The organism is Bradyrhizobium sp. AUGA SZCCT0283 (assembly GCF_018130385.1).
Lineage (GTDB): Bacteria > Pseudomonadota > Alphaproteobacteria > Rhizobiales > Xanthobacteraceae > Bradyrhizobium.
Window position 1 is genome coordinate 288,358 of sequence record NZ_JAFCLU010000004.1, and the last position, 56,232, is coordinate 344,589.

Below are 56,232 nucleotides of genomic sequence, written 5' to 3' on the forward strand. Positions count from 1 at the left end.
TGGTGACCACCGCATTGTGCATGGTGGCGAGGGCTACGGGGAGGGTGGCGGCTTCCTCGAAATTCATGTTCGAGGGCGCACGGAACAGCCGGCCGTGATCGGCCAGCGTGTACTCGGCGAACGCAGCACCACCTGAGCCCATGATCTTGTCGCCGACCTTGACGCCCTTGGCGTCAGGCCCAAGCTCTGCGACTTCGCCCGCCCATTCCATGCCGAGCACGGTGCCGACACCGCCGGCCGCGCCATGCACATGGCCCTTGGTCATGCCGAGATCGGCGCGGTTGAGACCGCAGGCATGGACCTTGACCAGCACCTGGGTGCCCTTCGGCGAAGGTTTTGCGACGTCGGCGATTTCAGCGCCGTTGGCGCCGTACACATAGGCTTTCATGGGCTCTTCTCGTTGTTGGCTGTCAGGCCGCTGCTACTCGGCGGCCTGCCGCTGGGCGCCCGACATCATGCCTTCGAGCCGGCTGCGAATGATGGCTTCCGCATCGCGCATGATGCGCGACACCAGTTCGGCGCAGGTCGGAATGTCGTGGATCAGGCCCTGGACCTGGCCGGCCGACCAGATGCCTTCGTCGGCATCGCCGGTGGCGTAGACCATCTTGCCGCGGGCGCCGGCGACGAGCTCGCGCACGTCCTCGAATTTTGCGCCTTCCTTCTCCATCGCCACCACCTTGGTCGAGATCGCGTTCTTGGCGACGCGGGAGGTGTTGCGCATGGTGCGGAAGATCAGCTCGGTCTCGCGCTCGTCATTGGCGACGATGCGCTCCTTCACGAGCTGATGGATCGGGCTTTCCTTAGTGCACATGAAGCGCGTGCCCATATTGATGCCCTCGGCGCCGAGCGCCAGCGCCGCGACCAGGCCGCGGCCGTCGCCGAACCCGCCGGAGGCGATCATCGGAATTTTCACCTTGTCGGCGGCGGCCGGGATCAGGATCAGGCCGGGCGTGTCGTCCTCGCCGGGATGGCCGGCGCACTCAAAACCGTCGATCGAGATCGCGTCGACGCCCATCCGCTCCGCCGACAGCGCGTGACGGACGCTGGTGCATTTGTGGATCACCTTGATGCCGTGCTTCTTGAATTCGGTGACGTGCTCCTGCGGCTTGTTGCCGGCGGTCTCCACGATCTTGATGCCGGCCTCGATGATGGCTTGCCGGTATTCGGCGTAGGGCGGCGGCTTGATGGCGGGGAGGATGGTGAGGTTGACGCCGAACGGCTTGTCGGTCAGGTCGCGGCAGCGCGCGATCTCCTTGGTGAGGTCTTCCGGCGTCGGCTGCGTCAGCGCGGTGATCAGCCCGAGCGCGCCGGCATTGGCGACGGCGGCGACCAGCTCGGCGCGTCCGACCCATTGCATGCCGCCCTGGACAATCGGGTGTTGAACGCCAACGAGCTCGGTGAATCGCGTTTTGATCATTGCTGCCCTCTGTTTCCATGAGCATTTTCCAGTTGGAAAATGCTCTTTCCTGTCATTTTCTCCCGCGGGACGCCCGCGCGCGTCTTTTGTGAGATTTCGAGGCGCAGGATGCCGTCACCCCCTGCAAAAGTCCACGGGGGGCAGGCGGAGGTCCGGGCAACGCCATCATGCAAAAGCGGGGCTGTTGTTTCCGCGGGGCGGATAATTCTTCCGAGAGTCCGCATTTCCGAGATCAGCCCGCTAACCGGACAACTGCGGACATGCCAAAATCGAGGCTTTTGACCCAGAGCGCACTCCGCCCGCACCAGCCGCGTCATGTTCCTGAATTGCGGACTGGGGAACCCCGCCGGGAGTGTCCTAATTTTCTCGCTATGTAGACTTGTGCACCGACATTCGCCAATAGAACGTTTAGCTTTTCTTGATCACCGCTTCGTCCACGGCAGCTATCGGTGACTGAGAGACTTTTGCGCTCCCGCCATAGAGGGAGTTGCGCATGCAGCGACAGCGTTCCAAGCCCCATACATTGAAAGAGCAGATTGCGGCCGCGAAGAAGCGCCTTGAAGTCGCAGGATCGCGTTTGCCACCTGGTTTGCTCCGATCCAAACTAGAGCGAAAGATCAGGCATCTCGATGCCGCTTCCCACATGAACGACTGGCTCACGTCACCCGGCCTCAGGTCGCCCACGTAAGACGCAGTAAGGCCGCCTCAGTTGGCGGCCTCTTTCGTTCAGTGAAGTGGTTGAAGGGCGCGGAAGAAGACTCTGTCCCCTCCGGGCTATCAGCTGGCAGTGGCCTGGTTGGAAAACGTGAGTGGCCTGTTTTGGATTAGTGGCGCATAATGCGGCATGTCAGAATCACACCATCGGTCCTGCCAGTGCGGAGCGGTTTACAACCGCACCGAGTCCATGGCCCCCGGCCGCCAGATCAGCAGCTTTGAATGCTCCGTGTGCAGCGTGACCATGGAAAGCTGGAATACGACATGGGTGCCAACCTATCGGTTGGTTGCCGGTCCCGTCAGGGACGTCGAACAAGGCTCCTAAGACCGCGTCAGCTGGCGGCCTCTTTCTTCACAGGGCCCAACGCGCTCCTTCTGCCGTCTCACGCAATCCTCAAGGCCCAGCGCTGTTGGAACGAACCTGACAGTTGATTGTTCGTTCTTTGCTGCAGCACTTCTTGGATCGTCCCGGATTTTCGTGCACGCCCCATGGAGTGCATATGATGACCGCAGCCTACCTCAGGACACGCTCGCCAAGGTCGCTTGCCAATAAAGCCCGTACAATCGCCCAAGCGCATCCTTATGTGATGGCTGCAGCCGCGACTGCCGGAGCTTTGGCCATATCGGCCCTGGTGAACCGCCGCCTGGCCAGGAATGCTGAGAACGACAATCCGCCCGCCGGTCAGTTCCTCGAGGTAAACGGCGTCCGGCTCCACTATGTCGAACGTGGCTCAGGCACGCCGCTGGTCCTGCTGCACGGCAACGGCAGCATGATCCAGGATTTTGAAACCAGCGGTCTGATTGATCTGGCCGCCAGGAACTATCGCGTCATCGTTTTCGATCGCCCTGGCTTCGGCCATAGCGATCGGCCGCGTAATGTTGTCTGGACCCCGGCGGCTCAGGCTGAACTGATCAACGGCGCTCTCCATCGGCTGGGCGTCCCGCACGCAATCGTCCTGGGGCACTCGTGGGGCGCTTCTGTTGCAGTTGCGCTGGCGCTCACATATCCGAACCTGGTCCAGGGCCTGGTTCTTGCATCGGGCTATTACTATCCGACGTTGCGTCCCGACGTGGTTGCTTTATCCGCCCCCGCGGTGCCTCTCGTGGGCGATATCCTGGGGCACACCATCTCGCCGATTGTAAGCCGAATCATGTGGCCGCTCTTGATGACCAAAATCTTTGGTCCGCGGTCGATGCCGAAGAAGTTTGAGGGCTTTCCGAAAGAGATGGCCCTTCGTCCTTCCCAGATTCGCGCGTCAGCCGCGGAGTCGGCGCTTATGATTCCAGACGCGTTTCACTACCGCGACGAATACGCGAATTTGAAGATGCCCTTGGTCATCGTCGCAGGCGACGAAGACCGGCTGGTCGACATCGATACGCAATCGGCGCGGTTGCACAGCGACGTCCCCCAGAGCAGGTTTCACCGCGTTCCCGGGGCCGGCCACATGATCCATCAGACTGCGACCGGCGTCGTCATGTCTGCAATCAACGAAGTGGCGATCGCGAGGCCCGCGCCAGGCTGAAAACACGATCGACAAGAGAAGGACGCAAGGCCGGATGTATTCCAACGAAGTGTCCATGCCGGTTTGGCACGAAAAGCACTTGCGAGCGGCGACCACCGCGGCCGGCGTGGCGCTGTGGTCATGGAATGTCGACACCGACGCCATCACGATGGATGAACGCGCATATGACCTGTGGGAAGTCTCGAAGGACGAGAAGCAGATCACATTCGAGATCCTGTCCCAGAACATTCATCCCGCCGATCTGGAAAGGGTCAGATCTGCGTTCGCCGCGACGCGCGCGGTCGTAGGCGCTTACGAAATCGACTTCCGGATTCTATCAGGCGGCGATATTCGCTGGATCTCCGCCCGGGGCCAGGGCGACGACGCGGACATAGCCGAACGAATTATGTTTGGCATCTTCCTCGACGTCACCCAGCGCAAGCAGGCCGAAGAGGCCAACGAATTGCTGGCGGGTGAAATGAGTCATCGGGTGAAGAACCTTTTGACCATTACAACCGCGCTTACTCAGATCACTTCGCGGTCGGCGGCGACAAAAGAGGATATGGCCCAGGAGCTGACCAGCCGGCTGATGGCATTAGGACGTGCTCAGGACCTCATTCGTCCCACGCCGGGCCGGGAAAGGGAAGCAGCGCTTCTCGGCGATCTCATCTCGGTACTGCTTGCTCCATATGATGAGAAGGGAGCCAGCGTTCGCATTCGCGTTTCGGTGCCGAAGATGAATGTTGGAGAAGGTTCGAGCACGACCCTGGCCCTGATTATCCATGAACTGGCAACGAACTCGGCAAAGTACGGATCGCTGTCAGTTGCGAGCGGCACGCTGGATGTATCGTGCAATGGCCGGGACGACGAGGTCGTGATCATGTGGACCGAACGGGGTGGACCGCCTGTTTCGGCTCCCGCCACACTCGTAGGCTTCGGCAGCAAACTGATGCACAGGAGTATGGCCGCGCAGCTCGGGGGCTCTGTCGGCTTTGACTGGTCGGCGGAAGGTGTGGTCGCCACCCTGCGAATGAGCAAGGACCGCCTCGCGAAGTGAGCGGTTTGCAATCGGCATGCGGCAGCGCGTGGTTGCTATCCAGCCATCCAGCCAGCTGCTACGCGCTGAAGATCATGTCGGCGATGGGGGAGCTCTGGCGTTCGGCGCCGTTGAGAATCGTCCGGTGCTCGTCGCGTTAGCCGACGATATTTCAGAATCTCAATTCCGCGGCGCAATTCTGACTTCGCGAACCGCCAGATAAAGGCTGATCGTACCCACAATGACGGGAAGTAGTCCGATCAGCGTCCAGGCCAAAGGCGAGCCGGCGCTGATCGTGCCGGCGGCAATCCAGATTCCAAAGGCAATGATGCCTATCGAGATTGAGAACGAGAATGCGTCATTCATGATGGGCCTCCAAAGACCTGTGCCTGTCGGATGGATGGCAGTCTGTCGGTCAGTTTCGGCATCAACTCCGGGCCGCCACGCAACCTCATCGGCCAACTCGTAAGGCAAGGAAGGCGGCAATGCCGTGGCTTGTCATCCGCCTTCTCCTGATACGGCGGGGTCTTAAGAACCGCCTCTGGCGGGGAATAGCCTGTCAGTGAAACGATCGAGCCGCTTATCGGAGCCTTGCGTCCCGTTGAGATGGCCGACCAACTCGCCGGAAAGTCGATAAATATTGATCCCTTTTAGGTGATAAAGTTTTCGGCCCTTGAGGTCGAAGATGGCCGCGCCATCCACCACCCCGACGTGGGCGCCATTGCTATTGAAAATATTGCCGCTCATGACTGACCTCCAACCGAGGCTCCGGAGCCAAGCTGCGCTTGTTGGACCCAGATAGCGAGACAATTCGGACGCCACCCCGGATACTTTGGGGGGATCCAGGCGACCATCGCCAAGCCTGTCGTCACTGCAGCTTTGACCACAACTCCCACCGTACCGCCTCAAAAGGTCGCTGCGTCATCGGCAGCCCAGGCAGCGACGAATTCCGGTGCCGGCCGCGGATCAAGTTCAACTTACACCGAAGCGGACGCAAAGCTTCCGACGAATTTGCTTCGAATGAGTGATGACTTTAAGAACGGAAACATCGCCAATATCGAGTACCGATTTGGACGACAGCTGGCCGCCAAACCCTCTTGAAACGAAGCTTAGGACAACGACGGCACCGACAATTGTCTCTTGACTGAAGAGGCATCGGACGGTGAGTTTGAAGAAGTCCGAAACAGCATATAGCACACGGCACGACCATACTCGTCAGGCCGTCAGGAGCGCCAAGGGGGAGGGGTTCTATGTCACACGGCGGAGCCGCGGCTGCTGGGCTTTTGCTCGTCGCGCTGGCAAATGCGCCAGGGCTGTACCCAGCGAAGGCTGGCAATGAAGTTTGCTCATATGCGGTTTGTGAGAGGATATGCCTAAGCAGAGCTAATACGGGCGCTCAATGTTCAAGGCGTTGCACAGCCTTTTTGCAAAAGAAAGTCGCATCCGGGCGGTGTAGGAGCGCCACTCCCTAGTCTGACCTCCGATATCGGCCCCGCCTACTGCCTGAACTCGTTGGTCAACTCGCCGATGCCATCGATCGCAACCGTCACCGTGTTGACCGGGTCTTTCATGACGCCGACGCCGACCGATGTGCCGCAGGCGATCAGATCGCCGGGCAGCAGCGTCATGTCGTGGGAGATCTTGCTGACGAGTTCCTGGGCGCTGAAGATCATGTCTGATATGGGGTAGTTCTGGCGCTCAGTGCCGTTGAGGATGGTGCGCACCACGAGGCTTGCCGGATCGATGCCGGAGGTGATGACGGGCCCGAACGGCCCATAGCCGTCAAAGCCCTTGGCGCGCGCCCATTGGGCGAAGGTGGCGTCGCGGTTGAGAATGTCGTTGGCGGTGACGTCGTTGACGCAGGTATAGCCGAAGATGAAATCGTCGGCTTCGTCAGCGGACACGTTGGTGCAGGGCTTTCCGATGACGATGCCGAGTTCGCCCTCATAGGTGGTCTTGCCGTCATAGGAGACGGGACGTTCGATCACGGCGCCCGGCGCGGCGACGCTGGTGGTGGCTTTCAGGAGATACAAGGGCTCGGCCGGCTCCGGCTGTTGCAGCTTGGCGGCGAGCGCATGAAAGTTGTTCCAGAGCGCGACGATCTTGGTCGGCTCGGTCGGTGCCAGCACCTCGACTTCCCCAAGCGCCAGTATTCGTCCGCTCGGCCTCGAGGCGCCGAACAGGCTGCCGTCATGCACGGCGATGCCGGATGGCGTGAGCGCGCCGAAGCCGGTTTGGCCCTGATGGCGGAAGCGAATCCAGTTGGTGACGTTACGCTGCAGCATCACGCCACCGCCGGGATTTTTGCTTCCGGTGCCGGAAGCACGGTGCCGTCGTAGAGGCCGGCGATTTTGGCGCGCTGGGCGACCAGCGCCAGCACCGCGTCCAGCGACGGCGTCGGAATATTGGTCAAGCGGCCCATTTCCTGGACCACCGTCACCAGCGGATCGATTTCCATCGGGCGGCTGCGCTCGAGATCCTGCAGCATCGAGGTCTTGTGCGCGCCGACCTTCCGGGCGCCCTCGATACGCCGCTCGACGTCGACGCGGAATTTGACGCCGAAGGATTCGGCGATCGCCTGCGCCTCCAGCATGATCGCCTTCGACAGCGCGCGGGTGGGGGGATCGGAGCAGATCACGTCGAGGGTGGCGTGGGTCAGCGCGCTGACCGGGTTGAGGCAGACATTGCCCCACAGCTTGAGCCAGATCTCGTCGCGAATGCGGTCGAGGACCGGCGCCTGCATGCCGGCTTTGGTGAAGACCTCGGAGAGCCGCTGCACGTCCTCGGTGATCTCGCCGGAGGGTTCGCCGAGCGGGAAGCGGTCGCCATAGACGTGACGGATCACGCCGGGCGCCTCGATCTCGGTGGCGGGGTAGACGATGCAGCCGATCGCGCGCTGCGGCGTCAGTTCGCGCCACTGCCGGCCGCCGGGATCGATGCTTTCCAGCGTCGAACCCTCAAGGGCGCCGCCGTGCTTGTAGAAGTACCAGTAGGGGATGCCGTTCACGGCGGTGACGACGCGGGTCTGCGGCCGGAGCAGCGGCTGCATCTGTTCGAGCACGCCGGTGATCGAATGCGCCTTCAGGCAGATGATGACGAAATCCTGCGGTCCGAGTTCGGCCGGGTTGTCGGTGCAGCGCGGATGCACCACGCGCTCCTCGTCGCCGATCAGGAGCTTGAGCCCATTGGCGCGCATCGCGGCGAGATGCGCGCCGCGCGCCACCAGGCTGACATCGACGCCCGCGCGCGCGAGCTGCACACCGAGATAGCCGCCGATCGCGCCGGCGCCGTAGATACAGATTTTCATGGGATCTTTCGAAAAGCCCGGTGGTTGATGATCGAGCGTCAGCACAGCGCCGGTGCTGAGTTCATCTCAGGCCGGCGCGTTGGTGCCGAGGCTTCCGGCGAATATCAGGCCGACGCGGCGAGCTTGAAGGGCGTTGCTTCGTCGTCGAACGCGGTTGAGATGTCGCGAATGCTAATGACGCCGATCAGGCTGTAATTGTCGATGACAGGCACGTGGCGGATGTGATGCTTGCTCATGAGGTGACGGACATGCTCGAGCGTATCCGTCGATGTGCAGGAGACGAGCTGCTGCACCGAAATGAATTGCGAAACGCGCATATTCACGGCGGCCGCGCCGTGTTCGGCAATGGCGCGCACCACGTCGCGTTCGGTGAACATGCCGACCGCCGTGTTGCCCTCGGTGCGGACGACGTCCTTGACGACAAGCGCGCTGATATTGCTGGAACGCATCAGTTGGGCTGCAATAGCGACGGTCTCGTTCATGCGAACCGTTGCGACACGGGCGGCTTTCTTGCGCAGGATATCTCCGACTTGCATGGCAACCTCCTTGGGGTGAATTATTGATCCAAGTCTGGTATACATAATGCCAATTGTCAACACGCTCGACGGTGGAAATCTTTCCTGATGGCGAAGATAAATAGGCAGTAACACTGACGTTCTTGAGCCGCGGCATTCCAGCCGGAGGAGGGAGGGGCGCTCCCGGAGTGGTCCAAAAATCGCTCAGGTATACCAGAAGCGGCCCAGGCAAAAGAAAACGCGCCCACCCCGGAGGATGAGCGCGCTTGTTTCGAACAACCGATCCGGTTCGGATCAGGTCGCAATCTGCGATTTGGCGACCACCACCTTACGCCATGGCTTGAGCACGAACAGCGCCAGCAGCGAGGCCAGAATATTGGCACCGGCCGCGACGATGAACACCATGTCCCAGGTGCCCGAAGACTGCTGCATGTAGTTCGCCACCGGCACCAGCAGCGCCGCGGTACCCTTTGCCGTGTAGAGCAGGCCGGCGTTGGTGGTCGCGAACTTCGAACCGAAGGTATCGGTGCAGGTCGACGGGAAGAGGGAGTAGATCTCACCCCAGGCGAAGAACACGAAACCCGACAGCAGCACGAACCACACCGGATCGTGGCCCAGCATGTAGAGTCCCCAGATGCCGACGCCTTCCATGCCGAACGCGATGAACATGGTGTTCTCGCGCCCGATCATGTCCGAGACCCAGCCAAAGAAGGGTCGCGTCAGGCCGTTGAGAACGCGGTCGATCGTTGCCGCGAACGTCACCGCGGTCAGTGTCATGCCGACCAGCGTGACCGGTATAGCGTCGACCTTCCAATCGACGCCGATCGGTTTCAGGTTGGCCGTGACCATCAATCCGCCGGCACCGACGATCACGAACATGAAGTACATCAGCCAGAAGATCGGCTGACGGATCACTTCGGTCGGCTGATAGTTGCGCCGGCTCTGGATCACGTTGAGGTTCTGCGTCACGGCAGGCACTTGTCCCGCTTTCGGTGCAAACAGGAAGAAGGCGAGGATCACGATCAGGATGCCTTGGCCCAGGCCGAAATAGAGGAAGGTGGCCTGGAAGCCGGAGTCCTTGATCATCGCCTGGATCGGCGCAACCGTCAGCGCCGAGCCGGCGCCGAATCCGGCGGCGGTGATACCGGCGGCGAGGCCGCGCTTGTCGGGAAACCATTTCAGCGCGTTGCCGACGCAGGTGCCGTACACGCCACCGGCGCCGATGCCCGCGACGATCATGCCGAGATAGTAGCCGTTGAGCGAGGTCGCCTGGGCGTTGATCGCCCATCCGATGGCGCAGAGGATGCCGCCAATGAGGACGACAAGGCGCGGGCCGTATTTATCGACGAACCATCCCTCGACCGGCACCAGCCAGGTCTCGAACAGCACGAAGAGCGTAAATGCCCACTGGATCGACGCGCGATCCCATCCGAATTTCTTCTGGATGTCGGGGACGAAGAAAGTCCAGCCGTATTGATAATTGGCGATCATCACCATCGCCGCGACGCCGATGGCCAATTGGGTCCAGCGATAGGCATCGCTGACTCGGGCCGCCGCGACGGGGGCCGCTCCGTGCACTGTGTCCGTCATCTTCCCTCCATAGGCTGTTCTATCGATACCCGACAGCTCAAGGGAGGAGTTTGGTATATGTTATGCCAGTAGACAAGCGAAATTTTGACCAGCCCACCGCAATTCGTTACCGCGCGCAAAAATGCTGCAGGCGCGAAAGAGGGCCGCGCTGTGATAGCACGGCTCTCTGATCAGGCCAGAAACATGTTTGATTTTATGGCGATAACGTTCCGCTTGCGTTTACGCGACCGCGCCGCGCAAGCGGGTATAGCCCTGCTGGATCACCGACCAGAACAGCGCAATTAATCCCAGGATCATGATCGTGCTGACCAGCGTGTTGGAGAAGAATATGCCGAGCGAGCCCTGGGATCCCAGCAATGACTGCCGGAATGCCTCTTCCGCCTTGTCGCCGAGCACAATGGCCAGCACCAGCGGGGCGAGGGGATAATTGCACTTCTTCAAGAGGTAACCGATCACGCCGAACACCAGCATCAGCATCACGTCGAACGTAGAGCTGTGAACCGAATAGGCGCCGATCGCGCACAGCACCAGGATGAGCGGCGCGATGATGCTGAAGGGGACGCGCAGGATGGCCGCGAAAACCGGCACGCAGGTCAACACGACGAGCAGGCCGACGATATTGCCGAGATACATCGAGGCAATCAGACCCCAGACGAATTCCTTCTGTTCGACGAACAGCATCGGTCCGGGCTGCAGGCCCCAGATCAGGAGGCCGCCGAGCAACACGGCGGCCGTCGGCGAACCGGGCACGCCGAGCGAAAGCATCGGCAGCAACGCCGCGGTGCCGGCCGCGTGCGCCGCGGTCTCCGGCGCGACCACGCCTTCGATTTCGCCCTTGCCGAAATTAGCGCCGTGCTTCGACACCCGCTTGGCAATGCCGTAGCTCATGAAGGAGGCCGGCGTTGCGCCGGCCGGCGTGATGCCCATCCAGCAACCGATCACGCAGGAGCGCATCGACGTCACCCAGTAGGCCGGCAACTCCTTCCAGGTCTGCAGCACCACCCGCAAATTGATCTTGGCGTTGCCGCCGCGGAAGCTGAGCCCTTCCTCCATCGTCAGCAGGATCTCGCCGATACCGAACAGGCCGATGACGGCGATGAGGAAGTCGAACCCGTTCAGCAATTCCGTAAAGCCGAACGTCAGCCGCAGCTGTCCGGTGATGGAGTCGAGGCCGACGGCGGCAAGCGCAAATCCGATCATCATGGCCGCAATGGTCTTGAAGGGTGGCTCCTTGCTCAATCCGACAAAACTGCAGAACGCCAGAAAATAAACCGCGAATTTCTCTGCGGGCCCGAATTGCAATGCAAAGCTTGCGACCAGCGGCGCGACCAGCGTGATCATGATCACGGCGAACAGGGCGCCGACGAACGACGAGGTGAACGCCGCCGTCAATGCCTCGCCGGCCTTGCCCTGCTGCGCCATCGGGTAGCCGTCGAACGTCGTCGCGACCGACCATGGCTCGCCTGGGATGTTGAACAGGATCGAGGTGATCGCTCCGCCGAACAAGGCGCCCCAGTAGATACAGGACAGCATGATGATGGCCGACGTCGGCGGCATGCTGAACGTCAGCGGCAACAGGATGGCGACGCCGTTGGCGCCGCCCAGTCCCGGCAGCACGCCGATCACGACGCCGAGCACGATGCCGACAATCATCACCATGATGTTGAACGGCTGCAGCGCGACCGCAAAGCCGTGAAACAGATTGACGAGTTCTTCCATCCCGGTGATCCCCAGCGTGTGACGAAGTTACAGACCGAGCCACTCTTCGACCGGCCCCTTGGGAAGGGGGACCAGAAACCAGCGCTCGAAAATGAAATAGGTGACGATGGGCATGCCGAGCGCGACGGCCAGCACGGTAACCCAACGGTACTTGCCGAGCCATCGCATGAACCATCCGATGAAGATGATCGAGGCGACATACAGCCCGGTGAACGGCATGGCGCCGACATAGATCGCGGTCGGAACGACAACGCTCATGACCTGACGAAGCTGTCCCCATTCGGCGAACAGCTCGTCATTGTCTTCGCGCAGTCCGTTCCACAGGTTTATCGCGCTGGAAACCACGATGAAGATTCCGATGTAGAATGGAAAGAAGCCGGCGCGCGGACCTTCCGCGCCCCAGTTGATGCCGGCCTTCACGCTGCCGATGATCACGATCACGCCGAAGAGGGCGATCAGCAACGTGATCCCTGCCTCCACCAGCTTGTGGGTGGGGCCGGGTTTACTCGAGCTGCCTGTTGTCATCAAAACTCCATGCGAGGCCGGGCCTGCGGTGCCTTAAGGCCCGGCGTCTACGTTGCGATCCCGGCTGCGGCCGATGCGTCGATCAGTTGCCCGGGGGGGCAAGGAAACCGGCGTCCTTCATCAGGACCTCGTGACGCTTTTCCTCGACCTCGACCCATTTGGCATAGTCCGCCCCGGTCATGAAGGTCGTGTTGAAAGCGCCGCTCTTCATGAAGTCCTGCCATTCCGGTGTGGCGCGGACCTTCTTGAACAGCTCGATGTAATATTCGACCTGATCCTTGGTGGCCTTGGGCGACATGAAGATGCCGCGCAGCATCAGGTATTCCATGTCGAGACCCTGCGACTTGCAGGTCGGAATGTCCTTCCAGCTCTTGCCGTCCGCGATCTGCTCATCATAGGCCATCGGCTGCGCGTCGAACACGCAGAGCGGACGCAGCTTGCCGCCGCGCCATTGCGCCACGGCTTCGATCGGATTGTTGACGGTCGAATCGACGTGGTTGCCGACCAGCTGAACGGCGACTTCACCGCCGCCCTTGTAGGGAATGTAGGTGAACTTGCTGCCGGTGGCCTTTTCGACCGCGACTGTGATGATCTGATCTTCCTGCTTCGAGCCGGTGCCGCCCATCTTGATCGAGCCGGCGGGAGCGGCCTTCACCGCGTCGACGTAATCCTTCACCGTTTTGTACGGCTTGTCGGCGTTCACCCAGAGCACGAATTCGTCGAGCGCCAGCATGGCGACCGGCGTGAGATCCTTCCAGTTGAACGGAATCCCGGTTGCGAGCGGGGTGGTGAAGAGGTTGGAGAGCGTGATGATGATCTTGTGTGGATTGCCGCTCGATCCCTTGAGGTCGAGGAAACCTTCGCCGCCGGCGCCGCCTGACTTGTTGATGACGACCATCGGCTGCTTCATCAGATTGTGCTTGGTGACGATGCCCTGGATCGTGCGCGCCATCTGATCGGCGCCGCCGCCGGTGCCGGCGGGAATGATGAACTCTACGGGGCGCACCGGTTCCCATGCGGCGGATGCAGGAACAGAAATCCCGACCGCGCAGAAGGCAGCAATTGCGCCCAACGCTGTTTGTGCTGTGTGCTTCATTTGATTCACTCTCCCTCGATTTATGGTTGCGCCGGTCTTTGCCGGCTTCCCAATGTTGTATTTACTGCCGCGGCGGCTGTCTTCTCCGATCGATCGCTGGAATTGTAAGAGGGGCTCGTCGGCGCGGCATCCGCTCCTTTCGGCCAATTGTGAATTTGCAGTACGCAGCCAAGGGAAGTCATGGGACGCGCCCATGTTCCATCGCCGACCGGACTGCCTGTCCCCGTGACGCAACGCCGTTCCCCCAACACGCCCTTATTTGGTGCGAGCGCGATGGATGTATTTTTGTATGCGATATGCCAGGACGCAACCATTATTACGGCCGATTGCGGTCCGGGCTGATTTGTCGCAGCTGATAGTGAAGATCCGCGGCCGGTGGAAAACGAAAAATGGCCCCGGAAAACCGGGGCCATTTGCTTCAAACCGTCGGAGGCTTGTCGTTCGTCTGATCGCGCCCGTGCGCGGAAACTCTATATTTTCAGGCTCAGAGACCGAAATAGGGGAGGTCGCCGTTGCGGACGGCAATGCGGCTGCTGGCGGTCAGCAGGCGGTCGATGGAAGCCATCAGACGGCCGAACAGGGTGCTGGAGGGCAGGAGGCCGATGGATGCAGTCTTGGACATGTTTGTCCCCTTTTCCTGGTGCGGAACCATTCCGCTTCGTGATCTGGGAACAATTTATGTATACCAGATGCCAGCTACAACAGACTTGTTTGCATAGCAGCAATTGACTGGTTGCATTGCAGCAAAATTAACGAAAATGGCATTCCAGACGGCAAAAGGCCGCCGGAAACCGGCGGCCTTTGTATTCCAGAGGACAAGGCGGGGCTTACTCGGCCGCCTGCTTTCGCGGCGGCTCGAGGGCGCCGGAATCGTGGATTTCGGCCACCTGGTGGTCGGAGTAGCCCAGCACCTCGCGCAGGATCTCGTCGGTGTGCTCGCCGAGCAGCGGCGAACGCGTCACCTCGCTCGGTGAGTCCGACAGCTTGATCGGATTGCCGACCGAAATGTACTTGCCGCGGGTCGGATGATCGACCTCGACCACGGTGCCGGTCGCGCGCAGCGACTGGTCCTCGATGATCTCCTTCATTGAAAGGATCGGGCCGCAGGGGATGTCGTCCTTGTTGAGGATCTCCATCGCCTCGAACTTGGTCTTGGTCATCGTCCACTGCTCGATGCGGGCGAAGATTTCGTTCAGCCGCGACAGCCGGGCCGGCGGCTTGGCGTAGTCCGGATGGGTCTTCCAGCCGGGTTCGCCGATCACGTCGCAGATCTTCTCCCAGACCGGCGCCTGGGTGATGAAATAGAGGTAGGCGTTGGGATCGGTCTCCCAGCCCTTGCACTTGACGATACGGCCGGGCTGGCCGCCGCCGGAATCATTGCCGGCGCGCGGCACGGCATCGCCGAACGGAATGCCTTCGCCGTACTGGCTGTATTCCTTCAGGGGTCCGTGGGCGAGGCGCTGCTGGTCGCGCAGTTTGACGCGCGCGAGGTTGAGCACGCCATCCTGCATCGCCGCCGTCACCTTCTGGCCCTGGCCGGTCATGGTGCGCTGGTAGAGCGCGGTGACGATGCCGAGCGCCAGATGCAGGCCGGTGCCGCTGTCGCCGATCTGCGCACCGGTGACCAGCGGCAGCCCGTCGCGGAAGCCGGTGGTGGAGGCCGCGCCGCCGGTGCACTGGGCGACGTTCTCATACACCTTGCAGTCTTCGAAGGGGCCGGGGCCAAAGCCCTTGATCGAGGCCACGATCATCTTCGGGTTGAGGCTGTGGATCTTCTCCCAGGGGAAGCCCATGCGGTCGAGCACGCCGGGGCCGAAGTTTTCCACCAGCACGTCGCAGCTCTTGATCAGCGCGGTGAGGACTTCCTTGCCCTTGGGGTTCTTGGTGTCGAGCGTGATCGAACGCTTGTTGTGGTTCAGCATGGTGAAATACAGGCTGTCCACATTGGGAATGTCCTGCAGTTGGCCACGCGTGATGTCGCCGACGCCGGGGCGCTCGACCTTGATCACGTCGGCGCCGAACCATGCCAGCAATTGCGTGCAGGTCGGTCCCGACTGGACGTGGGTGAAATCAAGAATACGAACGCCCTTGAGCGCCTTTGTCATCGTCTTTGCTCCGTACTGTGTCTGTCTGCCCTGCGTGTGCAGGATGAAATGGGTTGAAGTCGGTTATTTCTTTTTCAGGACGCTTTGCGGGTTGAGGTTGCCGATGCGGCCGCTCTCGGAGCCGGCCGCCGGATCGATCACCGCGTTGATGAGCGTCGGCTTGCCGGAATCCATCGCCGCGTTGACGGCGCGCTTCAATTCGTCGGGCGAGGTGGCATTGATGCCGACGCCGCCGAAGGCTTCCATCATCTTGTCGTAGCGCGAGCCCTTGACGAACACCGTCGTCGCCGGATCGGAACCGCCCGCATTGACGTCGGTGCCGCGATAGATGCCGTCATTGTTGAAGATGACGATGCAGACCGGAAGCTGGTAGCGGCAGATGGTCTCGATCTCCATGCCGGAGAAACCGAAGGCCGAGTCGCCCTCGATCGCGAGCACCGGCTTGCCGGTTTCGACGGCGGCCGCGATCGAGTAGCCCATGCCGATGCCCATCACGCCCCAGGTGCCGACGTCGAGGCGCTTGCGCGGCTTGTACATGTCGATGACGCCGCGGGCGAGGTCGAGCGTATTGGCGCCTTCGTTGACGAGAATGGCGTCGGGCCGCTCCTTGATGATGGTGCGCAGCGCGCCGAGCGCGCCGTGATAATCCATCGGCGAAGCGTTGCTCATCAGCTTCGGCGCCATCTTGGCGACGTTGTCGTCACGCTTCTTGTTGACGGTGTTGACCCAGTCGGCCGGCGCAGCCGACCAGCTGCCGCCCATGCCCTCGAGCAGGGCGGAGACGCAGGAGCCGATATCGCCGACCACGGGGGCCACGATCTCGACGTTGGAATCCATTTCCTTCGGCTCGATGTCGACCTGGATGAACTTCTTCGGGGCATCGCCCCAGGTCTTGCCCTTGCCGTGCGAAAGCAGCCAGTTGAGGCGGGCGCCGATCAGCATGACGACGTCGGCGTCCTTCAGCACGGTCGAGCGCGCAGCACCCGCTGATTGCGCATGGGTGTCCGGCAAGAGGCCCTTGGCCATGCTCATCTGCAGGAATGGCGCGCCGGTCTTTTCGACGAAGGCGCGGATCTCGTCGTCGGCCTGCGCATAGGCTGCGCCCTTGCCGAGAATGATGAGGGGGCGTTTCGCCCCCTTGAGCACGTCAAGCGCGCGCTTCACCGCTGACGGGGCAGGGATCTGGGCGGGCGCTGCGTCGATCACCTTGACCAGCGACTTCGCGCCGGCAGCCGCGTCCATCACCTGACCGAAAAGTTTTGCGGGCAGGTCGAGATAGACACCGCCCGGGCGGCCCGAGACGGCGGCACGGATCGCGCGCGCCAGGCCAATGCCGATGTCGGCGGCGTGCAGCACGCGGAAGGCCGCCTTGCAAAGCGGCTTGGCGATCGCAAGCTGGTCCATTTCTTCATAGTCGCCCTGCTGCAGGTCGACGATCTCGCGTTCGGAGGAGCCCGAAATCAGGATCATCGGGAAGCAGTTAGTGGTGGCGTGGGCGAGCGCGGTGAGGCCGTTGAGGAAACCGGGCGCCGAGACGGTGAGGCAGACGCCCGGTTTCTTGGTCAGGTAACCGGCAATGGAAGCGGCGTAGCCGGCATTCTGCTCGTGGCGGAACGAGAGCACGCGAATGCCCTCGGCCTGCATCATGCGTCCAAGATCCGTGATCGGGATGCCCGGCACACCATAGATGGTGTTGATGCCGTTGAGCTTGAGCGCATCGATAACGAGATGAAAGCCATCCGTCAGCTCCTGCTCGGTGCCCGGTGCTTCGGATTTGGTCGCGGTATTCAGCATGGGCTTCATCTCCCTGATCGTTTGGTTCGGACGAGCTTTCGTCGTCTTCTGGTGCGAAGTTGCGTTACGTAAATAGTTCCTGGCCGTGCGCTTCGACGTAGGCGGCAAGACCCAGCGTGTGGTCGCGCGCGCGCTTCTCGGCGAGTTCGGTATCGCGTGCTTCCAGCGCCTCGATGATCGCCAGATGCTCGGGCAGCGAGGTCGCGGTGCGATCCTTCCGCCCGATGGTCAGTTGCCGGTAGCCGCGCACATGCAAGAGGATGTCGTTGGTCATATCGACCAGCACCGGCGATTCCGACAGCGAGATCAGCGCCTGGTGGAAGGCGATATTGGCCTTGGAATATTCCTCGATATGATCCTGCGGCAGGCGATCCTTGCCAAAGTCCTTGAAGAAATCGCGCAGCGCCGTGATGTCCTTCTTGCGCGCGGTGGTCGTGATCAGGCGTGCGGCCATGCTCTCGAGCGCGGCCCAGGCCCGGATCATGTCGACGATCTCGGTCTTGGTGCGGCGGACCACGACGATGCCGCGACGCGGAACCGTTTTGACGAAGCCATCTTGTTCGAGCATCGCGATGGCTTCGCGAATAGGGGTGCGGCTGACGCCGAGGCGTTCGGACAGTGCGCGCTCGTCGAGCATGACCTGCTCGGGCGTCGCGTAGATGTCCATCTTGAGAATGGCTTCCTTCAAGGCCTCGTAGGCCTTGTTCTTGAAGCTCGTCTCGGGCGCAATCCGGACGATTGCAATATCAGCCTCAGCCATGACAGGCGGCGCCTTGGTTTGTTTTCGTTCGGGCACGACTCGTCTCCTCCCTGGTTTGGAGACGTCTTCTTAGCAGAAGAAATGCTCGAATATTTTTGGCATACCAAATACCAGGATGTCAAGATGCCCGTGTTTTCGCTGTTTCTGCGCGATAGTTTGTCTTGACAATCTGATCTCTGGCATACCAAATGCCATAAAACTAGCCCCAGGAGGAAGCCTATGTCAAATTCTGCAGATGCGGCCCGCAAGATCGCCGAGCCCAGTGCCCACCAGGCTGTCCGCCGGGTGCTCGATACGGTGAAAGCCGAGAAGCGCACCAGCCTCACCGCGCCGGAAGGCAAGCTGGTGTGCGACGCCTACGGCATCCCGGTTCCGAAGGAAGGCGTGGCGAAGTCCGCCGCCGAGGCCGCCAAGCTCGCAACGGGCATGGGTTTCCCGGTGGTGATGAAAATCGTCTCGCCGGACATTCTTCACAAGACCGAAGCCGGCGGCGTCGTGGTCGGCGTCAAGACCGCGACTGACGCGGAAAAGACCTACGAGACCATCCTCGCCAACGCCAAGAAGTATAAGGCCGACGCCAAGATCGAGGGCATCCAGGTCCAGCAGATGCTGGCTGGAGGCACCGAGGTCATCGTCGGCTCCATCACCGACGGCTCGTTCGGCAAGCTGGTGGCTTTCGGCCTCGGCGGCGTGCTGGTTGAAGTGCTGAAGGACATTACCTTCCGCCTCGCGCCCGCCACCAAGGACGATGCCCTGTCGATGCTCGACGGCATCCAGGCCCATGACATGCTGAAGGGCGTGCGCGGCGGCGATCCGGTCTCTCGCGAGGCGCTGGCAGACGTCATCGTCAAGGTGTCGCAGCTCGTCAGCGATTTCCCCGAAATCGTCGAACTCGATCTCAATCCCGTATTCGCCACCAAGAAGGACGCGATCGCCGCCGACGTGCGCATCGTCGTCGACTTCGACTACAAGCCGCGCCCGGCGCCGCGCCCGACCGAAGAAATCGTCACGGCGATGAACCGCATCATGCAGCCGAAGGCCGTTGCCGTGATCGGTGCCTCCGCCGAGGACGGCAAGATCGGCAACTCCGTGATGAAGAACCTGATCAATGGCGGCTACAAGGGCGAGATCTATCCGATCCACCCCAAGGCAGCCGAGATCCTGGGCTACAAGGCCTACAAGAGCGTCAAGGACGTCCCCGGCGTGATCGACACGGCGGTGTTCGCGATCCCCGCGAAGTTCGTCGCGGGCGCGCTGGTCGAATGCGGCGAAAAGAAAATTCCAGGCGCCGTTCTGATTCCCTCGGGCTTTGCCGAAGCCGGCGCGCCCGAATTGCAGGCCGAAATCGTCGAGATCGGCAAGAAGTACAACGTCCGCCTGATGGGGCCGAACATCTATGGCTTCTATTATACGCCGGCCAATCTCTGCGCCACGTTCTGCACGGCCTATGACGTCAAGGGCCACGCGGCGCTGTCGTCGCAGTCCGGCGGCATCGGCATGGCGATCATCGGCTTCTCGCGCTCGGCCAAGATGGGCGTCTCCGCGATCGTCGGCCTCGGCAACAAGTCCGATATCGACGAGGACGATCTGCTCGCCTTCTTCGAACAGGATCCGAACACCAACCTGATCGCCCAGCACTGCGAAGACTTAAAAGACGGCCGCGCCTTCGCGGAAGCCGCCAAGCGTGTCTCCAAGAAGAAGCCGGTCATCGTGCTCAAGGCCGGCCGTACCTCGGCCGGTGCCAAGGCGGCCTCGTCGCATACCGGCGCACTCGCCGGCAACGACAAGATCTACGAGGACGTATTCGCCCAGTCAGGCGTGATCCGCGCCCGGTCTTTAAGGCAATTGCTCGAATTCGCGCGCGGCGTGCCGGTACTGCCGACGCCGAAGGGCGAGAACGTGCTGATCATCACCGGCGCGGGCGGTTCGGGCGTGCTGCTGTCGGATTCGGTTGTGGATAACGGCCTGTCGCTGATGACGATGCCGCCGGATCTCGACGCCGCGTTCCGCAAATTCATCCCGCCGTTCGGCGCGGCCGGAAATCCTGTGGATATCACCGGCGGCGAGCCGCCGATCACCTATGTCAACACCGTCAAGCTCGGCCTGTCGGATGAGCGGATTCATTCGCTGATCCTCGGCTACTGGCACACGATCGTCACGCCGCCGATGGTGTTCGCCCGCAACATGGTCGAGGTGAAGAAGGAGATGGAAGCCAAGGGCTTCGTCAAGCCGATCGTCGCCTCGCTCGCCGGCGACGTCGAGGTCGAGGAGGCCGCCGAATATCTCTACCAGAACGGCATCCCGGCCTATGCCTATTCGACCGAACTGCCGGTCGAGGTGCTCGGCGCCAAGTACAAGTGGGCGCGCGGCGCGGGCCTGCTCTGAGCATATCCACAACAAGTGCCGCTTCGGAAAACCATCCGAAGCGGCACTTTTGTCTGACGAATTATAAGAAACGGAACTGGCCGATCTCGCTAGCAGTCTGACTCACGGATGGATGCAGGTCGCGATGAAGAGAGACGTGATCCGGCGCAAGGCCATCGAGCCGAAATCCAGTACGGACCATGAGACCGACGCGCGCGATAGCGGCGTCCAGTCGGTCGATCGCGCGCTCTCGATCATCGAAACGCTGGCCGAGGACGACGAAGGCTATCGCCTGAGCGATCTCGCCATCCGCACGGGCCTTTCGACCTCGACGGTCCATCGCCTGCTAGGGACGCTGGAAAACCGTCGCTTCGTGCAGTTCGATCGCACTCAGTCGAAATGGCATGTCGGCGCGCGCTGTTTCACGGTTGGCGCGACCTTCGCCCGCCGCCGCAATTTCTCGGCGCAGGCGGTGCCTTATTTGCGCAAGCTGCGCGACCTGACGCGCGAAACCGCCAATCTCGCCGTCGTCGATGACGAATTCATCATTGTGCTGACCCGCATGGAAAGCCGCGAGATCATGCGTTCGCTAACCAAGGTCGGCGGCCGTGTCGCGATGGTGGCGTCCGGCGTCGGCAAGGCGGTGCTGGCGACCTATTCGGATGCTGACGTCAGCGCCATCATCCGCCATCACGGCATGCCGCGGTTGACGGAAAAGTCGATCGTGCGGCCGGGCGACCTGTTCAAGGAACTCGAAAAAATCCGCCGCCAGGGTTTTGCCATCGACGACGAGGAGGCCTGCATGGGCCTGCGCTGCATCGCCGCCGTCGTCTACAACGACTGCGCCGAGCCCTTGGCGGCGATTTCCGTCTCGGGCATGACCAGCCGCCTTACCGACGACCGCCTGCCGATGCTCGGGCAGACGGTGCGGGAAGTCGCAGCGGAATTGACGGTGGCGCTTGGCGGCGCGTTGCCGGCGGCGAAACCGGCTTGAACCGGGTTTGCGCTCCGTCATTGCCCGCCAGGGGCAATTAGGTCTGGCGGCGAGAGCCCCGACATCGGTATATCCATCCATCGCTGTCCAAGGCGCGGCTTCGAGGGGGCGATGTCCTCCGATTCGACGATTGGGGAAAGTCATGGCTTCTGAAACCCGCTCGCCTCGTCTCGCCGTTCTGATCGATGCCGACAATGCGTCCGCAAAGATTGCGGATGGTCTGTTCGAGGAGATCGCCAAGATCGGCGAGGCCAGCGTTCGCCGCATCTATGGCGACTTCTCCAATGCAAGGTCCAAGGCCTGGGCCGATATCCTGTCGAAGCACGCCATCATACCCCAGCAGCAGTTCGCCTATACGACCGGAAAGAATGCGTCCGACATCACCCTGGTCATCGACGCCATGGACCTGCTTCACGGTGGCCGGTTCGACGGCTTCTGCCTGGTCTCGTCCGACAGCGATTTTACGCGACTGGCCGCCCGCATCCGCGAGCACGGCGTCGATGTATATGGGTTCGGCGAGCAGAAGACACCGGAAAGTTTTCGGCAGGCCTGCCGGAGGTTCTTCTATACCGAGAACCTGCTTGGCGGAACGGCGAACAATCAGGACGTCGCCGCGAGGTCGCAACTGCTGCAACCGCCCGATGCGGCGACCCCGATTATCAAGAAGGTCATCGCCCAGATGGAAAGCGAAGACGGGTGGGTCGCTCTCGGCGAAGTCGGAAAAGGGCTCACCAACCTGGCTCCCGATTTCGATTCGAGGACCTACGGCTCCCGCAAGCTGAGCGACCTCGTGCGAAAGACAAACGCTTTCGATATCGAGCAACCGAAAGGCGGAACCATGCGAATTCGGATCAAGCCGCCGGCCGGATCGCCGCCGAAGGCGCGAGGCGCCCGAAAACCTGCGCCCGTGCCGGCGGCAAAATCCGTCTGAGCCCCGACCGCAACGAGCGCCACCACAAGGCATCCATGATTAAAGGCATGGCACAGGCCCGCTTTTGGCGCAGAGCGGCCGGTTGGCGGGGCCTCTCGATCCGCTAGACTGCCCTGCAACGGATGAGCGAACGCGGTTGCGTCCTCTGCCGCCAAGAAACGCAGGGGAAACCATGGGCCGGAAGATCGCGATCGTCGGAGCGGGCGCCGTCGGCGGCTATGCCGGCGCCCATATGGCGCAGGCGGGCGAGGACGTCACGTTCATCGATCCCTGGCCCGAGCATGTCGAGCATATGCGCAAGCACGGGCTGCGCGTCACCCACGCCATGGATGTTGCGGAGTTCTCGGTGCCCGTGCGCGCGCTCCATGTCACGGATGCGCAGCAGCTCTCCAAGGAGCAGCCGGTCGACATCGCCTTCGTCTGCATGAAGTCCTACGACACGGCCTGGGCCACCATGCTGATCCGGCAATATCTGGCGCCGGACGGCTATGTCGTGTCGCTGCAGAACTGCATGAACGAGGAGACGATTGCCGGCATTGTCGGCTGGGGCAAGACGCTGGGCTGCATTGCCAGCAGCATCACGGTGAACCTGCCGGAGCCCGGCCACATCCATCGCGGCGCCGGCAAGGGCGGGGCGGCGCATACCGTGTTTCGCGCCGGCGAAGTGCACGGCCGCATCACGCCGCGGGCGGAGGAAGTCTGCCGCCTGGTCGGCTATTCCGACAGCGCCAAGGTGACGGACAATCTCTGGGGCGAGCGCTGGTCGAAACTGGTCGCCAACGTCATGGGCAACGGGCTCTCCGCCTGCACTGGGCTGCCGGGTGCGGAAATTTTGCAAAGCGAGCCGCTGCGCCGTTTCTCCACGCGGCTCGGCAGCGAAGCGATCCGCGTTGGCCAGGCGCAGGGCTATCAGCTGGAAGAGATCCTGCACCTTGCGCCCGACACGATCGCGCGCGCCGGTGAAGGAGACGAGGCGGCGATGCGCGTCTGCGACGAGCAGCGGTTCAAGGACGGCAAGCGTACCTCTTCCCAGCAGCGCCCCTCGATGGGCCAGGACATGCAGAAGGGCCGGCGCACCGAGATCGAATTCCTCAATGGCTTGGTGGTGCGCGAGGGCGAAAAGATCGGGATTCCCTGCGCCGCAAATGCCGCGCTGACCGATATCGTCAAACGCGTGGAGTGCGGTGAGTTGAGTCCGGATCCGCGGCACATCACGGAACTGCGGCTGAACTGAGCGGCTTTGCGAGTAGTTCAGCGTCATTGCGAGCGCAGCGACACCCGGCACGATGCAGAGACGATACCTGCTGATCGCTTTGCTCATGCAGGCTACGAGCCGAGCAGGCTTTCGGAACGTCAGCGCCTGCCCACGCGCCATCCCATTTCCCAGAAATCGGCTTCGAGCCGGGTGGCTTCCCGGAAGATCGCGATCAGCTCTGCCTCGCGGGCCGGCGTGGCGTAGAGACCAGCGAGACCTTCGAGATGTGACCGCGCCTTCGCTGCGACCTCCTGGTAGGGCGCCCCGGCATACTCGGCGATCCAGACGCTATATGGGTTTGTTGCAGCGAGCCCATTGGGCCGCGCGGCGAGCCGCGTCGCGATCTCGGCGTAGCCGATGATGCAGGGGGCGAGCGCCACCTTGAGCGCCAGGAGATCGCCGCGCATTCCCGCGTCAAGCACGTAGCGGGTATAGGCCAGCATCTCGACCGCCGGAGCGGCCTGTTCAAGATCGGTGGCTGACAGGCCCCAGCCGGCGCAGAGTTTTACGTGCAGGTTCATCTCGACGTCGAGAATGGCTGAGAGGCCGGCCGCCGCTTCGCGCATGTCGGCGAGGCTGGGCGACTTATAGACCGAGAGCGCGTAGGCGCGGGCAAACTCGATGAGGAACAGGTAATCCTGGACGAGGTAGTGACGAAACGCCGCCTCGGTGAGCGAACCGTCTGCCAGCCCCTCCGTGAAGGGGTGCTCGGTATAGGCCCGCCACTCGGCGGATGCCGCTGCCTTCAGTCGCTCGAAGAAACTCATGATCTTTCGCTGGCCTTTCGTTCCAGGGAGTGCCTGCCGGACTATACCGGCAACTTCCGCTTCTGGTGTGCGCGGCCCTTGATGGCGGATGCCTCGCTGTGCCCTGCGATCACCCGCACGCCCTCGTCGATCCGGGCAGTGATGTTGTCCGGCGTGCAGCCTTGCAGGAAAGCGACGCCGTTCTTGCGGCAGGCCGCCAGGATACGGTCGCGCGCCGCCTGCATTTCCGGGGGATAGGGTTCGGGCGGAATCGTGCGGTAGCCGAGCGAAAGACTCAAATCGCCCGGGCCGATCTCGGCAAATCCCAGCCCCGGCACCGCGAGGATCTGTTCGCAATTGGCGACACCTTCGGGGCTTTCCAGCTTCACTCCCAGCAGCAGTTCCCCTTTCGGATTGAGCGGCCAGGGATCGCAGCGCTCCAGATATTCCTCGGTCGACAGGCCCCAGATCGGCGCCGCGGTGGTTTCCGATCCGCGGCCCCGGGTGCCGATGCCGAGCAGCTTGCGCCCGGCGGCGTCGGTCCCGCCGTCCTTTGCCCGTATCGCTCCCGCCATCCGCGCCATCGGCGAGGGGATCGCAGGATCGACGCCCATCGTGTTGTGTGGATAGCGGCAGGATTCCACGAAGGCGCGCACCGCGTCGGCGGTTTCCGCCTGGCAGAGCAGGATGCCATGCACGCCGCGGCCGAGGATCTGGCGGAACTGCCAGGCGTTGTAACGCACATGTGCGGCGTCGATTCCATTTACCGGCGCCTCGACGATCACGGTCGGCGTGCGGTGCCCCGACCGTGTCGGCCCGGCATCGACCATGCCGCGCATATAGTCGGCAAGGCCGGCCATGTCGAAGCAGCCGTGCTCCATGCCGACATTCATGTAGTCGGCCCAGGTGCCGGCATCGATGCGACCCTGCGCATGGGTCAGCACGTGGCCGCTATGCGGACCGTCATAATAGATCGCCTGATCCTGCTCCAGCAGTTCGACGCAGCGACTGATCCGATTACCCATCAAGGTCTCCTCCGGTGGCTTCTGGCGATGCCAGAGGAAGGCTATCGCGTTTTCACGCGAAGTGGATACCGTGAGATTCGGAAAGTGCCCAGGACCGGACCTTGGATCGGATTTTGGAGCTTTCGCCTCACCAAGCTGCGCGTTCGTTGTTTACGATCCAACAAGTCGGTCCGATGAAACTTGGCATGGAAAATCGCCATGGGGATAACAAGCCATACTGCTGCGCCCACGGCAGCTCTTGCTCTCGGCCTCTTTTTGACGCCGCCGGCTTCCATCGCCACGTCGCTGATCGCGGTCGTCGTCGGCAATCTCAGCCGCACGTCGCCTGCGATGGGTGAGCCGGCCGCACTCACCAAAAAGCAATCGGATGCGCTCGGTACATACAATGATTCACGAAGCCGCTTTGAGCAGATCCTGAGCCAGCGGCGCGCGCAGATCAATTCGAACCAACGGCTGCCAAACCTGCCGGGGCAGGCGCTCTACCTTGCACGCAACAACATGATGAGCGCATACAAGGATCTCACCGACGCTCTTCCGTCCAAAATAGGCAGACCCAACAAATACGGAATCCCTCCGGCGTATTTTAGCGCCGACAATGAGCCGCTGCTCGATGAGTACAGGAGACTGTTCGACCTGATGCAATCGCCGCCCGTCGACGCGCAAAAATCAGATACTCCATTCAAGGACGTTGCCGATTTGGGCACGGCGATTGCGCGAGCCAGGGGCCTTGATGCGGCCAATGCCGAAGCGGCAGGCCGTATCAGCCTGGGGCTGTTCTTTGCCGAGACAAACGGAAATCAAAACATCGGGAATGCGCGCTCGAATAAATATAAGGGCAGCTTGCAAACAGGCGTACCCGAAGATCAAAATGGGCGAAAGAAGTGGGCGGCGATAAGGAAGTCGATAGCGGCATTTGATCCTACACTGATCCTTCGCGACGACAAGGAAGAGGCGCGCGTTGGCAATCAGGATCGTCGGTACAACCACTGGACCGCCGTGCGCGATGGTTTGATGAACGCACATGCGGACATTTTCCCGCAAGTACCGTCGATCGTAAAAACGCTGCCAGATCCGATCGATCAGATGAAGCTCTTTGAGCTAATCCAGATTATTCCCAGCCCGACGAGGTCCGCGCTCGGCTCACGCAACCTGGTCGACTACAGAATTTCCGACCCGAAGGTGATGGCCTATCTACGAAACAACAGCATTTTCACCTTTGGACAGGCGGACAGGGCCAAAACATCTGCAACCTTCCGTGAAATTCTTGATGCGATGTGGCTCTTCAACGACAAGTTTGAACGAGCGATTTCCAAATTCGACGAGATCAAGAAGCAGTCAAAGGGTTGAAGCCGGCAGGTCGGGTTCGGGTGCGAGGCGGGACCGCCACCTCGCCATCAGAGCGGACCGAGCATGGCCCACCGGGGCTCGCAGAATCCCTTCACGGCCGCCGTGACACCGCTGCTGATGATGTCCCGGCGCTCAGGCGAATTCATCTTGAGCTCTTCGTCCCGGTTGATGATCGAGCCCGCCTCGAGCAGGACGGCAGCCATCCGGGTCTTTCTCAGCACGATCAGTTCATCGTAGCGGTAGACGCCGGTTTCCTTGTTCAGCAGTGGACGCTGGTGCCGGCCCATGATGGGCTGGGAATACTGCTTGGCATAATCAAGGCCCTGGGCCTTCATTTCCTTGCCGATCAGTTCGGCGAACGAGAGGCTCGTCTTGAAGTCCGGATTGTTGCGGGAGACGAAGACGGAATAGCCGCTGAAGCGGTCGCTGAAACGGCTTTTCTTCCCCTCGAACTCCCAGTCCTCGAGGAATTTGTTGGGCACGGAGTCATGGTGAATCGACAGCAAGAGATCCGCACCCAGATTGTTGGCGTTGTCGACGCGCTTGACGAGGCTGCGCCTGGCCTTGCCCTCGGTCAGGAGCAGTCTGGTCTCGGAAAAGCCTTCGGCCTTCAGCCTCTCCTCGATCCGCTTCGCAAGGCGCAGATTGAAGACAAACTCGGAGACGTTGCGGGCGCTGATCGCGCCTTCCGATTCGGCGGTATGACCCACGTCCAGAACGATCCGGAACTTCGAGGGATCGCACCGTGGTGCGACCGGTTTCAAAGCGGCAGGGTTCAAGCCGAACGGTCCCCGGGCGGCAAGCTTGACGGTCTGCTGCTTTCGCGAGGCGGCGGGCCTCGTCAAAGTGGCTGGCCTGCGCGTAGTGACGTGCTTTGGCGGTTTAGCTCGTTTTGGCGGTTTGGCTTGCTTTGACGAGCTTTTGAAGACATCCGACAGCCAGCCGGCATCGCTGGCCTCGACCGGCAGAAGCGCCATTGCGGCCATCGCGGCGATGATGGTGCGGCGGCGGGGCCAAAATCCCGAAGCGATACTGCCGAGAACACAAATGAACCCGCGGCGCTTCATGCTCGCCCCCCTCGCGAAGGCCATCATAGCAGCTCGGATCGCTATACCGGAAGAGGCCGGTGACACGGGCTGCGGGTGCTCCGGGCACCCGGCTTTCCCTGCACCTTCCGTCTTTCATGGCGCAAGAACTCAAGCACGGCGGGGGCGCAACGTGTCGCGAGATCGCGACGTCATACTCTGCCGTCATCGTCCGCCATGCGGACTGGGGCGGGCGATCCAGTATTCCAGAGACGCTTCGGTTCAACCGGCATGCCGCGGCGTACTGGATACCCCCCACATGTGCGGGTTATGACGATCTGTGGGTGCGCGCCGTTGCCTTCATCGGCGAAGCCGGGCAATTGAATTGTTTCATTGAGCGGCTGCCCCAACCGCCTGATCCGACATGCTTTTTCAGCGGTCGTTCCACATCGCGGGAAACAAATTCGAGTCCGTTGAGATCGCTGATAGCAGCCGTGATGATCGCATCAGAGCAACACGGTCAAGCGAGGATCGAAATGGCGAAGATGCGAGCGATCGATGCGGCGGTACGGATCCTGGAAAAGGAGGGGGTGACCATCGCCTTCGGTGTTCCCGGAGCTGCGATCAATCCGTTGTACTCCGCGCTGAAGAAGCGCGGCTCGATCGGCCACATCCTGGCGCGGCATGTCGAGGGCGCTTCGCACATGGCCGAGGGCTATACCCGCGCCAAGGCCGGCAATATCGGCGTCTGCATCGGCACGTCAGGTCCGGCCGGCACCGACATGATCACCGGACTTTATTCGGCGATCGCGGACTCGATTCCGATCCTCTGCATTACCGGGCAGGCGCCGCGCGCGCGGCTCTACAAGGAAGACTTTCAGGCCATCGATATCGAATCGATTGCAAAACCGGTGACGAAATGGGCGGTCACCGTGCGCGAGCCGGCGCTGGTGCCGCGCGTGTTCAGCCAGGCGTTTCACATCATGCGTTCGGGCCGTCCCGGACCTGTGCTGATCGACCTTCCGCTCGACGTGCAGCTTGCCGAAATCGAATTCGACGACGAGACCTATGAGCCGCTGGCGGTCTACAAGCCCGCGGCTACGCGGAAGCAGATCGAAAAGGCGCTCGAGATGCTCAACGCCGCGGAACGGCCGCTGATCGTGGCGGGCGGCGGTGTCATCAATGCCGATGCGTCGGAGTTGCTGGTGGCGTTCGCCGAAACCGTCAATGTTCCGGTGGTGCCGACGCTGATGGGGTGGGGCGCCATTCCCGACGATCACGTGCTGATGGCGGGCATGGTCGGCTTGCAGACCAGCCACCGCTACGGCAACGCGACCATGCTGCAATCCGACTTCGTGCTCGGGATCGGCAACCGCTGGGCCAACCGGCACACCGGTTCGATCGAGACCTACACCAAGGGCCGGACGTTCGTGCATGTCGATATCGAGCCGACGCAGATCGGGCGCGTCTTCAATCCCGATTTCGGCATCGTGTCCGACGCCAAGGCGGCGCTGGAATTGTTCGTCACGGTCGCCAGGGAGTGGCGGAAGGCCGGCAAGCTCAGGGAGCGGCAGGCGTGGCCGGCGGCGTGCCAGGACCGCAAGCGCTCGATGCTGCGCAAGAGCCATTTCGACGACATGCCGATCAAGCCGCAGCGCGTCTACGAGGAGATGAACAGGACGTTCGGACGCGACACCTGCTACGTCAGCGTGATCGGGCTGTCGCAGATCGCCGGCGCGCAATTCCTGGGTGTCTACGGCCCGCGCAACTGGATCAATGCCGGGCAGGCCGGTCCGCTCGGCTGGACGTTGCCGGCGGCGCTCGGCGTGCGTGCGGCCGATCCGACCCGCGAGATCGTCGCGCTGTCGGGCGACTATGATTTCCAGTTCCTGATCGAGGAACTCGCGGTCGGCGCGCAGTTCAAATTGCCTTACATCCACGTCGTCGTGAACAACTCCTATCTCGGACTGATCCGCCAGGCGCAGCGCGGCTTCGACATGGATTACCATGTCCAGCTTTCCTTCGAGAACATCAACGCGCCGGAGCTCGGGGTCTATGGCGTCGACCACGTCGCGGTCGCCGAGGGGCTGGGCTGCAAGGCGATCCGCGTCACCGACCCGAACCATGCGCAGGCGGCGTTCGCGACCGCGCGCGAATGGATCGCTGAATTTCAGGTGCCTGTCGTCGTCGAGTTCATTCTCGAACGGGTCACCAACATCTCGATGGGCACCGAGATCGACAACATCGTCGAATTCGAGGAGGTGCTCGATCTGCCGCTGGACGACACGCCGGCCAAATCGAGCGCACCGCAATCCGGCAAGCTGCTGCCGGCATAAATCGAGGAGAGTAGATCGTGCCCAAATTTGCCGCCAATCTCACCATGCTGTTCGGCGAGCAGCCGTTCCTCGATCGCTTCGCTGCCGCCAAGGCCGCCGGCTTCAGCGGGGTGGAATATCTGTTCCCCTATGATTTCGACAAGGCCGAGTTGCGCGAGCAACTGCACCAGCACGGGCTGACGCAAGTCCTGCACAATCTTCCCGCGGGCAACTGGGCGGCGGGCGAGCGCGGCATCGCCATCCTGCCCGACAGGGTTGACGAGTTTCGCGACGGCGTCGCGCGCGCCATCGACTACGCCAAGGCGCTCGATTGCCGTCAGCTCAACTGCCTCGTCGGCATCGCGCCTGATGGCGCAGACGCAATCGATCTCAACGAGGTATTGGTCGGCAATCTGCGCTTCGCCGCGGACGCGCTCGCCAAGGAGCAGATCAAGCTTCTGATCGAGCCGATCAACACGATTGATATCCCGGGCTTCTTTCTGAACAGGACCGGGCAGGCGCTTCAGATCATTGCGGACGTGCGATCGAGCAATCTGTTCGTGCAGTATGACATCTACCACATGCAGGTCATGGAAGGCGACATCGCGCGCACCTTGCAAAAAAACCTGCCGCGCATCGCCCATGTCCAGCTTGCCGATAATCCCGGCCGCAATGAGCCGGGCACCGGCGAGATCAACTATCCCTTCCTGTTCCGCCATCTCGACGCTATTGGTTATCGCGGCTGGGTCGGGTGCGAATACAAGCCGAGGACGACGACGGTCGAGGGCCTCGGTTGGCACGCCGCGCTGACGGCCGATACCTGAACAAGAAGCAAGAAGAGACAAAGGGGAGTTTGAAATGATCGATATCGGTTTCATCGGCCTCGGCACCATGGGGCGCCCGATGGCCGGCCATCTCCAGGCCGCCGGCCATCACCTGTTTCTGCACGATGTAGGGCCGATTGCGCCGGAGCTGGTCGCTGCCGGCGGCGTGGTCTGCAAATCGGGCAAGGAAGTCGCCGAGAAGGCCGACGTCGTCATCATCATGGTGCCTGATACGCCGCATGTCGAAGCGGTGCTGTTCGGGCAGGATGGCGTCGCGGCCGGGCTCTCGAAAGGGCAGATCGTCGTCGACATGAGCTCGATCTCGCCGCTCGCCACCAAGGAATTTGCGAAGAAGGTGGAAGCGCTCGGCGCCGACTATCTTGATGCGCCCGTCTCCGGCGGCGAGGTCGGCGCCAAGGCGGCCAGCCTCACCATCATGGTCGGCGGACCGGAGCGCGCGTTCAACGCCATGAAGCCGGTGTTCGACAAGATGGGCAAGAACGTCACCCTCGTCGGCGGCAATGGCGACGGGCAGACCACCAAGGTCGCCAACCAGATCATCGTGGCCCTGACGATTGAGGCGGTCGGTGAGGCGCTGTTGTTCGCGTCGAAAGCCGGCGCGGATCCGGCGCTGGTGCGGCAGGCGCTGATGGGCGGCTTTGCATCGTCGCGAATTCTCGAAGTGCATGGCGAGCGCATGGTGAAACGCAATTTTGAACCGGGCTTCCGCATCGAACTGCACCAGAAGGATCTCAACCTCGCGCTGGAGGGCGCGCGTGCGCTCGGCATTTCCTTGCCGAGCACGGCGGTGGCCCAGCAATTGTTCAGTTCCTGCGCCGCCCATGGCGGCAAGGCGTGGGACCATTCGGGCATGGTGCGTGCCCTGGAGATGATGGCGAACCACCAGGTCGCCAAAGGCTGATCGTTCAAGACTCGATTAAGACTGGAACTCCCCTGTGACTGGAACCGCGTCGAAATTTCGGCGCGGCCCTTTTTGCTGCCGCATTGGAACCGGAACATCTCACGCTTCCGGTGGTTGAGACGCATCGTCAATTCACTGGAGGATGCGATGAACAATCGTTTGGCTGTTTCGCTGATTGCCGCCTCGTTGCTGATCCCCGGCGCGGCTTTTGCTCAGTCGACCACTGCCCAAGGTGCGGCGGAAGGCGCTGCGAGGGGTGGTGAAGCCGCAGGTCCTGTCGGCGCCATCGTCGGCGGCACCGTGGGTGCTGCGGTCGGCGCGGCCGTGGAAATTCCGAACGCCGTGATCACGTCGATCCCGCGCGATCGTTCTGTCGTGGTTCGTGAGGAGTTGGTGGTGGGCGAGCCGCTGCCGCCGACCGTCGAACTGCGTACGGTGCCGCGGCACACCGAATACCGCTATGCGGTCGTCAATGATCGCCGTGTGATCGTGGAGCCGCGCACGCGCAGGGTCATCAGGATCCTCGACTAACGAAGACGGCTTTCTGAAATAGATCCTCGCGGGGTGTTGTCCCCGCGAGGATTTTTTGCGGCGGGGGCTAGGGCAGCGATCGCTGGGTTCGCCTGATCGTCCAGTCGAGCGCCGCAGCAGCCGCAAGGCCGAGGGATGCCGCCAGCGTGTCGACCACAAAGTCTTGCATGCGTGCGTGCCGGCCGGGCGCCAGGAACTGCAGGATTTCGATCAGGCCGGCGAAGGCGATGACGAAGGCCGCCGTGTGCAACCGGTTGCGTGTGTGGGCCAGTCCGCAAGCCAGTCCCAGCAGCACGAAGGCAAGCGCGTGCTCGCCGTTCTGTCCCAGGCTTGAATGTGGCCGTTGTTCCGCGGGGCCGAGCGTCGCAAAGGCGATGGCGGCGGCAAGGCCCCAGGCGAATAGTCGAAGGATGATCGTCATCGCGGTGGCATAGCACGATTTATGTGCTGGATACCCCTGTGCGCGAACGGCCGATGCCTGTGGTTAATTGCCCTCAGAGCGGCTCCCGTACGCCCATACCGTGCATGAAGCGCTCGCGGATTTGCACGGGATCGCGGCGGGTGGTGCCGACGCCCGGCTTGTCGTCGATGCGTACGCCGATCAGCGTCGGGCCTGCGTCCGACATGGACTCTTCGATCAGGCGCTCGAAATCGTCTTCGTCCGCCGCCCAGCTGCTGTTGGTGAGCCCGCTCGCGACAGCAATCGCGACGATGTCGGCGACGGCGGCCCCCGGCGTCGGTTGCGCGCCGGTGATCTGGTAGATGCCGTTGTCCATCACCACCATGGTGAGGTTTTTCGGCGCCAGCGTCGCGATCGTCGAGAGCGAACCCAGTTGCATCAACAGCGAGCCGTCGCCCTCCAGCGCAAACACCCGACGATCCGGTTGCGCCAACGCCACCCCGAGCGCGATCGGGAAGGCGAGGCCCATGCTGCCAAGCATGTAGAAATTCTGCGGCCGGTGGCCGGCGGCCCACAGGTCGAAATTGGTATTGCCGATGCCGCCGATTACGGCTTCCTCGTGCTTCAGCTTCGCGATCAGCCGCGAGGTGAGATCGAAACGGCTCATCACCTTGGTATTGCGGGCAGGGGTGTTGGCGCTGTTCATGGGATCGCTCACTTGTCGAAGACCTTGCCGCCGGTCAAAAGCGGCGAGAGGATCAGCGCCACCGGCGCCTGCGTGGTGATGGCCTGCTTGATGGAGCGGTCGACGATGAACTCGAACTCATCGAGCCGCGTCGCGGTGTGGTGCTCCATGGCGAGCGAATCCAGCACCGGGCGCATGGTGCGGCACACCAGCGACTGGCCGTAATTGAATTCGCCGAGCGTGCCGCGTTCGGACACGAACATGATCAGCGGGATCTGATAGGGGATGGCCAGCGACGCCAGCACGTTCGCCAGCGTGGCAAATCCCGAAGTCTGCATCAGCACCGCGCTTCGCATGCCGCCCATCCAGGCGCCTGCGACGATACCGACCGCTTCCTCCTCACGCGCGGTGGGGAAAGTCGTGAAGAAGGGGTCGGCGTGCAGGTTCTTGATCAACGTCGTCAGAACGCGGTCGGGCACGTAGGGCACCAGGCGGATATCGTTGCGCTTGAGCGTTTGCAGCACGATGCCTTGCCAGCTCTTCTCAGAGGTTTCGGGCGAGGTTTTTTCCTCCGCAACCGCCATTTTGGTCTCCTTTACCGCGACGATCTTTCGTTCGCTACCCGCGACGATCTTTCGTTCGCGCGCATCCCTTGAGCGGCGAAACTTGACGCCATCGGCGGGATTGTCAACATGTCCTGATCGTATCCGGCTCTGCGCCCCGTGGCGCTATGTCAGGTATGCGATGATGTGAGATAATAAGAAAAATATCGGGAGGGGCCATGGCTGACGGTATTCGGACTGCTGTCAACGCCGCGGCGCTGGCCGCTGCGGCCGGGCCACCCGCAATTCCGCTGAGATTTGTCACCTGATCGTGGTCCCGAGCGGCCATCCGCTCGTCAAGCCCTACGCTCTACCGAACTGAAAGTTGCCAGCAAACATGACCGTCAACAACAAGCGCGTGTTCTACGTCAAATATCTCGCCCACGAGATCTATATCGATATCCTTAAAAGCCGCGCCGATGTTCGGCTCGACCGGCTGGAGAACGACAGTCCGGATGCGGTCGCAGCGCCCATCCTGTCAGCGGCGCATGCCTATCAGGTCGGAGCGGCGCGCGACGAGATCGCAAGACATTTCCATGTCGATCAGGATTTGCTGAAGCGGGCGCCGAACCTGCTGATCGTGTCCTCGAACGGCGCGGGCTTCGATCCCGTTGATGTCGATGCCTGCACGGCGGCGGGCGTGCTCGTCGTCAATCAATCCGGCGGCAATGCCAATTCGGTCGCCGAGCATGCGCTCGGGATGATGCTGACGCTGTCCAAGCGCATCCTCGAGGCCGACCGCGCGCTGCGCCGTGAGGCCAACGTCAATCGAAATTCGCTGATCGGCAATGAGGTTCAGGGCAAGACCGTCGGCATCGTCGGGATCGGCAATGTCGGCCGCCGCATCGCGGAGCTGTGCAACGGCCTGCTGCACATGAAGGTGATCGCCTACGATCCGTATCTGACCGCGGAAGAAATCGCCGCCCGCGGCGGCGAGAAGGTCGAGCTTCACGATCTGATGCGCCGCTCGGATTTCGTCTCGATCTCATGTCCGCTGGCCAAGGACAGTCGTCGCATGATCGGCGCCCGCGAATTCGCGCTGATGCAGCCGCACGCATTTTTCATCACCACCGCGCGCGGCTTCATTCACGATGAGGAGGCGCTGTACGAGGCATTGCGCGACAAGCGGATTGCGGGAGCCGGGCTCGACGTCTGGGACAAGGAGCCGCCGCCGCCGGAGCATCCGCTTCTGCAGTTCGACAATGTGCTGGCCAGCCCGCACACGGCGGGTGTGACGAAGGAAGCGCGCGTGAACATGGGCAGGATCGCCGCTGAACAGATTCTCGACGCGCTCGACGGCAAGCGCCCGCCGCGCGTCGTCAATCCCGAGGTGTGGCCGACGTACGTGAAGCGCTTCGAGCGGGCGTTCGGATTTGTGCCGAAATAGGCTATTCACCTCCACGAAAGACGATCCCATGATGGCCGAACCGGCAGATCGCTTTTATGAGTCCCAGGGGCTGCGGTTGCACTATGTCGACTGGGGCAACGAAGCCGCGCCGCCCCTGATCCTGGTCCATGGCGGGCTCGACCATTGCCGCAACTGGGATGCGATCGCGCGGGAATTGCAGCCGCATTTCCATATCATGGCCCCGGATCTGCGCGGACACGGCGATTCCGAATGGGCGAAGGGAAGCAGCTACAGTCTGACCGACAATGTCTATGACCTCACCCGGCTGATGCGCTTTGCGGCGCTGCAGGATGCCGCGATCGTCGGCCACTCGATGGGCGGCATGGTCGCACAAGCCTATGCCGGCACCTATCCGGAGAAAGTATCGCGCCTGGTCGTCCTGGATGGCGCTTTCCTGTCGGGCTCGCAGCCGGCGCCGATCGCCGAGCAGATGTCGCGCTGGATCGAGCAGCTCGACCGTATCTCGGAGTATCAACCGAGCGCGTTCCGGACGATCGAGGAGGCGGCGAAGCGATTGTCGGCTCGTAATAGGCGGTTGACACCGGCGCTGGCGCTTCATCTTGCCCGGCACGGCGTTCGGAAGGGCGCTGACGGCCTCTATCGCTGGAAGTTCGATCATTATCAGCGGGCGAGGGCGCCGTATCGACTGTCAGCGGACGACTATGCCGCCTTGTGGTCGCGCATCACCTGTCCCACCCTGTTGATGTGGGGCGACGAAAGCTTTCTGCCCGATCCTGAAGCCGCGGGCTTGCTCGCGCATTTCAAGGGAGTCGAGTTGCAGAAGATCGCAGGCGCCGGACATTGGCTCCATCATGACCGGCTTGATGTGGTCCTCGCATCGCTGCGGCGGTTTCTTTGTGCGACGCAGCCTGCTCAAGCACGGTGAGATGAAAGATGTCTGACAAGATTCGTCATGTCCGCCAGCTAAGCCCGGAGTCCGCAGGCGAGGCGCCGGGCCGCGGGCGTCTTCAGGGCCGCAAGATTCTGGTCGTCGGCGGCGGACAGCGGACGTTCGACGCCGCCACCGATCCCGTTGGAAACGGCCGGGCGATGTCGCTGCTATTTGCGCGAGAAGGGGCCCATGTCGCGGTCGCCGACGTGAATCGCGCCAGCGCCGATGACACCGTCCAGCGCATCTTGGCCGAGGGAGGCCGGGCGTTTTCGATCGAAGCCAACATCGCGCGCGAACAAGATGTCAACCGGATGATCGACGAGGCGATGGATGGTCTCGGCGGCATTGATGGCATGGTGCTCAATGTCGGCATCGGAGTTGGGGCGCTCGGCCTCGACGGCGTGGATCTCAAGGAGTGGAACGACACGTTCGCGGTCAACCTGACCGGCCCGATGCTCTGCTGCCGCAAGGCGCTCAAGCACATCGCCGACGGGTCCTCGATCGTGTTCATCTCGTCGATCGCAGCGCTTCGTTCCGGTTCGCAGCTGATCGCCTATGACGCGTCGAAAGCGGCGCTTGGCGGGCTGATGCGCAATGTCGCGAAGGAAGGCGCCAGGCGCGGCATTCGCGCCAACATCATCTACCCGGGCCTGGTCGATACGCCGCTCGGCCGGCACACCAGCGCCGGCCGGCCATCGCGAAGCGCGGCGGGCGTGCCGTTCGGGCGGATGGCGACAGGCTGGGAAATCGCCTACGCGGCGCTGTTTTTCATCTCCGATGAGAGCGTTTACGTCAACGCACAGGCGCTGGCGGTCGACAGCGGCATCACCGGGCTATGAGCCAAAATCCGAGGAGAAGATTTCATCCGCGGGCAGGTCGATCGGGGCAATAAATCCACTGCCGAACAGCCTCCGGACGAAGCGCGCATTGCTATTTTCCCAGACATCTCGACTAGTTAGCCGGGTGAGACCATTTTCCAGGTGCGCCCTCGTTCCACCGGCGCCCATGGAAGATGTCAATGCGACAGGTTCGTTCATTTCTGCGCAACGCCCCGTCCCGGATCGGACGCCGCTTGGCCCAGATCGTAGCCATCGCCGCCGCCAGCCTGCCGGCCGCCGGCGCATAAGGCGCGCGACCTTTACTTCTCCGCCATCACGTTTACTTCCGCCAGTGCCTGATCGAGCGTCTCGGCGAGCAGGTCGGCATGTTCGGTGCCGAACACCAGCGGCGGACGGATCTTGAGCACGTTGCCGTGCGGTCCGGCGGAACTGATCAGAACACGCCGTTCGCGCAGCAAGTTCACGACACGCGTGGCCTCCGCTGTGGCGGGCGTTTCCGTTGGGCCACCGTGCCGCAGCTCGACGCCGACGAATAGCCCGGCACCGCGGATTTCCGCGATCAATGGATGTCGCGCCTGTAGCTGCCTGAGCAATTTGACCAGATAGCCACCGGTGTTTTGCGCGTTCTGCATCAACCCTTCGGACTCGATCACGTCGAGCACCGCGATGCCGGCTGCGGCGGAAACCGGGTTGCCGCCAAAGGTGTTGAAGTAGCGCGACCGACGGCCAAACTCCGCCAGCAGTTCAGGACGCGCCGCCATCCCGGCAACCGGATGTCCGTTGCCCATCGGTTTGCCCATAGTGACGAGATCGGGCACGAGGCCGTGGCGGGCAAAGCCCCACATCCCTCCGCCGCAGCGGCCGAAGCCGGGTTGCACCTCGTCGGCGATGAACAGCGCGCCTTCCGCCCGGACGGCTTCGACCGCGGGGCGCAGAAAGCCGGGGGGGTCGGCGAACACGCCGTCGCTGGAAAAAATGGTGTCGACCAGAAGCGCTGCCGGACGGATGCCGCTCTTCTTCATGTCGGCCAATGCGTCACTGACGTGACCGGCAAAGATTTCGCCGGCGTTTGTGGCCGAACCCGGCGCCGGCACGAGCCGCGCGTGACTTCCTTCCGGAAGCGGAAGTCCGAGCGAGGGAGACAACTCGGCCAGCGCGCTGGTGACGCCGTGATAGGCGTTTGCGGTGACGATAAAGCCGGTGCCGCCGGTGCAGGTTCGCGCGACGCGCAAGGCGAGGTCGTTGGCCTCGCTGCCGGTGCAGGTGAACATGACGTGACCGATCTGGGGCGGAAACGTCGCGAGCAGTTTTTCCGCGAAGTTGAGCACGGTCTCGTGCAGGTAGCGCGTATGCGTATTGAGCACGGCGGCCTGCCGCGCAATCGCCTGCACGATTTGCGGGTGGCAGTGCCCGACGGAGGCAACATTGTTGTAGGCGTCCAGATAACGGTGTCCGGCAGCGTCGTGGAGCCAGACGCCTTCGCCGCGCACGAACTGGACCGGCTGGTCGTAGAATAGCCGATACGCCGGGCCGAGCAGCCGGTTTCGCCGCGCGATCATGTCTTGTGTCGAAATGGCTTCGTCCGTGGCGGACATATCTCTATCCCACATTGCAGGCGCGTTGAATCTGAGAGGCGGCCTGGTCTCGCGACAGCGTCGCCATGCGCTGCAGCCGCGCCCAGGCCGCGGCATTGTTGCGCAAAATGTAGTCCCGGTTAGCAGGATAACGGGCAGCTCGCCAACTGCTGATCACGACCGTCATGGCCATACGCGTGGCGATCAGGTCGAACAGCACGCTGAATTCGGCCGGCTCCAGCGGCAGCACCGCATGGTAGGCCGCGATCATTTCGCAGGCCGGAGCAAGCGGATCGTCGTTGTCGGCAACCTGATACGCCGCTGCGATCGCAAGGTCGTTGACCCGCGCCGTGCAGGTGAGGTCGCCGAAATCGATGATCCCGGCAACGACGGCATGGGTTTCGGGGTCGACGACAACGTTGTGCGGGTTGAGGTCGTTATGGACGGGCTGGTTCGGCAACTGTGGAAGGATGGGCCGCGCGCGGGTTTCGAAACCGCCGAGCACGTCCTCGACCAGACCGCGCCGTTCAGCCGGGACGGCGTCGATCAGCGGGCGCAGTTCGGCGGCGTGCTGAAGGTCCCACAGCAATTTGTGATTTGCCCCGCCATGCCTGAAATCGCCAAGACCCCGCGCGAGCCGTGCGGCGCAGCGGCCGAGATCACGCCGCAGCGCCGTCGACTCTGCGACCGCATGCATCGGGGTTCCCGCTAGATACGACAACAGGCGGACTACGCGGGTTGAGCCGTCACCGAACGTGACATCAAGCTCCGTCATGCCGTTCCGCGCCGGAAAGATGCGCGGGACCGGCAGGCCGGGGTCCGCAGCAGCGAGGTGGAGCAGGGCCTCCGTCTGCAGGTTGGTCACCGCGCGGTCTTCCGCGGGGTTGGCAATCTTCAGGACATATTCGCGGCCACTCAGCGAATGCAGCCGAAAGTTTTGATCGCGCTCACTGTCAAGCCGGTGCACGGCGGCGATCAGGCCGTAATGCTCGGCCGCCAGTCGTTGGGCCTGCGTTTCCGGAATGGCGGATGCGGCGCGCAGCGTGTCGATCGGGTGAGTGGCAACCGTCGCAGGAGACTGGTCCGGCACTAGAATATTCATGGGTGTCGCTCAGTAGCCGCGTTCGCGGTCGATGGAGTGCGGTGGGCGCCGGCCGGCTCGTATCGCTTCCGCCGTCGCGCGAAACGTCGCCCCGATCGCTTCCACGCTCACTTCGCATGCATCGTGCGGCGTGACGACAATGCGGGGATGTCGCCAGAACGGATGCCGCGGTGCCAATGGTTCGGCCGCGAACACATCAAGCGCAGCGCCGGCCAACTGGCCGTCTTCCAGCGCAGCGAGCAGATCGGCTTCGACCAGATGCTCGCCGCGGCCGACCTGGATCAGGTAGCCACCACGATACATTCGGGCGAATGTCTTGCGGTTGAGGATGCCCTTGGTCTCCGGCGTCAGTGGCAGCAGGTTCACGAGAACCTCGGTCTGGCCGAGCATGGCATCGAGGCCTGCGGCGCCATGAAAGCCACGCACGCCTTGCGGCGCAGGCTTTGCGGTCCGGCTCCACGCCATGACCGGAAAACCAAGCAAAGCAAGATCGGCGGCGACCCGGCGGCCGATCTCGCCAAAGCCGAGAATGCCGACCGGCACGTCCTGCGCCCGGCGCAGGCCGAGACGCTGCCAGCGTTGCTCGCGCTGCTGCGCTTGATAGGTCGCAAAGCGCCGCTGATGCCCGATCACGTGCCAGGCAACGAAACCCGACATCATCTGCGCCTGCGCCGGGTCGACGACGCGGATCACGTCGACATCGGGGCGCAGGCTGGGACACGCCAAGATGTTGTCGACGCCGGCGCCGATCGAGCAGACCGCCTGCAGATTGGGATAGCGTTCGAATGCGTCATCCGGTGGATGCCAGGCCACCGCCAGCCGGACGTCCGTTGCCGGCCCCTCGTGCGGATGGCTGATGATTTCGATACGGTCGGCGGCGCGGATGAATTGCGGGCCGAGATAGCCGCGAAGATCGAGGCTCTTGCTAACCAGGACGCAGCGCATCGTTCGTGGTCCCGTTCATGCCGCCTTGGACGATGACGTCTGGCCGGGCACCGCGGAAAGCAGCTCGCGCGTGTAGGCGTGCTCGGGGGCAGCGAACAGCAGCGATGCGGATTTGAGTTCGACGATCGCGCCGTGCTGCATCACCGCGATGCGGTCGCAAATCTGCGCGGCCACGCGCAAATCGTGGGTGATGAACAGCATCGAGAGGCCGAGCCGGGCCTTGAGGTCTTCCAACAGGTCCAGCACTTGCGCCTGCACCGACACGTCGAGCGCGGATACCGCTTCGTCGGCGACCAGGATTTCCGGGTCGAGCGCCAGTGCGCGGGCAATTCCGATGCGCTGCCGTTGCCCGCCGGAGAATTCATGCGGAAAGCGTTCCATCGCGCTCGCATTGAGGCCGACAAGGCTGAGCAGTTCACCGGCACGCTTGCGTGCGGCCGCCGGATCGACGCCATGCGCGATCGGTCCATCGGTAATGATGTTGCCGACCTTTCGGCGCGGGTTGAGCGAGGCGAACGGATCCTGGAACACCATCTGGATGCGGCGGCGCTGCTCGCGCAGCGCCTTTCCCTTGATCCGGGTGAGATCGACGTCGCCGATGCGGACGGTGCCGGCGTCGGGTTCGATCAGGCGCATCACGAGCCGGGCCACCGAGGACTTTCCGGAACCGGATTCGCCGACCAGACCGAGCGTCTCGCCGCGAAAAATGTCGAAGCTGACTTCCCTGGCCGCCTGCACGCGTCGTTCGGCGCGGAACCAGCCGCCGCCGCTGACATAGGTCTTGCCGAGGCCGATCACTTCCACCGCCTTGCCGCGGTCGAGCAGGGAAGTCCGCGGCGGTGGCTGCAGGGTGGGAACGGCGGCAAGCAATGCGCGGGTATAGGAATGCTGGGCGCGCAGCAGCACGTCGTCAGCGGTGCCCTGTTCGACCACCTTGCCGTGCTGAAGCACGACGACGCGATCGGCAATCTCGGCGACGACGCCGAAATCATGGGTGATGAACATGACGGCCATGTTGCGGCGGCGCTGCAGGTCGCGGATCAATTTGAGGATTTGCGCCTGCGTCGTGACATCGAGTGCGGTGGTCGGTTCGTCGGCCACCAGCACGGTGGGCTCCAGCGCCAGCGCCATGGCGATCATCGCGCGCTGGCGCTGGCCGCCGGATAATTGATGGGGGTAGGCGCGAACGATCCGCTCCGGGTCGGGCAGCCCGACCTCGCGGATCAGGGCGAGGGCCGTTTGCCGGCGCTCCTTCGGCGACAACAGATCATGCGCCTCGAACATTTCGGCGATCTGGTCGCCGATCCGCATCAACGGATTGAGCGCCGTCATCGGCTCCTGGAACACCATGGCGATGCCGCGGCCGCGCAGCGCCAGCCATTCCGCTGGGCTGAGCGACAAGAGGTTCTTGCCGTCGAAGAGAATCTCGCCGGACTCCGACTTCACCGTTTCCGGCAGCAGGCCCATCAGCGCGTGGGCGCACATCGATTTGCCGGAACCGGATTCGCCGACCACGCAGAGGATTTTTCCAGCTGATAGTTCGAACGAAACACCGTCCACCGCGTAAGCGCGGTCGCCGCCGGTCGGTAGCGCCAGCTTCAGGTTCTTGATGACGACGGTCATGCTCAGCGTCCCCCTTTGGCGAGGCGGGGATTGAGCGCGTCGTTGAGGCCTTCACCGATCAGGTTCAGCGCCAGCACCGAGACCAGAATGGCGATGCCGGGGAATACCGTGATCCACCAGGCCTGACGGATCACGGTGCGGCCGGCGCCGACCATGTAGCCCCACGACATCAGGTTGGGATCGCCGAGCCCAAGGAAGGAGAGCGATGATTCCAGCAGGATCGCGGTCGCGACCATCAGCGAGGCCAGCACGATGACGGGCGACAGTGCGTTCGGCAGGATCTCGCGCCAGATGATCCACCAATGGGTCTGGCCGGTCACGACGGCCGCCTGGACATATTCGCGCGTGCGCAGCGACAGCACTTCGCCGCGCACCAACCGCGCCACCGGGGGCCAGCTCACGATGGCAATGGCTGAAACGATCGAGACGATGGAGGGCTGCATGATCGCGACGAGCACGATCGCCAGCGCAAAACTCGGGACGGTCTGAAAGAACTCGGTGAAGCGCATCAAGGCATCGTCGATCTTGCCGCCGAAATATCCGGCCGCCGCGCCGAGCGGAATCCCGACGGCCAGCGACGCCAGCGTCGAGATCAGGCCGACCAGCAGGGAAACCCGTGCGCCGTAGATGATGCCTGCCATCACGTCGCGGCCGAGCGCATCGGTGCCGAGCGGCAGGTTGGCCATCGTAAACGGCGGCAGGAACGGCCGCTGCACCATGCGCCAGGGCGAGGTCGGAAACAGCAGCGGACCAACCAGCGCAACCGCGATCGCAATCGTCAGGATCGCGACGCCGATCATGCCGCCGGGATTGCGCAACAGCATTCGCCAGACCTGTCTCATGAGGCGAACTCGATGCGGGGATCGACGGAGCGGTAGACGAGATCCGTGATCAGGTTGAAGGCCAGCACCATGGCCGAGCAGACGACGAAGACGCCGAGCAGCAGATTATAGTCGCGCTGCAGCAGGGCCTCGTACATCAGGCGGCCGATGCCCGGCCACGCGAACACGGTCTCGGTCAGAACCGCGCCCCCGACCAGCGTGCCTGCCTGCAGGCCCGCGAGCGTCACCACCGGCAACAGCCCGTTGCGCAGCACGTGGCGGCGCTGGATCACGGTATCGGACAGGCCCTTGGCGCGCGCGGTCTTGACGAAATCGAGCCTGTTGACCTCGAGCATCGAGGCGCGCGTCATGCGGGCATAGGTGGCCATGAAGAACAGGCCGATGGTCGTCGCCGGCAGGATGAGGTGGGCGGCGACGTCGAGCGCGTGCGTCAGCCCGGTATAGTTTGCGCCCACCGTCTCGTAGCCGAAGCTCGGCAGCCAATCCATCGTGACCGAAAACAGCAGGATCGCCATCAGCGCGACCCAGAACAGCGGCGTGGCGTAGAAGACCAGCGCCAGCACTGTGATCGCGGTGTCGGCCCAGGTGCCAGCAAAGCGCGCCGCCAGCGCGCCGAACAGGATGCCGAAGGCCAGCGAGATCGCAAACGCGGTCCCGGTCAGCAACAGCGTCGCTGGCAGGCGCTGCAGGATCAGCGTCGCGACCGGCATCTGCTGGCGAAACGAGAATCCGAGATCGAGGCTGAGAATGCCTTTGACATAGAGAAACAGTTGCACCGGCAGCGGCTGGTCGAGACCGAATTTCTCGCGCAGTTGAGCCAGGAAAACCTGATCGCCTGCGCCCGCTTCGCCCGCCATCACCAGCGCCGGGTCGCCCGGCGCTATCCGGATCAGGAAGAAGTTGAGAACGACGAGCGCGAGAAGGACGACGATGGCCTTCGCGATCCGCTGGGCGATGAAGGAAATCATATTCTTTCGATTGCGTTGGAGGCGCGATATCGGGGCGTCAGACCTGCGGTCTGACGCCCCGCGGGTCGATGATTACTTCTCGATCCAGGCGTCGCGGAAACCGTCGTTCACGCCGATGCCTGTTGTGACCAGGTTCTTGACGCTGCAGCGGGTGATGGTCGGGAATTGCAGCTCGAGCATCCAGGCGACCGGCACGTCCTCGACGAGAATCTTCTGCGCCTTGGCGTAAATCTCCTCGCGCGCCGCATCGGGGAAGGCGACCGCGCCATCGGCGAACAGCTTGTCGACATCAGGGTTCGAATAGCCTTCGACATTGTTGAACGGCGAGCCCTTGGCGATCTGGCTGGAGATGTAGTTGCGGCCGACGCCGAGCGCGGGATCGCCGTACTGATAGAGATAGGTGAAGGCGATGTCGTAGTCCCACTCGCTGACTTTTTGATTCCAGCCGGGGACGTCGGTCGCGACCATCTCGACATTGATCCCGACGTCCTGCAGGTTCTGGCGAACCATTTCGGCCCAGCGCTGCCACGTTTCGCCGTAGGGCAAAGGCAGCATGCGAACCTTCTCGCCGGTGTAGCCGGCTTCCTTGAGCAGCGCCTTTGCCCTGGCCGGATCGTAGTCGTACTTTGGCACCGCGCTGGTGTAGTACTTGATTGCGGAGCCCGACGGACCGGTCGCGACCTTGCCGAGGCCGTTCCAGACCACGTCCTTGGCCATGTTGCGGTCGATCGCAAACATCAGCGCCTGGCGGAATTTCTTGTTCGCAGTCGGCCCTGCGCGGTTGTTGAGCCAGAGCCAGGAATGCGGGCTGAAGAATTCCCAGCCGGCGCCGGTGACGCAGGTGTTCTTGAGCTTGCTCAGGCGCGGCACGTCGAAATTTTCCACCGAGCCGCCGGGCAACACGTCGACCTTGCCGGTTTCGTAGGCGACCGAACGCGCGGCGGCATCTGGAATGACGTGCCAGTAGATCTCGTCGATGTTGGGCTTGCCCTTCACGTGGTAGTTCGGATTCTTGACCAGGCGGATGAACGAGCCCTTCTGCCATTCCCTGAACATGAAGGGCCCGGTGCCAACAGGCGTGTTGTTGGCCGGGTTGGTCTTGAAATCGGTGCCTTCATAGATGTGCTTCGGGATCATCGGCAGCGAGCCGACCTCGAAGATGCCGATGAAGGGACCGAACGGCTGCTTCAGCGTGAAGACGACCGTCGATTCATCGGGTGCCTCGACCTTGTCGAGCTGCACCAGATTGCCGCGGGCGCGTGCGTGGGTCTGCTTGAGGAATTCGATCGAGAACAGGACGTCCGCTGAGGTGAACGGCTTGCCGTCGTGCCAGGTCGCGCCCTTCACGAGTTTGAACGTGTAGATCTTGCCGTCCTCGCTGACGGTCCAGCTCTCGGCGAGGCCGGGCAGAGGATCCAGTTTGGGGCTGTAGCGCAGCAGGCCTTCGTAGATGTTGCCAGCCACCATCTGCGTCGGGCCGTTCTGGACCAGACCCACCATCAGGCTCGGCGGCTCCGGCTGAATCACGGCATTGACAACGCCGCCTGCCTTCGGCCCCTCGGCGACTGCCGCGGTGCTCAGCATGCAAAGCACGGCAAAGCTCATTAATATCTTACGCTTGGACATTACTTACCTCGTTCAAAAAAGGCCGGCCGGCGCGCTACCGGGTCGAGCGTTGCGTTTGTCAGTTGGCAAAATCGGGATCGGTGCGTTCAAGCATCCGCTTGAAGGCGGCCCATTCGCTGTCGGGCACGCCGTTGGTTTCGATCGCGTCGTAGAAGCTGGCGTATTGACCGGCCGTCTTGCGGGCCACACCCGCGGATAGCTCGATGATCTCGGCGCCGGACGACTGCACGGCGAGCTGGGCGCGGCAGGAGCGCTCCAGATTGTGCATCAGCTTGAAGGCCTCGGCGACGGATCGTCCGCAGGTCAGCATGCCGTGATTGCGCAGCACCATCACGAACTTGTCGCCGAGATCGGCGACCAGGCGCGAACGTTCATCGAGGTCGAGCGCGATGCCTTCGTAGTCGTGATAGGCGAGGCAGTCGGTAAACTGCAGCGACCATTGATTGAGCGGCAACAGGCCTCGCTTCTGGCAGGCAATTGCGACGCCGGCCACGGTGTGCGTGTGCAGGACGCAGATCGCGTCATGCCGTGCGGCGTGGATCGCACTGTGAATCGTGAAACCGGCCGGGTTGATGCCGAGATCCATGGGGTCGTCGATGACGTTCCCGTCGAGGTCGACCGTCACCAGGTTGGACGCCGTGACCTCCTCGAAGCGCAAGCCGTAGGGGTTGATGAGGAAGCGGTCCTGCCGGCCCGGAAGCCGGGCGGAGATGTGGGTGTAGATGCTATCGTCGAGACCAAGCCGGTGAATCAGCCGGTAAGCGGCCGCGAGGTCGATCCGAATCTGCCGCGTCTGGTCTTCCACCGCTGCCGGCCATACCTTCGCGGTGTTGTGGGCTGCGCTTGTCATTTCCGCCTTAATCCATTTTCAACTTTTTCAGCTTGCGTGCAGCGCAGCATTTGGGCAAGATTAAAGTGTCGACAATCGACGATTAAAAAATAATCACCAGATGACGCGGGTTTAGCCGATGCGCCCTATGTCTCTTCCTGTTGGATTACCGGCACTTGCCGACAGCGATCTGGTCGGCCAGATCGCGCGCATTCTGATGCAGGCCATTGTTCAGGGACGGCTGCCTCCCGGGTCCAAAGTGGTGGAGGCAGGGGTGGCCCGCGAACTAGGCGTCAGCCGCGCGCCGGTGCGGGAGGCGGCGCGGCTGCTGGAGAAGCAGGGGCTGCTCGTCGCAAGCCCGCGGCGGGGCTTCTTCGTGCGCAAGCTCGAAATCAGGAACATCGACGAGATCTACGATCTGCGGCTTTGCATCGAACGGCACGCCGGTGTGCTGGCTGCGCGGAATCTCACGCCCCAGTCGCGCGAAGTGCTGCGGCGGCAAATCGATGTTCTGCACAAGACTGCCGATCTCGACGATCCGGCGCGGCAGGTGGAAGAGGACTATCGCTTTCACCGGCTGATCTTTGAAATCGCCGACAACAGGCGCCTGCTGCGGCTGTTCGATGATCTGGCGGCGGAACTGCGCATGGTGATCGGACTGATCGGGCGCCTATACGATGATCCGCATGAGATCGCTCGGACCCACGAGCCGCTGCTGGCGGCGATCGAAGCCGGGCATCCCGAACGCATCACCGCACATGTCGATTACCATATCGGTCACGCCTGGCGCGAAGTCGGCAAACTGGTGCGAGAGCTGACGCCGCCGGGCGGCAATTCCATTGCGTCCCCGAGCGGGATTCTCATTCCAACCAACGGAGTAACCGTGTGAAGGCCGTCTACACCGAACTGCACCGCAGCCACGATCCGCAATTCTTCCTGGTGCGCGGCGTCGTCAAGCGCACCACCGAGCAGCCCGAGCGCGCCGATCGCTTGCTGGCAGGATTGAAGGCTGGCAAGCATGATCTGGTCGCGCCGACCATTTTTGGTCAGGGCCCGAGGTCGCGGGTCCACAGCCCCGAATATCTTCGCTTCCTGGAGGAGGCGTGGGACGCATGGAGTGCGCTTGGTGATTCAGGCCCGGAGATGATCGCCAATGTGCATCCGGTCCGCAACGCCGCCACCTACCCGACCCACATTGTCGGCCGGCTCGGCTGGCACACGGCCGACACGGGGTGCCCGATCGGTCCCGGCACCTGGGCTGCCGCCTGTGCCGCGACCGATGTTGCCACCACGGCTGCCCAGCTCGTGATGGACGGCGAAGACGCGGCCTACGCGCTCTGCCGGCCGCCCGGTCACCACGCCTATAGTGATCTCGCGGGCGGATTCTGCTTTCTTAACAACAGCGCAGTCGCGGCAGCTCAACTTAAACTGAAGCACGAACGGGTCGCGATTCTCGATGTCGACGTGCATCACGGCAACGGCACGCAGGGTATCTTCTACGAACGCCCCGACGTTCTCACGGTTTCGATCCATGCCGATCCCGTCTTCTTCTATCCCTATGTGTGGGGATACGCCCATGAGCGCGGCGCGGGCCCCGGCCTCGGTGCCAATCTTAACATTCCGTTGCCGAAGGGCACCGGGGATGACGATTATATAAAGGCGATCGGCGAGGCGGAAAAAACCATCCGCGCGTTTGCGCCCGGTGCGCTCGTGGTGGCGCTCGGTCTCGATGCCTCGGAGCATGATCCGCTCGCCGGCCTTGCGGTGACGACGGCCGGCTTCCGGCGCATCGGCACTGCGATCGCCCGATTGGGCCTTCCGACCGTTTTCGTTCAGGAGGGAGGCTATCTGTCCGATATCCTCGGCGCCAATCTCACCGCTGCGCTTGGCGGCTTCGAAGAGGCGCGGTAGCTCACAGGTCGGCCTCTGCCACACCTGCTTGCAGGTGTGGCACGATGTCCTGACGCCCAAATCTCGACATTGGCCTAGGGCCGATCTAGGCTCGGGGCGCGATGCAACGAAGAACGGTCCGATTGCTCTCAGCTTTGCGGGCTCTGCTGGCTCCATTCTGGAGCTATTCCCGAGAGCGGACGGCTGCGCAGCGCGATGCGACCAATAGATCGGCCTCGCCACTTCTGATTTACGTTGCCGCCGCTCTTTGCCTGATGCTGTCGATCCTCATGATCGATCTGCATCGCGACGAACTGCGCGCGCTCGGCCTTGTCGGTGGAGCAGAGCGGATCAATCCGGTCTTCATGAGCCCGTGAGCCGGGCCTATTCGATGACGATGCGCGGTGGCGGCCGATGCGCCGCGCCGGTGACGATCGCGGTCCAGATTTCACGCGCAATCCCGATATAACGCCTCGCGTGGACACCGTCGGGCTCGACGGCGACGATCGGGCGGCCGTCGTCGGAGGTCTGACGGATCTGCATGTCGAGCGGGATTTCGCCGAGATAGGGAATGCCGCGCCGTTCCGCCTCGGTCCGCGCGCCGCCGTGACCGAAGATCGGCGTGACATGGTTGCAGGTCGGGCAGCAGAAGCTCGACATGTTTTCGATCAGGCCCAGGATCGGAATGCTCACCTTCTGAAACATCGCAATGCCGCGCCGCGCGTCGATCAGGGCGATGTCCTGCGGCGTCGAGACGATGATCGCACCCGCCAGCGGCGCCGTTTGCGCCATGGTGAGCTGCGCGTCACCGGTGCCGGGCGGCAGATCGACGACGAGAATATCGAGATCGCCCCACGCCACTTCGCGCAGCATCTGCGTAATCGCCGAGATTACCATCGGCCCGCGCCAGATCATGGCATTGTCTTCCTCGACCAGAAAGCCGATCGACATCACCTTGACGCCAAAACGCTCCATCGGCTCCAGCATGCGCGGGCCGAGCTGCCGCGGCTTGCCGCGCAGTCCGAACAGTTTTGGTTGCGACGGACCGTAGATGTCGGCATCGAGAATGCCGGTCTTCAGTCCCAGCGCGGCAAAGCCGAGCGCAAGGTTGCAGGAGGTGGTGGATTTGCCGACGCCGCCCTTGCCGGAGGCAACGGCGATGATGTGCTTGACGCCGGGAATGCCGGCGGCCCTTGAGGTCGCGCGGGCCTTGAGATCTGGAGGGATGGCGGACACTGGTTGCTCACGATCCAAGCGGATCGTCCTTCTTCACATCGCGCGCGCGCAGATAATCTTCCGTCGTCATGATGGGCGGGCGCTGCGGTGCCGAATGCGGATCAAAACTCTCGTTCACCACGGCTTCGACGCGGCAATCCGCGCACATCTTGATGACGTCGAGGCGTTTGGCATTCGTGCCCTGGAACATCCAGTGCTTCTCTCCCAGCTTCGCCAGCACGCGGTCGATCGAGCTTTTGGTGCCGAAGGGTTTGCCGCAGGCGATGCAGTTGAACGGCTCTTCCTCCTTTAGCACGCGTTGCGGCGTGTTCCAGGCCTGGAAGTCGAGACGCGGCTCGATGCTGATGACCTTCTCGGGGCAGGTGGATTCGCAGAGCCCGCATTGCACGCAGAGGCTTTCGGTGAACCGCAGCATCGCGCGATCAGGGTTATCGGACAGCGCGCCGGTCGGGCAGGCGGTGACACAGGCGTGGCACAGCGTGCAGCCTTCGACATCAAGCTTCACGGTGCCGAAGGGAGCGCCGGGCGCCAGCGGCACGACATCGACCGGCGCGGGGGCGGCGAGGTGGAGCTCGCGAAAAATCGTCTCGAGCACGCCGCGTTTCGCGCCCCGCGGCACGAAGCCGGCCGGCTTTTGGGCTGCGACCCCGCGAGGGGCGGCATCCAGCATCGCGCGCAACTGGTCCGGATCGTCGGTCTCGAGGATCTGAATGATGCCGGTACCGAAACCCAGCGCGCTAACGACGCGATCCGAGGTTTCGACCGCGCGGCGGAGTGCCGTGATGTCGTGGCGGGGTCTTGCGCGTGTCAGCAGCGCGACACCGCTGCCGCCATAGGCAAAGACGGAGGCGATGAGTTCCGGGCCGAGCTGCGTCACCTCGTTGACGCGCAGCGGCAGGACATTGGCCGGCAGGCCCTCGCCGAACCGCGCCAGCGCATCGATGATGTCTTCGCCGTGCTCGCCGTCGTGAAACAAGACGACGGCATCGCTTCCACCCGCCCTGCGGTAGGTCTGCAGCAGCGTCCGCAACCGCCGCATCAGGGCGTCCGCGCTCGGCAGCGCATAGGACGCCGCGCCGGTCGGACATACGGAAGCGCAGGAACCGCAGCCGGCGCAGACATTGGCATCGATCGCGACTGCATTGCCGTTCGGCGTGATCGCGCCGGTCGGACACAGATCGAGACAGCGCGTGCATCCGGTAATGGAAGAGCGTGAATGCGCGCAGAGCGACGGCTCGAAATTGACAAAGCGCGGCTTGTCGAAGGTGCCGACCAGCCCGCCGGCGTCCGCAATCGCGCGCTCGACGGCGGCCTTGTCGCGCGGATCGGCGCGCAGATAACCGGGGCGCAATTCGTGGGCGGGAAACAGCGGTGTGCCGCCCGAGAAATCGAGGATCAGATCGCAGGTGGAAGTGGCGCCGTTGCGCGAAGGCCCGAACACGAGTTTTGCGCGCGAGGAGGGAGAGGGCAGCGCGTAATCGTCGATCCCAAGTTCGAATTGCCCGAGATGTCCGCGCGCATTGCGGATCGTGCCCTTGAGAACCGGAAATTCGTTGGTGCGGCGTGGCGACACATCGCCGGGCCTGGTCAGGAGCACGGTGATGTCCAAGCGGTCAGCGAGCCGCTGCGCCGCCTCGATGGCGATCTCGTCGCGGCCATAGATCAGCGCAACGCCGCTGCTCTCGAGCGTCACCAAGGAGAGCGGCGGCATGTCTTCGCCCGCTGCGGCAATCAGCGCTGCCGCCTTCGGACCGGCTGCCGCGGCGTCCTTCGACCAGCCGCCGGTCTCGCGGATGTTGACGAAGGTGAGCTGGGCTTCCGGCGAATTCTCCGCGACTTCCCGGAACAGCGGGGCTTCCTGGGTGCAGGCAACCGTGATCGGCAAGCCTTCGACGAGCGCCTCCTTGAAGCGGTCGAGGTCGAGGCCGCAGAGTTGGTTTGCCTGGCCGATCTTGGCCGTGCAGCCACGGCCGATCGCTTCCGCATCGAGCGGCATGGTCTTCTCGCAACTGCAAATCAGGAGGCGAGACGCTGCCGCACTCATTTTGAAATACCTTAAACCCGATTGCTTCATCCCACGGTTCTGCGGTAACCGCTCGGGCGGATATCTGCAAGACACAAAGGCAGCTCGCGCCGCCAGCTTGCGCGGGATAGCATACACCCGCAGGCTATGAAGCAATGAGGGAATAGTTCTTCGTGATCGCTCGTCTCGGGGATACGGAACAGACACTCGATCTGCCCCCCGGTTATACTTTGGTCGCGTTGCGCGAGCTCGGCGATGCCTTCGCCCATGGCTGCGAGATCGCGGCGGAGGCGGGCGCCGGGACGCTCGTGTGGGTGCGCCGCTACGATCTGGTCGAGTTCGCGGTGGTACTTGAACCCGACGAACCGCTCCGCTCGGCGCGCCGGGCACTCTTTGCCGGCATGAATGCGCTGGCCGATGCGATTGCCGCCCATTGTCCGCCGGAGCGGGAGGTCACGTTCGATTGGCCTGATGCGATCCGTTTCGACGCGGGATTGCTCGGCGGCGGGCGGCTCGGCTGGCCGGCCGAATGCACCGAAGATGACATACCTGAATGGCTCGTTTTCGGCGTGATCCTGCGCGCTGCCGCCATGGCGCATGTCCCGGAGGTGCAGGCGGCTTCGGGCGTGTCCTTGCTGAGCGAAGGTTTCGAGATGGTCGATACTGATGCGATCATCGAGAGCTTCGCCCGCCACCTGATGACCGCGTTCGACCGCTGGAAAGAGCGCGGCTTCGAGGCGATCGCGCGGGACTATCTGGAACGGCTTCCCAAGCGCAAGGCCGGCGAGCGCCGCGGCATCGACGTCAACGGCGATCTTCTGGTCACCCTGCCTGCCGCCAGCGGACCGCCTGCGCGGAGCAGTCTCGTGGATGCGCTTGGACGCGCTGCTTGGTATGATCCGCAGGCACGCGGTCCGAAATTCGGGTGAGGCGGACATGTTGAAATTTCCGCGAACCATCAGGCTGGACCCGTCGGATACGTTCGTCTTCGAGCGGGCGGCCGAACCCGGGGAATGGGCGGTTTCCGGCGCGTTCGTGTTCTGGAACCGGGATCCGGCCGCGCTCGGCCAGAAGCAGCGCGTGGCGTTGCGTTCGGGCTTTCTCGGGATCGACAGTCTCGGATGGTCGACCCTTGCCATCGTCACCGAAGCAACGGAGACCGAAAGGCAGGCGATGATCGAGCGGCTCGCTAGCCAGTTGATGGAGAAATTCGGGGCGCCTGACGCGGAGGCGGCGCGCCTTGCCGCCGAGGAGGAGATCGCGTTCGCAGCTTCGCTGTGCGAACATCCGCCGCAGACGCTGCTTGCCGTGCAGCGCAGCGTCGAAAATGGCGAAATCCGCGAACGCTTTCGCACCCTCAAGCCGCGCCCGGTTGCCGCAGATGCCGACCGGTTGCACGCCCATGCCAGCGCCTTTACCTTCCATGAAGTCGAAGGCGATGCTGAACCTGCCGAAGAGGTCGATCTTCTCGGGCTGATCAGGACCGATGCCAGGACGACGGACCGCACATGAGAGAATTCTGGGTCGCCTCGGGCCATCACCTCACGCGCCGCGCCGATCACGGCGGGCTGGTGGCGACGCCCGAACTCATCATGGCCTATCTGGCGCGGCCCGAATTGATGCCGCCGGCCGATGCCTGCGACGCCGAGCGCGATCTGCATGCGAGCCTGATGGCCGATCCGCTGCGCCCTGTATCGGGCGCGGACATCGCCCGGCTTGCCGATGCCGATGCGCGCGAAAACTGGTCCTTCATGATGAATTTCCGCGACCGGCTGATGGCGGCGCCGTCGCTGGAGGCGGTTTATGTCGCGCTGGCCCGCAAAGGGGCCGGCGACCTGCCGCCGATCTTTCTGTCGCAATTGTGCCACCTGATCCTGCGCAACGCGCTCGAAGGCTGCGACGACCCTTATATATTGCGCGCAGCGGAGCTGTTCTATCGCAGCCAACTGGCCGCCGTTCACGATGGCACGCTGCTGCTGGCCGATGCGGAAGTGATCGAGGCCGAGCAGCACGCCCAGCACGACCTGCATTCATCGCCGCTCGCGGCCATGCTGCAACAGCCGAAGTCGTTCGGCGAGATGGACGTCATGGACGACGAAAACGCCTGGACCTACTGGTCGCGATCGGACGCGCACGCGATGGTGATGAACCTCGGCGGCAACGCCAAGGCGCGCGCCGGGCTATGCCGGGTCATCGAGCGGTGGATTGGCCATCTGCTCGGCGTCATGGTCAATGTCGAGACGATCGCCTCGATCGAGGATCGCGACTGGCGCTGGTTCATAGGTCTCGACAGCGACGCGACGCGGATCGGCAATGCGCTGTGGCGCGGCGAGCGGTTGGAGAGCAGTGTCGCCGAACGCATCGTGGCCCTGATGCGCCTGACCTTCGAAGATCCGCGGCTGGTGGATGAGCGGGTCGGCGACAAGCCGGTCTACCTCATCCTCGCCATGGGCACGGACAAGGTGGTGCGGCTGAAGCCGCAGAATCTGGTCGCGGGGTTGCCGCTGGCGGCGACCGCGAATGCCGCATGACGGGCCACCGAGCGGAGGACCAGCCATGGCAATGACCGAAGAATCCCGCGAAGTTGGCGTGGTGGTGCGCCGCCGATCGATCGACAATCCCTGGATCGATCATTTGTGGGCACCGGCGATGATTTTGGACGAGGTCCCTGCCACGGCGCCGTGGACGGTGCTGTCCACGGAAGCGGATGCAACGCTTTATTACGCCGGTCCGGCGAGCATTGAGCTGTTCAGCTCGGACACAGCGAATTATCGCGATAACCTGGCCGACGGCGCGCCGCTGATCTGGGTCGCGTTGCGGCGCCAGGACGGTGGTGCCGAGCTCGAGTTGACCAAGGTCACCGCCGACCCGACCGAAGGGGAGGCGATGTTCGAAAGCGGCTGCGATGTGATCGGTACCGTGCCGATGCCGCCCGAGATCGCGTCATGGATTGCAGCCTTTGTCGATCGATTCCATGTCGAGCGCGTGTTCCACAAGCGCAAGCGGGATCGCGCCAGCGGCGATCGGCCGCGCGCGCCGGGCGACCGGCCGGATGAGGGAACGGGGCGCACATGAGCGGTTCGGACAAAGCCGACCAGGACAGAGGCTTTCTGGCGCGCTGGTCGCAGCGCAAGCAGGAGGCGAAGCGTCCGGATTCGGGACAGGATACGCCAATTGCCGACGACGATGCTGCATCAGCCGGGCCGCCGGTCGCCCAAGGCGAGAGCGTCAGTGAGCAGGAATTCGATCTCTCTACTCTGCCCAAGCTCGAGGAATTGACGGAAACGACCGATATCACGGCGTTTCTGCGCAAAGGCGTTCCCGAACACCTGAAGAATGCGGCTTTGCGGAAATCCTGGGCGCTGGATCCCGCCATTCGCAATTACGTCAACCCGGCGCTCGAATACGCTTATGACTGGAATACGCCGGGCGGAGTTCCCGGCAGCAGTGAGCTCGGCGCTAGCGTCGATGTTGCGCGGCTGGTTTCACAAATCATGGGTGGCGAATCCGCGGCCGAATCTGCAAATCCCGACGCGAACTCCGGCAATGAGGCGGCAGCTTCTCCCGGGCAGCTATCTGAACGCGATCTGTCGCCAAAACCGCCGCAGGATATGCCCGTTCAGTCGCTGAGACCGGTTGGAGAAGCGGCGCCGGAAACAGAAGGCGGCGTTTCCAAGGCGGAAGGCGGTGCCGACGAACCCGCGCCCGACGCCGAATCTGCCGAATCTCAGGTGGCACACCCTGCTGCACCGCAGCAGCCCGTGCGACGTCATGGCACCGCAAAACCGATTGTCTAGACAAAAGTATTTGCGGAAATAGGCAAAGCCTATGATACAGATTCCCAGCTTGGAATAATTCCAGTTCTAAGTTGTACGCCCAAATGAGGGACACGTGTGGGCGAGGGGCGCGAGTGGGCGGGGAGAAATCGGTAGCACCATGCGTGACACCGGTCTGGAACTAGCAATCAAAGCAGCGGGTGGCGTTGCATCGCTGGCGCGGGGGATCGGCATTGCGCAGCCCTCGGTTTCGGCGTGGTCGCGCATTCCCGCCGAGCGCGTTCTCGCCGTCGAGGCGCTGACGCAGGTGAATCGATTTGTTCTTCGTCCCGATCTCTATGGACCGTCCGAGGATCAGGTGACATCGAAGCCCGAAATCGACGAAATCGATCGGCTGCGCGCCGCGGAATACGGCCTGTTGTCGTTGTTACTCGGCAAGGCGCCCGATGCCGAGACGCTCAGGCGCGTGGCCACGCTGAAAGGCGATGGATCCGATCTCGGCATGGCGCATATCGAACTCGCAGCGGCAGCAGCGGCGACAGACGACCGCGCCGTGAGCAAGGAGTTCTTCGATCTCTTCATCGGCCTCGGCCGCGGCGAACTGCTGCCCTAT

55 protein-coding genes (2 of these 55 cut by a window edge) are annotated in these 56,232 nt (G+C 62.9%); 23 read left to right on the forward strand and 32 right to left on the reverse strand.

The genetic code is table 11. The features are described from left to right. Together JQ624_RS08670 and JQ624_RS08675 are read right to left on the reverse strand one after the other, a co-directional pair. Positions 1-388 carry the 5' end (the start) of a zinc-binding dehydrogenase gene (locus JQ624_RS08670; protein ID WP_212418439.1) on the reverse strand. The gene continues 581 nt to the left of window position 1, outside the view, so only the first 388 of its 969 coding nucleotides appear in the window; the start codon lies at positions 386-388; its stop codon lies off the left edge, out of view. A 33-nt stretch (positions 389-421) separates the two neighbouring features. After that, the gene (locus tag JQ624_RS08675) at positions 422-1,417 is read right to left on the reverse strand and encodes a nitronate monooxygenase family protein (protein ID WP_212418440.1); all 996 of its coding nucleotides are present in this window, start codon (positions 1,415-1,417) and stop codon (positions 422-424) included. A 1,217-nt stretch (positions 1,418-2,634) separates the two neighbouring features. Here JQ624_RS08675 and JQ624_RS08680 point away from each other — a divergent pair. Both JQ624_RS08680 and JQ624_RS08685 read left to right on the forward strand, forming a co-directional pair. Then, positions 2,635-3,654 carry an alpha/beta fold hydrolase gene (locus tag JQ624_RS08680; RefSeq protein ID WP_212418441.1) on the forward strand — a complete coding sequence of 340 codons (1,020 nt, stop codon included), beginning with the start codon at positions 2,635-2,637 and terminating at the stop codon, positions 3,652-3,654. Between the two features lie 34 nt (positions 3,655-3,688). Then, positions 3,689-4,690 carry a sensor histidine kinase gene (locus JQ624_RS08685; protein WP_249129549.1) on the forward strand — a complete coding sequence of 334 codons (1,002 nt, stop codon included), beginning with the start codon at positions 3,689-3,691 and terminating at the stop codon, positions 4,688-4,690. 159 nt (positions 4,691-4,849) lie between these two features. Here the strand turns inward: JQ624_RS08685 and JQ624_RS08690 are convergent, their stop codons facing one another. The 13 genes from JQ624_RS08690 to JQ624_RS08750 all read right to left on the reverse strand — a co-directional run bounded on the left by JQ624_RS08690 (position 4,850) and on the right by JQ624_RS08750 (position 18,080). Further along, positions 4,850-5,035, reverse strand: coding sequence for a hypothetical protein (locus JQ624_RS08690; protein ID WP_212418442.1), 186 nt, complete (start codon positions 5,033-5,035; stop codon positions 4,850-4,852). A 162-nt stretch (positions 5,036-5,197) separates the two neighbouring features. Further along, entirely contained in the window at positions 5,198-5,416 is a 219-nt protein-coding gene (locus tag JQ624_RS08695; protein WP_212418443.1) for a 4-fold beta flower protein, read from the reverse strand. A gap of 749 nt (positions 5,417-6,165) precedes the next feature. Beyond that, positions 6,166-6,954, reverse strand: coding sequence for a fumarylacetoacetate hydrolase family protein (locus JQ624_RS08700; protein ID WP_212418444.1), 789 nt, complete (start codon positions 6,952-6,954; stop codon positions 6,166-6,168). After that, positions 6,954-7,976 (reverse strand): 2-dehydropantoate 2-reductase, encoded by a 1,023-nt coding sequence (locus tag JQ624_RS08705; RefSeq protein ID WP_212418445.1) that lies wholly within the window; start codon positions 7,974-7,976, stop codon positions 6,954-6,956. The genes JQ624_RS08700 and JQ624_RS08705 overlap by 1 nt, the downstream gene beginning before the upstream one ends. A gap of 104 nt (positions 7,977-8,080) precedes the next feature. Then, positions 8,081-8,512 carry a CBS domain-containing protein gene (locus JQ624_RS08710; protein ID WP_212418446.1) on the reverse strand — a complete coding sequence of 144 codons (432 nt, stop codon included), beginning with the start codon at positions 8,510-8,512 and terminating at the stop codon, positions 8,081-8,083. A gap of 273 nt (positions 8,513-8,785) precedes the next feature. Continuing rightward, positions 8,786-10,081 carry an oxalate/formate MFS antiporter gene (oxlT, locus tag JQ624_RS08715; RefSeq protein WP_212418447.1) on the reverse strand — a complete coding sequence of 432 codons (1,296 nt, stop codon included), beginning with the start codon at positions 10,079-10,081 and terminating at the stop codon, positions 8,786-8,788. Between the two features lie 219 nt (positions 10,082-10,300). After that, complete coding sequence (locus JQ624_RS08720; protein ID WP_212418448.1) at positions 10,301-11,800, reverse strand: tripartite tricarboxylate transporter permease; 1,500 nt, start codon at positions 11,798-11,800, stop codon at positions 10,301-10,303. Positions 11,801-11,827: 27 nt separating this feature from the next. After that, positions 11,828-12,325 (reverse strand): tripartite tricarboxylate transporter TctB family protein, encoded by a 498-nt coding sequence (locus JQ624_RS08725; RefSeq protein ID WP_212418449.1) that lies wholly within the window; start codon positions 12,323-12,325, stop codon positions 11,828-11,830. Positions 12,326-12,407: 82 nt separating this feature from the next. Beyond that, on the reverse strand, positions 12,408-13,421 hold the full coding sequence (locus tag JQ624_RS08730) for a tripartite tricarboxylate transporter substrate binding protein (RefSeq protein ID WP_212418450.1): 1,014 nt from the start codon (positions 13,419-13,421) through the stop codon (positions 12,408-12,410). 484 nt (positions 13,422-13,905) lie between these two features. Next, the gene (locus JQ624_RS08735; protein ID WP_197423117.1) at positions 13,906-14,043 is read right to left on the reverse strand and encodes a hypothetical protein; all 138 of its coding nucleotides are present in this window, start codon (positions 14,041-14,043) and stop codon (positions 13,906-13,908) included. A 205-nt stretch (positions 14,044-14,248) separates the two neighbouring features. After that, positions 14,249-15,526 carry a formyl-CoA transferase gene (gene frc, locus JQ624_RS08740; RefSeq protein ID WP_212418451.1) on the reverse strand — a complete coding sequence of 426 codons (1,278 nt, stop codon included), beginning with the start codon at positions 15,524-15,526 and terminating at the stop codon, positions 14,249-14,251. A gap of 63 nt (positions 15,527-15,589) precedes the next feature. Continuing rightward, positions 15,590-17,320 carry an oxalyl-CoA decarboxylase gene (oxc, locus tag JQ624_RS08745; protein ID WP_212418452.1) on the reverse strand — a complete coding sequence of 577 codons (1,731 nt, stop codon included), beginning with the start codon at positions 17,318-17,320 and terminating at the stop codon, positions 15,590-15,592. 64 nt (positions 17,321-17,384) lie between these two features. Continuing rightward, positions 17,385-18,080, reverse strand: a complete 696-nt coding sequence (locus JQ624_RS08750; protein WP_249129596.1) for a GntR family transcriptional regulator — start codon at positions 18,078-18,080, stop codon at positions 17,385-17,387. Positions 18,081-18,299: 219 nt separating this feature from the next. On the opposite strand from JQ624_RS08750, the gene JQ624_RS08755 reads away from it, so the two are divergent. From JQ624_RS08755 to JQ624_RS08770, 4 genes are all read left to right on the forward strand, one after another. Next, entirely contained in the window at positions 18,300-20,465 is a 2,166-nt protein-coding gene (locus tag JQ624_RS08755; RefSeq protein WP_212418454.1) for an acetate--CoA ligase family protein, read from the forward strand. Positions 20,466-20,589: 124 nt separating this feature from the next. After that, positions 20,590-21,438 carry an IclR family transcriptional regulator gene (locus JQ624_RS08760; protein WP_212418455.1) on the forward strand — a complete coding sequence of 283 codons (849 nt, stop codon included), beginning with the start codon at positions 20,590-20,592 and terminating at the stop codon, positions 21,436-21,438. Positions 21,439-21,580: 142 nt separating this feature from the next. Further along, the gene (locus JQ624_RS08765; protein ID WP_212418456.1) at positions 21,581-22,369 is read left to right on the forward strand and encodes an NYN domain-containing protein; all 789 of its coding nucleotides are present in this window, start codon (positions 21,581-21,583) and stop codon (positions 22,367-22,369) included. A gap of 172 nt (positions 22,370-22,541) precedes the next feature. After that, the gene (locus JQ624_RS08770) at positions 22,542-23,603 is read left to right on the forward strand and encodes a ketopantoate reductase family protein (protein WP_212418457.1); all 1,062 of its coding nucleotides are present in this window, start codon (positions 22,542-22,544) and stop codon (positions 23,601-23,603) included. Between the two features lie 119 nt (positions 23,604-23,722). Here the strand turns inward: JQ624_RS08770 and tenA are convergent, their stop codons facing one another. Next, entirely contained in the window at positions 23,723-24,391 is a 669-nt protein-coding gene (tenA, locus tag JQ624_RS08775; protein ID WP_212418458.1) for a thiaminase II, read from the reverse strand. Positions 24,392-24,432: 41 nt separating this feature from the next. Continuing rightward, positions 24,433-25,395, reverse strand: a complete 963-nt coding sequence (locus JQ624_RS08780; RefSeq protein WP_212418459.1) for an aldolase/citrate lyase family protein — start codon at positions 25,393-25,395, stop codon at positions 24,433-24,435. A 198-nt stretch (positions 25,396-25,593) separates the two neighbouring features. Here JQ624_RS08780 and JQ624_RS08785 point away from each other — a divergent pair, with 198 nt between their 5' ends. Then, positions 25,594-26,742: a hypothetical protein gene (locus JQ624_RS08785; RefSeq protein WP_212418460.1), complete on the forward strand. Its 1,149-nt coding sequence runs from the start codon at positions 25,594-25,596 to the stop codon at positions 26,740-26,742. 47 nt (positions 26,743-26,789) lie between these two features. On the opposite strand, the gene JQ624_RS08790 is transcribed toward JQ624_RS08785, so the two are convergent. Further along, on the reverse strand, positions 26,790-27,809 hold the full coding sequence (locus JQ624_RS08790) for an N-acetylmuramoyl-L-alanine amidase (protein ID WP_312014394.1): 1,020 nt from the start codon (positions 27,807-27,809) through the stop codon (positions 26,790-26,792). Between the two features lie 494 nt (positions 27,810-28,303). Here JQ624_RS08790 and gcl point away from each other — a divergent pair, with 494 nt between their 5' ends. From gcl to JQ624_RS08810, 4 genes are all read left to right on the forward strand, one after another. Continuing rightward, positions 28,304-30,103 (forward strand): glyoxylate carboligase, encoded by a 1,800-nt coding sequence (gene gcl / locus JQ624_RS08795; RefSeq protein WP_212418461.1) that lies wholly within the window; start codon positions 28,304-28,306, stop codon positions 30,101-30,103. Between the two features lie 17 nt (positions 30,104-30,120). Beyond that, positions 30,121-30,906: a hydroxypyruvate isomerase gene (hyi, locus tag JQ624_RS08800; RefSeq protein ID WP_212418462.1), complete on the forward strand. Its 786-nt coding sequence runs from the start codon at positions 30,121-30,123 to the stop codon at positions 30,904-30,906. A gap of 34 nt (positions 30,907-30,940) precedes the next feature. Then, a complete protein-coding gene (locus JQ624_RS08805; RefSeq protein ID WP_212418463.1) occupies positions 30,941-31,828 on the forward strand; it encodes a 2-hydroxy-3-oxopropionate reductase in 888 nt (295 codons plus the stop codon). Between the two features lie 147 nt (positions 31,829-31,975). Further along, on the forward strand, positions 31,976-32,359 hold the full coding sequence (locus JQ624_RS08810) for a DUF1236 domain-containing protein (protein ID WP_212418464.1): 384 nt from the start codon (positions 31,976-31,978) through the stop codon (positions 32,357-32,359). A 67-nt stretch (positions 32,360-32,426) separates the two neighbouring features. Here JQ624_RS08810 and JQ624_RS08815 read toward each other — a convergent pair whose 3' ends face one another. The 3 genes from JQ624_RS08815 to JQ624_RS08825 form a co-directional block, all read right to left on the reverse strand. Beyond that, complete coding sequence (locus JQ624_RS08815; RefSeq protein WP_212418465.1) at positions 32,427-32,780, reverse strand: VanZ family protein; 354 nt, start codon at positions 32,778-32,780, stop codon at positions 32,427-32,429. A 73-nt stretch (positions 32,781-32,853) separates the two neighbouring features. After that, the gene (locus tag JQ624_RS08820; RefSeq protein ID WP_212418466.1) at positions 32,854-33,465 is read right to left on the reverse strand and encodes a thiamine pyrophosphate-dependent enzyme; all 612 of its coding nucleotides are present in this window, start codon (positions 33,463-33,465) and stop codon (positions 32,854-32,856) included. Between the two features lie 8 nt (positions 33,466-33,473). Continuing rightward, positions 33,474-34,028, reverse strand: coding sequence for a thiamine pyrophosphate-binding protein (locus tag JQ624_RS08825; protein WP_212418467.1), 555 nt, complete (start codon positions 34,026-34,028; stop codon positions 33,474-33,476). Positions 34,029-34,383: 355 nt separating this feature from the next. Between JQ624_RS08825 and JQ624_RS08830 the strand changes: the two genes are divergently transcribed. The 3 genes from JQ624_RS08830 to JQ624_RS08840 are packed head-to-tail and all read left to right on the forward strand — an operon-like array spanning position 34,384 to position 37,185. Next, on the forward strand, positions 34,384-35,433 hold the full coding sequence (locus JQ624_RS08830) for a hydroxyacid dehydrogenase (protein WP_212418468.1): 1,050 nt from the start codon (positions 34,384-34,386) through the stop codon (positions 35,431-35,433). 31 nt (positions 35,434-35,464) lie between these two features. Beyond that, complete coding sequence (locus tag JQ624_RS08835) at positions 35,465-36,340, forward strand: alpha/beta hydrolase (RefSeq protein WP_312014395.1); 876 nt, start codon at positions 35,465-35,467, stop codon at positions 36,338-36,340. 8 nt (positions 36,341-36,348) lie between these two features. After that, on the forward strand, positions 36,349-37,185 hold the full coding sequence (locus JQ624_RS08840; RefSeq protein WP_212418470.1) for an SDR family NAD(P)-dependent oxidoreductase: 837 nt from the start codon (positions 36,349-36,351) through the stop codon (positions 37,183-37,185). Here JQ624_RS08840 and JQ624_RS08845 read toward each other — a convergent pair. The 9 genes from JQ624_RS08845 to JQ624_RS08885 form a co-directional block, all read right to left on the reverse strand. Continuing rightward, complete coding sequence (locus JQ624_RS08845) at positions 37,180-37,383, reverse strand: hypothetical protein (protein WP_212418471.1); 204 nt, start codon at positions 37,381-37,383, stop codon at positions 37,180-37,182. The genes JQ624_RS08840 and JQ624_RS08845 overlap by 6 nt on opposite strands. 101 nt (positions 37,384-37,484) lie before the next feature. After that, positions 37,485-38,780 carry an aspartate aminotransferase family protein gene (locus tag JQ624_RS08850; protein ID WP_212418472.1) on the reverse strand — a complete coding sequence of 432 codons (1,296 nt, stop codon included), beginning with the start codon at positions 38,778-38,780 and terminating at the stop codon, positions 37,485-37,487. A gap of 4 nt (positions 38,781-38,784) precedes the next feature. Then, on the reverse strand, positions 38,785-39,861 hold the full coding sequence (locus JQ624_RS08855) for a phosphotransferase (RefSeq protein WP_212418473.1): 1,077 nt from the start codon (positions 39,859-39,861) through the stop codon (positions 38,785-38,787). 9 nt (positions 39,862-39,870) lie between these two features. Continuing rightward, positions 39,871-40,806, reverse strand: coding sequence for a glyoxylate/hydroxypyruvate reductase A (locus tag JQ624_RS08860; protein ID WP_212418474.1), 936 nt, complete (start codon positions 40,804-40,806; stop codon positions 39,871-39,873). Positions 40,807-40,821: 15 nt separating this feature from the next. Continuing rightward, the gene (locus JQ624_RS08865) at positions 40,822-42,429 is read right to left on the reverse strand and encodes an ABC transporter ATP-binding protein (RefSeq protein WP_212418475.1); all 1,608 of its coding nucleotides are present in this window, start codon (positions 42,427-42,429) and stop codon (positions 40,822-40,824) included. A gap of 2 nt (positions 42,430-42,431) precedes the next feature. Further along, positions 42,432-43,271 carry an ABC transporter permease gene (locus tag JQ624_RS08870; protein WP_212418476.1) on the reverse strand — a complete coding sequence of 280 codons (840 nt, stop codon included), beginning with the start codon at positions 43,269-43,271 and terminating at the stop codon, positions 42,432-42,434. After that, positions 43,268-44,239, reverse strand: a complete 972-nt coding sequence (locus tag JQ624_RS08875) for an ABC transporter permease (protein WP_212418477.1) — start codon at positions 44,237-44,239, stop codon at positions 43,268-43,270. The genes JQ624_RS08870 and JQ624_RS08875 overlap by 4 nt, the downstream gene beginning before the upstream one ends. A gap of 72 nt (positions 44,240-44,311) precedes the next feature. Beyond that, a complete protein-coding gene (locus JQ624_RS08880; RefSeq protein ID WP_212418478.1) occupies positions 44,312-45,865 on the reverse strand; it encodes an ABC transporter substrate-binding protein in 1,554 nt (517 codons plus the stop codon). Positions 45,866-45,923: 58 nt separating this feature from the next. Further along, positions 45,924-46,715 carry a class II aldolase/adducin family protein gene (locus JQ624_RS08885; protein ID WP_212418479.1) on the reverse strand — a complete coding sequence of 264 codons (792 nt, stop codon included), beginning with the start codon at positions 46,713-46,715 and terminating at the stop codon, positions 45,924-45,926. Between the two features lie 127 nt (positions 46,716-46,842). On the opposite strand from JQ624_RS08885, the gene JQ624_RS08890 reads away from it, so the two are divergent. The 3 genes from JQ624_RS08890 to JQ624_RS08900 all read left to right on the forward strand — a co-directional run bounded on the left by JQ624_RS08890 (position 46,843) and on the right by JQ624_RS08900 (position 48,961). Next, positions 46,843-47,583: a GntR family transcriptional regulator gene (locus JQ624_RS08890; RefSeq protein ID WP_249129551.1), complete on the forward strand. Its 741-nt coding sequence runs from the start codon at positions 46,843-46,845 to the stop codon at positions 47,581-47,583. After that, the gene (locus tag JQ624_RS08895) at positions 47,580-48,605 is read left to right on the forward strand and encodes a histone deacetylase family protein (protein ID WP_212418481.1); all 1,026 of its coding nucleotides are present in this window, start codon (positions 47,580-47,582) and stop codon (positions 48,603-48,605) included. The genes JQ624_RS08890 and JQ624_RS08895 overlap by 4 nt, the downstream gene beginning before the upstream one ends. Positions 48,606-48,727: 122 nt before the next feature. Next, positions 48,728-48,961 (forward strand): hypothetical protein, encoded by a 234-nt coding sequence (locus tag JQ624_RS08900; RefSeq protein ID WP_212418482.1) that lies wholly within the window; start codon positions 48,728-48,730, stop codon positions 48,959-48,961. A 7-nt stretch (positions 48,962-48,968) separates the two neighbouring features. On the opposite strand, the gene JQ624_RS08905 is transcribed toward JQ624_RS08900, so the two are convergent. Then, a complete protein-coding gene (locus tag JQ624_RS08905; RefSeq protein WP_312014396.1) occupies positions 48,969-49,820 on the reverse strand; it encodes an Mrp/NBP35 family ATP-binding protein in 852 nt (283 codons plus the stop codon). Between the two features lie 7 nt (positions 49,821-49,827). Beyond that, on the reverse strand, positions 49,828-51,864 hold the full coding sequence (locus tag JQ624_RS08910) for a 4Fe-4S binding protein (protein ID WP_212418483.1): 2,037 nt from the start codon (positions 51,862-51,864) through the stop codon (positions 49,828-49,830). Positions 51,865-52,016: 152 nt separating this feature from the next. Between JQ624_RS08910 and JQ624_RS08915 the strand changes: the two genes are divergently transcribed. The 6 genes from JQ624_RS08915 to JQ624_RS08940 form a co-directional block, all read left to right on the forward strand. Continuing rightward, on the forward strand, positions 52,017-52,772 hold the full coding sequence (locus JQ624_RS08915; RefSeq protein WP_312014397.1) for a biotin/lipoate--protein ligase family protein: 756 nt from the start codon (positions 52,017-52,019) through the stop codon (positions 52,770-52,772). 7 nt (positions 52,773-52,779) lie between these two features. Beyond that, positions 52,780-53,355: a DUF6505 family protein gene (locus JQ624_RS08920; RefSeq protein WP_212418484.1), complete on the forward strand. Its 576-nt coding sequence runs from the start codon at positions 52,780-52,782 to the stop codon at positions 53,353-53,355. Further along, complete coding sequence (locus JQ624_RS08925) at positions 53,352-54,374, forward strand: DUF6352 family protein (protein WP_212418485.1); 1,023 nt, start codon at positions 53,352-53,354, stop codon at positions 54,372-54,374. Before JQ624_RS08920 ends, JQ624_RS08925 begins: the two co-directional genes overlap by 4 nt. 25 nt (positions 54,375-54,399) lie before the next feature. Next, positions 54,400-54,918, forward strand: a complete 519-nt coding sequence (locus tag JQ624_RS08930) for a DUF3305 domain-containing protein (protein WP_409334306.1) — start codon at positions 54,400-54,402, stop codon at positions 54,916-54,918. After that, the gene (locus JQ624_RS08935) at positions 54,915-55,640 is read left to right on the forward strand and encodes a DUF3306 domain-containing protein (protein WP_212418486.1); all 726 of its coding nucleotides are present in this window, start codon (positions 54,915-54,917) and stop codon (positions 55,638-55,640) included. The genes JQ624_RS08930 and JQ624_RS08935 overlap by 4 nt, the downstream gene beginning before the upstream one ends. A 139-nt stretch (positions 55,641-55,779) precedes the next feature. Beyond that, positions 55,780-56,232: the 5' portion of a molecular chaperone TorD family protein gene (locus tag JQ624_RS08940; RefSeq protein ID WP_212418487.1), read on the forward strand. The gene runs 336 nt beyond the window's last position; only the first 453 of its 789 coding nucleotides appear in the window; its start codon is at positions 55,780-55,782; its stop codon lies beyond the right edge, outside the window.

Excerpts from the sequence above, each read along its gene's own strand:
- JQ624_RS08880 (WP_212418478.1), bottom strand. The coding sequence starts at position 45,865 with ATGTCCAAGCGTAAGATATTAATGAGCTTTGCCGTGCTTTGCATGCTG.
- gcl (WP_212418461.1), top strand. The coding sequence starts at position 28,304 with ATGGCGAAGATGCGAGCGATCGATGCGGCGGTACGGATCCTGGAAAAG.
- JQ624_RS08860 (WP_212418474.1), bottom strand. The coding sequence starts at position 40,806 with ATGCGCTGCGTCCTGGTTAGCAAGAGCCTCGATCTTCGCGGCTATCTC.
- JQ624_RS08720 (WP_212418448.1), bottom strand. The coding sequence starts at position 11,800 with ATGGAAGAACTCGTCAATCTGTTTCACGGCTTTGCGGTCGCGCTGCAG.
- JQ624_RS08770 (WP_212418457.1), top strand. The coding sequence starts at position 22,542 with ATGGGCCGGAAGATCGCGATCGTCGGAGCGGGCGCCGTCGGCGGCTAT.
- JQ624_RS08830 (WP_212418468.1), top strand. The coding sequence starts at position 34,384 with ATGACCGTCAACAACAAGCGCGTGTTCTACGTCAAATATCTCGCCCAC.
- JQ624_RS08865 (WP_212418475.1), bottom strand. The coding sequence starts at position 42,429 with ATGACCGTCGTCATCAAGAACCTGAAGCTGGCGCTACCGACCGGCGGC.
- JQ624_RS08930 (WP_409334306.1), top strand. The coding sequence starts at position 54,400 with ATGGCAATGACCGAAGAATCCCGCGAAGTTGGCGTGGTGGTGCGCCGC.
- JQ624_RS08730 (WP_212418450.1), bottom strand. The coding sequence starts at position 13,421 with ATGAAGCACACAGCACAAACAGCGTTGGGCGCAATTGCTGCCTTCTGC.
- JQ624_RS08805 (WP_212418463.1), top strand. The coding sequence starts at position 30,941 with ATGATCGATATCGGTTTCATCGGCCTCGGCACCATGGGGCGCCCGATG.
- JQ624_RS08675 (WP_212418440.1), bottom strand. The coding sequence starts at position 1,417 with ATGATCAAAACGCGATTCACCGAGCTCGTTGGCGTTCAACACCCGATT.
- JQ624_RS08700 (WP_212418444.1), bottom strand. The coding sequence starts at position 6,954 with ATGCTGCAGCGTAACGTCACCAACTGGATTCGCTTCCGCCATCAGGGC.
- JQ624_RS08810 (WP_212418464.1), top strand. The coding sequence starts at position 31,976 with ATGAACAATCGTTTGGCTGTTTCGCTGATTGCCGCCTCGTTGCTGATC.
- JQ624_RS08750 (WP_249129596.1), bottom strand. The coding sequence starts at position 18,080 with ATGGCTGAGGCTGATATTGCAATCGTCCGGATTGCGCCCGAGACGAGC.
- JQ624_RS08870 (WP_212418476.1), bottom strand. The coding sequence starts at position 43,271 with ATGAGACAGGTCTGGCGAATGCTGTTGCGCAATCCCGGCGGCATGATC.
- JQ624_RS08735 (WP_197423117.1), bottom strand. The coding sequence starts at position 14,043 with ATGTCCAAGACTGCATCCATCGGCCTCCTGCCCTCCAGCACCCTGTTC.
- JQ624_RS08835 (WP_312014395.1), top strand. The coding sequence starts at position 35,465 with ATGGCCGAACCGGCAGATCGCTTTTATGAGTCCCAGGGGCTGCGGTTG.
- JQ624_RS08765 (WP_212418456.1), top strand. The coding sequence starts at position 21,581 with ATGGCTTCTGAAACCCGCTCGCCTCGTCTCGCCGTTCTGATCGATGCC.
- JQ624_RS08910 (WP_212418483.1), bottom strand. The coding sequence starts at position 51,864 with ATGAGTGCGGCAGCGTCTCGCCTCCTGATTTGCAGTTGCGAGAAGACC.
- JQ624_RS08875 (WP_212418477.1), bottom strand. The coding sequence starts at position 44,239 with ATGATTTCCTTCATCGCCCAGCGGATCGCGAAGGCCATCGTCGTCCTT.
- JQ624_RS08725 (WP_212418449.1), bottom strand. The coding sequence starts at position 12,325 with ATGACAACAGGCAGCTCGAGTAAACCCGGCCCCACCCACAAGCTGGTG.
- oxlT (WP_212418447.1), bottom strand. The coding sequence starts at position 10,081 with ATGACGGACACAGTGCACGGAGCGGCCCCCGTCGCGGCGGCCCGAGTC.
- JQ624_RS08785 (WP_212418460.1), top strand. The coding sequence starts at position 25,594 with ATGGGGATAACAAGCCATACTGCTGCGCCCACGGCAGCTCTTGCTCTC.
- JQ624_RS08920 (WP_212418484.1), top strand. The coding sequence starts at position 52,780 with ATGTTGAAATTTCCGCGAACCATCAGGCTGGACCCGTCGGATACGTTC.
- JQ624_RS08935 (WP_212418486.1), top strand. The coding sequence starts at position 54,915 with ATGAGCGGTTCGGACAAAGCCGACCAGGACAGAGGCTTTCTGGCGCGC.
- JQ624_RS08815 (WP_212418465.1), bottom strand. The coding sequence starts at position 32,780 with ATGACGATCATCCTTCGACTATTCGCCTGGGGCCTTGCCGCCGCCATC.
- JQ624_RS08780 (WP_212418459.1), bottom strand. The coding sequence starts at position 25,395 with ATGGGTAATCGGATCAGTCGCTGCGTCGAACTGCTGGAGCAGGATCAG.
- JQ624_RS08925 (WP_212418485.1), top strand. The coding sequence starts at position 53,352 with ATGAGAGAATTCTGGGTCGCCTCGGGCCATCACCTCACGCGCCGCGCC.
- JQ624_RS08855 (WP_212418473.1), bottom strand. The coding sequence starts at position 39,861 with ATGAATATTCTAGTGCCGGACCAGTCTCCTGCGACGGTTGCCACTCAC.
- tenA (WP_212418458.1), bottom strand. The coding sequence starts at position 24,391 with ATGAGTTTCTTCGAGCGACTGAAGGCAGCGGCATCCGCCGAGTGGCGG.
- JQ624_RS08790 (WP_312014394.1), bottom strand. The coding sequence starts at position 27,809 with ATGAAGCGCCGCGGGTTCATTTGTGTTCTCGGCAGTATCGCTTCGGGA.
- JQ624_RS08820 (WP_212418466.1), bottom strand. The coding sequence starts at position 33,465 with ATGAACAGCGCCAACACCCCTGCCCGCAATACCAAGGTGATGAGCCGT.
- JQ624_RS08885 (WP_212418479.1), bottom strand. The coding sequence starts at position 46,715 with ATGACAAGCGCAGCCCACAACACCGCGAAGGTATGGCCGGCAGCGGTG.
- JQ624_RS08850 (WP_212418472.1), bottom strand. The coding sequence starts at position 38,780 with ATGTCCGCCACGGACGAAGCCATTTCGACACAAGACATGATCGCGCGG.
- frc (WP_212418451.1), bottom strand. The coding sequence starts at position 15,526 with ATGACAAAGGCGCTCAAGGGCGTTCGTATTCTTGATTTCACCCACGTC.
- JQ624_RS08825 (WP_212418467.1), bottom strand. The coding sequence starts at position 34,028 with ATGGCGGTTGCGGAGGAAAAAACCTCGCCCGAAACCTCTGAGAAGAGC.
- JQ624_RS08695 (WP_212418443.1), bottom strand. The coding sequence starts at position 5,416 with ATGAGCGGCAATATTTTCAATAGCAATGGCGCCCACGTCGGGGTGGTG.
- JQ624_RS08890 (WP_249129551.1), top strand. The coding sequence starts at position 46,843 with ATGTCTCTTCCTGTTGGATTACCGGCACTTGCCGACAGCGATCTGGTC.
- JQ624_RS08760 (WP_212418455.1), top strand. The coding sequence starts at position 20,590 with ATGAAGAGAGACGTGATCCGGCGCAAGGCCATCGAGCCGAAATCCAGT.
- JQ624_RS08705 (WP_212418445.1), bottom strand. The coding sequence starts at position 7,976 with ATGAAAATCTGTATCTACGGCGCCGGCGCGATCGGCGGCTATCTCGGT.
- JQ624_RS08710 (WP_212418446.1), bottom strand. The coding sequence starts at position 8,512 with ATGCAAGTCGGAGATATCCTGCGCAAGAAAGCCGCCCGTGTCGCAACG.
- JQ624_RS08680 (WP_212418441.1), top strand. The coding sequence starts at position 2,635 with ATGACCGCAGCCTACCTCAGGACACGCTCGCCAAGGTCGCTTGCCAAT.
- JQ624_RS08755 (WP_212418454.1), top strand. The coding sequence starts at position 18,300 with ATGTCAAATTCTGCAGATGCGGCCCGCAAGATCGCCGAGCCCAGTGCC.
- JQ624_RS08685 (WP_249129549.1), top strand. The coding sequence starts at position 3,689 with ATGTATTCCAACGAAGTGTCCATGCCGGTTTGGCACGAAAAGCACTTG.
- JQ624_RS08690 (WP_212418442.1), bottom strand. The coding sequence starts at position 5,035 with ATGAATGACGCATTCTCGTTCTCAATCTCGATAGGCATCATTGCCTTT.
- JQ624_RS08840 (WP_212418470.1), top strand. The coding sequence starts at position 36,349 with ATGTCTGACAAGATTCGTCATGTCCGCCAGCTAAGCCCGGAGTCCGCA.
- JQ624_RS08845 (WP_212418471.1), bottom strand. The coding sequence starts at position 37,383 with ATGAACGAACCTGTCGCATTGACATCTTCCATGGGCGCCGGTGGAACG.
- oxc (WP_212418452.1), bottom strand. The coding sequence starts at position 17,320 with ATGCTGAATACCGCGACCAAATCCGAAGCACCGGGCACCGAGCAGGAG.